This window comes from Halorubrum sp., assembly GCF_046498025.1.
Classification (GTDB): Archaea; Halobacteriota; Halobacteria; order Halobacteriales; family Haloferacaceae; genus Halorubrum.
In genome coordinates this window covers 1-43,353 of record NZ_JAWOBM010000052.1, presented here as the reverse complement: position 1 = coordinate 43,353, position 43,353 = coordinate 1, and the positions used below count along the sequence as shown (strand labels likewise).

The 43,353-nt window shown below is 68.8% G+C and carries 40 protein-coding genes and 1 pseudogene; 31 read left to right on the top strand and 10 right to left on the bottom strand.

The genetic code is table 11. The features are described from left to right. Together R6U01_RS10830 and R6U01_RS10825 are read left to right on the top strand one after the other, a co-directional pair. Nucleotides 1–111, top strand: a pseudogene (locus R6U01_RS10830) (3,4-dihydroxy-2-butanone-4-phosphate synthase); the annotation flags it as partial. A 453-nt stretch (nucleotides 112–564) separates the two neighbouring features. Beyond that, a complete protein-coding gene (locus tag R6U01_RS10825; RefSeq protein WP_410286470.1) occupies nucleotides 565–1,494 on the top strand; it encodes a branched-chain amino acid transaminase in 930 nt (309 codons plus the stop codon). A 109-nt stretch (nucleotides 1,495–1,603) separates the two neighbouring features. Here R6U01_RS10825 and R6U01_RS10820 read toward each other — a convergent pair whose 3' ends face one another. Together R6U01_RS10820 and R6U01_RS10815 are read right to left on the bottom strand one after the other, a co-directional pair. Continuing rightward, nucleotides 1,604–2,308 carry a DUF502 domain-containing protein gene (locus R6U01_RS10820; protein ID WP_410286469.1) on the bottom strand — a complete coding sequence of 235 codons (705 nt, stop codon included), beginning with the start codon at nucleotides 2,306–2,308 and terminating at the stop codon, nucleotides 1,604–1,606. Nucleotides 2,309–2,427: 119 nt separating this feature from the next. Next, the gene (locus R6U01_RS10815; protein ID WP_410286468.1) at nucleotides 2,428–3,267 is read right to left on the bottom strand and encodes a proline dehydrogenase family protein; all 840 of its coding nucleotides are present in this window, start codon (nucleotides 3,265–3,267) and stop codon (nucleotides 2,428–2,430) included. A gap of 102 nt (nucleotides 3,268–3,369) precedes the next feature. Here R6U01_RS10815 and R6U01_RS10810 point away from each other — a divergent pair, with 102 nt between their 5' ends. The 5 genes from R6U01_RS10810 to R6U01_RS10790 all read left to right on the top strand — a co-directional run bounded on the left by R6U01_RS10810 (nucleotide 3,370) and on the right by R6U01_RS10790 (nucleotide 7,842). Further along, nucleotides 3,370–3,912, top strand: coding sequence for a CDP-2,3-bis-(O-geranylgeranyl)-sn-glycerol synthase (locus R6U01_RS10810; protein ID WP_410286467.1), 543 nt, complete (start codon nucleotides 3,370–3,372; stop codon nucleotides 3,910–3,912). Between the two features lie 236 nt (nucleotides 3,913–4,148). Further along, a complete protein-coding gene (locus R6U01_RS10805) occupies nucleotides 4,149–4,331 on the top strand; it encodes an HVO_0416 family zinc finger protein (RefSeq protein WP_410286466.1) in 183 nt (60 codons plus the stop codon). A gap of 82 nt (nucleotides 4,332–4,413) precedes the next feature. Continuing rightward, nucleotides 4,414–4,572, top strand: coding sequence for a hypothetical protein (locus R6U01_RS10800; protein WP_008002314.1), 159 nt, complete (start codon nucleotides 4,414–4,416; stop codon nucleotides 4,570–4,572). A gap of 88 nt (nucleotides 4,573–4,660) precedes the next feature. Continuing rightward, nucleotides 4,661–6,505: a UvrD-helicase domain-containing protein gene (locus R6U01_RS10795; protein WP_410286465.1), complete on the top strand. Its 1,845-nt coding sequence runs from the start codon at nucleotides 4,661–4,663 to the stop codon at nucleotides 6,503–6,505. After that, complete coding sequence (locus tag R6U01_RS10790; RefSeq protein ID WP_410286464.1) at nucleotides 6,502–7,842, top strand: M24 family metallopeptidase; 1,341 nt, start codon at nucleotides 6,502–6,504, stop codon at nucleotides 7,840–7,842. The genes R6U01_RS10795 and R6U01_RS10790 overlap by 4 nt, the downstream gene beginning before the upstream one ends. A gap of 16 nt (nucleotides 7,843–7,858) precedes the next feature. Here the strand turns inward: R6U01_RS10790 and R6U01_RS10785 are convergent, their stop codons facing one another. Beyond that, nucleotides 7,859–8,131, bottom strand: a complete 273-nt coding sequence (locus R6U01_RS10785; protein ID WP_410286463.1) for a hypothetical protein — start codon at nucleotides 8,129–8,131, stop codon at nucleotides 7,859–7,861. A gap of 130 nt (nucleotides 8,132–8,261) precedes the next feature. On the opposite strand from R6U01_RS10785, the gene R6U01_RS10780 reads away from it, so the two are divergent. Further along, complete coding sequence (locus R6U01_RS10780) at nucleotides 8,262–8,858, top strand: riboflavin synthase (RefSeq protein ID WP_410286462.1); 597 nt, start codon at nucleotides 8,262–8,264, stop codon at nucleotides 8,856–8,858. 519 nt (nucleotides 8,859–9,377) lie between these two features. Further along, entirely contained in the window at nucleotides 9,378–10,646 is a 1,269-nt protein-coding gene (locus R6U01_RS10775; RefSeq protein WP_410286461.1) for an MFS transporter, read from the top strand. 592 nt (nucleotides 10,647–11,238) lie between these two features. Here the strand turns inward: R6U01_RS10775 and R6U01_RS10770 are convergent. Beyond that, complete coding sequence (locus R6U01_RS10770) at nucleotides 11,239–11,937, bottom strand: phosphoglycerol geranylgeranyltransferase (protein WP_410286460.1); 699 nt, start codon at nucleotides 11,935–11,937, stop codon at nucleotides 11,239–11,241. A 291-nt stretch (nucleotides 11,938–12,228) separates the two neighbouring features. Between R6U01_RS10770 and R6U01_RS10765 the strand changes: the two genes are divergently transcribed. The 12 genes from R6U01_RS10765 to R6U01_RS10710 all read left to right on the top strand — a co-directional run bounded on the left by R6U01_RS10765 (nucleotide 12,229) and on the right by R6U01_RS10710 (nucleotide 25,005). Beyond that, complete coding sequence (locus tag R6U01_RS10765; protein WP_410286459.1) at nucleotides 12,229–12,819, top strand: hypothetical protein; 591 nt, start codon at nucleotides 12,229–12,231, stop codon at nucleotides 12,817–12,819. A 90-nt stretch (nucleotides 12,820–12,909) separates the two neighbouring features. Next, nucleotides 12,910–13,422 carry a hypothetical protein gene (locus R6U01_RS10760; protein WP_410286458.1) on the top strand — a complete coding sequence of 171 codons (513 nt, stop codon included), beginning with the start codon at nucleotides 12,910–12,912 and terminating at the stop codon, nucleotides 13,420–13,422. 33 nt (nucleotides 13,423–13,455) lie between these two features. Next, entirely contained in the window at nucleotides 13,456–15,381 is a 1,926-nt protein-coding gene (locus tag R6U01_RS10755) for an ATPase, T2SS/T4P/T4SS family (protein ID WP_410286457.1), read from the top strand. Continuing rightward, a complete protein-coding gene (locus R6U01_RS10750; RefSeq protein WP_410286456.1) occupies nucleotides 15,378–17,189 on the top strand; it encodes a type II secretion system protein in 1,812 nt (603 codons plus the stop codon). The genes R6U01_RS10755 and R6U01_RS10750 overlap by 4 nt, the downstream gene beginning before the upstream one ends. A 57-nt stretch (nucleotides 17,190–17,246) precedes the next feature. Further along, a complete protein-coding gene (locus R6U01_RS10745) occupies nucleotides 17,247–17,735 on the top strand; it encodes a hypothetical protein (protein ID WP_410286455.1) in 489 nt (162 codons plus the stop codon). Further along, nucleotides 17,716–18,156 carry a hypothetical protein gene (locus R6U01_RS10740; RefSeq protein ID WP_410286454.1) on the top strand — a complete coding sequence of 147 codons (441 nt, stop codon included), beginning with the start codon at nucleotides 17,716–17,718 and terminating at the stop codon, nucleotides 18,154–18,156. The genes R6U01_RS10745 and R6U01_RS10740 overlap by 20 nt, the downstream gene beginning before the upstream one ends. Continuing rightward, complete coding sequence (locus R6U01_RS10735) at nucleotides 18,153–18,851, top strand: hypothetical protein (protein ID WP_410286453.1); 699 nt, start codon at nucleotides 18,153–18,155, stop codon at nucleotides 18,849–18,851. The genes R6U01_RS10740 and R6U01_RS10735 overlap by 4 nt, the downstream gene beginning before the upstream one ends. Before the next feature lie 74 nt (nucleotides 18,852–18,925). Then, nucleotides 18,926–22,123, top strand: coding sequence for a hypothetical protein (locus R6U01_RS10730; protein WP_410286452.1), 3,198 nt, complete (start codon nucleotides 18,926–18,928; stop codon nucleotides 22,121–22,123). 42 nt (nucleotides 22,124–22,165) lie between these two features. Then, complete coding sequence (locus tag R6U01_RS10725) at nucleotides 22,166–22,624, top strand: DUF5791 family protein (RefSeq protein WP_410286451.1); 459 nt, start codon at nucleotides 22,166–22,168, stop codon at nucleotides 22,622–22,624. After that, a complete protein-coding gene (locus tag R6U01_RS10720) occupies nucleotides 22,621–23,547 on the top strand; it encodes an NAD-dependent epimerase/dehydratase family protein (RefSeq protein ID WP_410286450.1) in 927 nt (308 codons plus the stop codon). The genes R6U01_RS10725 and R6U01_RS10720 overlap by 4 nt, the downstream gene beginning before the upstream one ends. Nucleotides 23,548–23,628: 81 nt before the next feature. After that, the gene (locus tag R6U01_RS10715; protein ID WP_410286449.1) at nucleotides 23,629–24,804 is read left to right on the top strand and encodes a DHH family phosphoesterase; all 1,176 of its coding nucleotides are present in this window, start codon (nucleotides 23,629–23,631) and stop codon (nucleotides 24,802–24,804) included. A gap of 69 nt (nucleotides 24,805–24,873) precedes the next feature. Next, nucleotides 24,874–25,005: a hypothetical protein gene (locus R6U01_RS10710; protein WP_410286448.1), complete on the top strand. Its 132-nt coding sequence runs from the start codon at nucleotides 24,874–24,876 to the stop codon at nucleotides 25,003–25,005. A gap of 55 nt (nucleotides 25,006–25,060) precedes the next feature. Here the strand turns inward: R6U01_RS10710 and pan1 are convergent, their stop codons facing one another. Further along, the gene (pan1, locus tag R6U01_RS10705) at nucleotides 25,061–26,278 is read right to left on the bottom strand and encodes a proteasome-activating nucleotidase Pan1 (RefSeq protein ID WP_410286447.1); all 1,218 of its coding nucleotides are present in this window, start codon (nucleotides 26,276–26,278) and stop codon (nucleotides 25,061–25,063) included. A gap of 140 nt (nucleotides 26,279–26,418) precedes the next feature. Between pan1 and R6U01_RS10700 the strand changes: the two genes are divergently transcribed. From R6U01_RS10700 to rad50, 4 genes are all read left to right on the top strand, one after another. Further along, nucleotides 26,419–26,682, top strand: coding sequence for a MarR family transcriptional regulator (locus tag R6U01_RS10700; protein ID WP_410286446.1), 264 nt, complete (start codon nucleotides 26,419–26,421; stop codon nucleotides 26,680–26,682). 63 nt (nucleotides 26,683–26,745) lie between these two features. Then, nucleotides 26,746–27,021: a hypothetical protein gene (locus R6U01_RS10695; protein WP_410286445.1), complete on the top strand. Its 276-nt coding sequence runs from the start codon at nucleotides 26,746–26,748 to the stop codon at nucleotides 27,019–27,021. A 120-nt stretch (nucleotides 27,022–27,141) separates the two neighbouring features. Continuing rightward, nucleotides 27,142–28,506, top strand: coding sequence for a DNA double-strand break repair protein Mre11 (gene mre11 / locus R6U01_RS10690; RefSeq protein WP_410286444.1), 1,365 nt, complete (start codon nucleotides 27,142–27,144; stop codon nucleotides 28,504–28,506). After that, a complete protein-coding gene (gene rad50 / locus R6U01_RS10685; protein ID WP_410286443.1) occupies nucleotides 28,503–31,190 on the top strand; it encodes a DNA double-strand break repair ATPase Rad50 in 2,688 nt (895 codons plus the stop codon). The genes mre11 and rad50 overlap by 4 nt, the downstream gene beginning before the upstream one ends. Nucleotides 31,191–31,271: 81 nt before the next feature. Here rad50 and R6U01_RS10680 read toward each other — a convergent pair whose 3' ends face one another. From R6U01_RS10680 to R6U01_RS10670, 3 genes are all read right to left on the bottom strand, one after another. Then, a complete protein-coding gene (locus tag R6U01_RS10680) occupies nucleotides 31,272–31,730 on the bottom strand; it encodes a hypothetical protein (protein WP_410286442.1) in 459 nt (152 codons plus the stop codon). A gap of 27 nt (nucleotides 31,731–31,757) precedes the next feature. After that, nucleotides 31,758–32,156 (bottom strand): hypothetical protein, encoded by a 399-nt coding sequence (locus R6U01_RS10675; protein ID WP_410286441.1) that lies wholly within the window; start codon nucleotides 32,154–32,156, stop codon nucleotides 31,758–31,760. Between the two features lie 65 nt (nucleotides 32,157–32,221). Further along, complete coding sequence (locus R6U01_RS10670) at nucleotides 32,222–32,395, bottom strand: hypothetical protein (protein ID WP_410286440.1); 174 nt, start codon at nucleotides 32,393–32,395, stop codon at nucleotides 32,222–32,224. 102 nt (nucleotides 32,396–32,497) lie between these two features. On the opposite strand from R6U01_RS10670, the gene R6U01_RS10665 reads away from it, so the two are divergent. From R6U01_RS10665 to R6U01_RS10640, 6 genes are all read left to right on the top strand, one after another. Continuing rightward, nucleotides 32,498–35,299: a DNA-directed DNA polymerase gene (locus R6U01_RS10665; protein WP_410286439.1), complete on the top strand. Its 2,802-nt coding sequence runs from the start codon at nucleotides 32,498–32,500 to the stop codon at nucleotides 35,297–35,299. 133 nt (nucleotides 35,300–35,432) lie between these two features. Continuing rightward, nucleotides 35,433–36,353, top strand: coding sequence for an ABC transporter ATP-binding protein (locus R6U01_RS10660; RefSeq protein WP_410286438.1), 921 nt, complete (start codon nucleotides 35,433–35,435; stop codon nucleotides 36,351–36,353). A gap of 52 nt (nucleotides 36,354–36,405) precedes the next feature. Next, the gene (gene sufB / locus R6U01_RS10655; protein ID WP_410286437.1) at nucleotides 36,406–37,836 is read left to right on the top strand and encodes a Fe-S cluster assembly protein SufB; all 1,431 of its coding nucleotides are present in this window, start codon (nucleotides 36,406–36,408) and stop codon (nucleotides 37,834–37,836) included. Between the two features lies 1 nt (nucleotide 37,837). Beyond that, nucleotides 37,838–39,052, top strand: coding sequence for a Fe-S cluster assembly protein SufD (sufD, locus tag R6U01_RS10650; RefSeq protein ID WP_410286436.1), 1,215 nt, complete (start codon nucleotides 37,838–37,840; stop codon nucleotides 39,050–39,052). Between the two features lie 185 nt (nucleotides 39,053–39,237). Next, the gene (locus tag R6U01_RS10645; RefSeq protein WP_410286435.1) at nucleotides 39,238–39,723 is read left to right on the top strand and encodes a ferritin-like domain-containing protein; all 486 of its coding nucleotides are present in this window, start codon (nucleotides 39,238–39,240) and stop codon (nucleotides 39,721–39,723) included. A 43-nt stretch (nucleotides 39,724–39,766) separates the two neighbouring features. Then, a complete protein-coding gene (locus R6U01_RS10640; RefSeq protein WP_410286434.1) occupies nucleotides 39,767–40,204 on the top strand; it encodes a metal-dependent transcriptional regulator in 438 nt (145 codons plus the stop codon). Nucleotides 40,205–40,245: 41 nt separating this feature from the next. Here R6U01_RS10640 and prf1 read toward each other — a convergent pair whose 3' ends face one another. Beyond that, nucleotides 40,246–41,496 carry a peptide chain release factor aRF-1 gene (gene prf1 / locus R6U01_RS10635; protein WP_410286433.1) on the bottom strand — a complete coding sequence of 417 codons (1,251 nt, stop codon included), beginning with the start codon at nucleotides 41,494–41,496 and terminating at the stop codon, nucleotides 40,246–40,248. 423 nt (nucleotides 41,497–41,919) lie between these two features. Continuing rightward, nucleotides 41,920–43,353, bottom strand: a 1,434-nt coding sequence (argS, locus tag R6U01_RS10630) for an arginine--tRNA ligase (protein WP_410286432.1), incomplete at its 5' end; no start/stop codon positions are given.

The following is a 43,353-nucleotide window of genomic DNA, read 5'->3' as shown; positions in this document are numbered from 1 at the left end:
CTCGACGACGAGACCGGTGCCGCGCTGACGCCCGCGGACGCCGAGGTGTACGCCCGCCGGCGCGGCATCCCCTACGTCGAGGGCGCCGCCCTCGTTGAGGCATTTAAATAACAAACGACGGTGCTGTCGGCGCGCGCCGCTGAGCGCCCGAAGGGCGCGAGGAGCCCGTGCGAGGGAGTCGCTGGCACCCGAAGCGAAGCGGAGGGTGCCAGCGACGAGGCTGGGGAGGCGTGAGGTGCGGTGCTGTGCGGTCGGGGCGGGACTCAAAGGGGCAGCCGCGAGGACGCCGCAGGCGACGTAAGCACCGCAGGGAGTGAGCGGAGCGAACGACCGAGGAGCGCAGCGAGCGTGCGGCGTCCTCGCGGCTGGGGCTTTGGAGTGGTTCACCGTTGATCCTCGATCAGTCGCTTATAACCGAGCGGCTGGGGCTTTGGAGGTGTTCACCGTCGATCCGGTATCAACCGTTTATAACCGATCGGCCGTGCCGTTGCCGGCGACGTATCCGCAGTCGATCGCGTTCTCCGCATGTCACAGATTTAAGCCCGACGGCCGCAACCTCCGACCATGGGATTCGACGAGATGGACGTCGACACGATCTGGAAGAACGGGGAGTTCCTCGACTGGGAGGACGCGACGACCCACGTTCTGACCCACGCGCTCCACTACGGGAGCGGCGTGTTCGAAGGCGTCCGCTGTTACGACACCGAGCGCGGACCGGCGGTCTTCCGATGGGAGGAGCACCTCGACCGGCTGTTCGACTCCGCGAAGATGTACGACATGGAGATCGAACACTCCCGCGAGGAGCTCACCGACGCCACCCTCGAACTGCTCGATCGACAGGACCTCGACTCCGCGTACATCCGGCCGATCGCGTACTACGGGTACGACTCACTCGGCGTCTCGCCGAAGGACTGCCCGACCGACCTCGTGCTCGCGGCGTGGCCGTGGGGCGCGTACCTCGGCGAGGAGGCGTTAGAGGAGGGCGTCGACGTGATGGTCTCCTCGTGGCGGAAACACGCCTCCTCGCAGGTGCCGACGAACGTGAAGACCACGGGCCTGTACGTCAACTCCATGCTCGCGGGCGAGGAGGCCCGCCGGAACGGCTACGTCGAGGCCATCGTCCTCAACAAGGAGGGGAACGTCGCCGAGGGGCCCGGCGAGAACGTCTTCATGGTGAACGACGGAGAGATCTACACCACCGGCCCGGCGCAGTCCATCCTCGAAGGGATCACCCGCGACACCGTCATCGAACTGGCGGAGGAGCGCGGCTACGAGGTCCACGACGAGGCGGTCATCTCCCGCGGGCAGCTGTACACCGCCGACGAGCTGTTCTTCACCGGCTCCGCGGCCGAGGTCACGCCGATCCGCTCCGTCGACGACACCGAGATCGACGCCGGCACCCGCGGGCCGGTCACCGAGGAGCTGCAGCAGGCCTTCTTCGACCTCGTCGAGCGACGGACCGACGACCACGACGAGTGGTTCACGTACCGCTAGCGAGTCCGTCGAACGCACCGGTCTCGCCGTCGGTCTCTTTATAAACGGGTCGTCCTCGCGTGCCGGTAGTTCCCTCTCGAACGCCGGTCCGTCCCTCTCGCGAACCGGACTAGTCGTTTCCGCCGTCCGTCGAGGGGCGCTCCGTCTCTCCGGGCGTGCCGTCGGTGCGGACGCCGCCGACGCCGCCCGGGCGACCGGTGCTCCCTTCCGGAGGACGCTCCTCCTGGACGGGGACCTGATGAGCGGACTCGGCGAAGCCGGCCGAGAGGACGCGGGTCATCCCCTCCTCGACGCTCTCCCCGGTCTCCTCGACGCGGTCGGGCTCGACCTCGATGACGAAGCCGGTGGTGATGTTCGGCGCGGTCGGCATGAACAGGACGATCTTCCCGTCTCGGGTCTTCTTCCCGGTCCTGAAGGCCGTCATCCGGATGCCCGGCCACGTCTCGATGTACACCGGGCTCTGGAGCTCGTCCGTCCCCGAGACCGCCGTCTCGATCGCGAGCTTGGAGGCGTTGTACACCACGCGCAGCGCGGGGATCCGGTTGATCGCGCCGTCGACGGCGGACTCCGCCAGCCGGCCGAACGTCGTCCGCATGAAGTAGCCGACCGCGAGGACGACGGTCGCGAAGACCGCGAGCGCGATGACCACGCGGGAGACCGGCTCCAACGGGCCGGGGATGATCGCCGGCTGGAGTCCCTCGATCAACGGGATCGAGGCGATGTACTGGTAGATCCACTGGATGACGAGGAGGAGGACTAAGAGAGGTGCCAACACGATGAGCCCGCTGGCGAAGTCGCGTTTCCACGTGGACATCTATTAGGTTGGTATGTGGCGGCGACCCTTAAGAGGGCTTCTACGCGACGAGGGGGTCAGGCGGGGGGTCGTCGAGTCGGGGTCCGGTCCGACCCGCTCGTCGCCGCCGGCGAGCCCGGTCATCGGCCCGCGACCGCTCGCAGGGCGAACGTCAGGTTCTCTTTGCGCTCGCGGACGCGCCGGTAGAAGTACGAGAGCCACTTGTCGCCGAACGGCGCGTACTGGGCCACGTCGACGCCCTGCGCGGCGAGGTCGCGCTGGGCGTCCTCTCGGACGCCCATGAGCATCTGGACCTCGTAGTCGGTGCCGTATTCCTGAGCGAGTCGGTCGGCCAGCGAGATCATGGCGGGGTCGTGACTGCCGACGGCGACCCCCCGGTCGCGGTGCTCGAAGAGGAAGCGGAGGTCATCGCGGTACGCCTCGTCGACGCGCGATTTATTCGCGTACGCGATCGACGACGGCTCGTCGTACGCCCCCTTTACGAGCCGGATCTCCCCCGGGACGTCGACGAGGCGTTCGAGGTCGTCGCGGGTCCGTTTGAGGTTCGACTGAACGCACTGCCCGACGCTCCACGGGTACGCCTCGGCGATCGACTCGAAGGCGTCGAGGGTGGCGTCCGTGGTGTCGGCGCCCTCCATGTCACACCAGACGAACGCGTCGCGCTCGTGAGCGCGAGCGACGATCTCGCGGTAGTTGTCCTCGAACAGGTCGGCGGAGACGTCGAGGCCGATCTGCGAGGGCTTCACCGAGACGGAGGCGTCGAGGTCGCTGTCGGCGATGTCGTCGAGCAGCGACAGGTACGTATCCACGTCGTCGCGGGCGGCCGCCGGGGTGTCGTAGTGTTCGCCGAGCAGGTTGACGATGACGGCGACGCCGTCCGCGTTGCACTCGTACACGTGGTCCAAGACTTCCGGGACGCTCTCGCCGGCGACGAACCGGCGCGCGATCGGCGGGATCATACCGGATCTCGACGCGGCGACGACTTTATTGTTGTCGAATCGAGGGGTTCGCGGTCGGCGCGGATCCGTGGTTTATATACCCTCGACGGGTGTGGTCGGCCTATGATCGGTTCGCTCGTGGCGACCGCGTTCTGGGCCATGGTGCCCGCGTACGTCCCCAACAACGCCGCGGTGCTCGCCGGCGGCGGCCGTCCCATCGACGGCGGCCGCGAGTGGCGCGGGGCCCGCTTGCTCGGCGACGGAAAGACGTGGCGCGGCACGGCGGTCGGCACCCTCGTGGGCGTCGTCCTCGCGCTCGCGCTCAACCGCCTCAACGACCCGGCGAGCGCCGCCCTCGGCGTCGACCTCCCGACGTTCGCGCTCCCCGCGGCGATCGCGTTGGCGTTCGGCGCGATGTGCGGCGACATCGGCGCCTCCTTCCTCAAGCGGCGGTCCGGCCGCGAGCGCGGCGCCGCGTTCCCCGGCCTAGACCAGCTCGACTTCGTCGTCGGGGCGCTCTTAGCCGTCTTCCTCGTCGACCCCGACTGGGCGCTGGCGACGTTCACGCCCGCCGTCCTCGCGGTCGTCCTCGTGATGACCCCCGTCCTCCACGTGGTCACGAACGTCGGCGCCTATCTCCTCGGGCTGAAGAACGAGCCCTGGTGACCGGTGGATATCCGGGGTAGCTGGCGAACGTCCCTCGCCGGTCGAGCCCCGATCCGACCTGTCGAAACCTCCGGCCGGCTTTCCTCACGTGGATTGATCACAATCAACACATATCGGTCCCGGAGGGAAGAATGCGCACGCGTACGGCGGCGTAACTGATCGATCGTGGGGTGATATGTCGGTTCGACGGGAATCGTGAGAAGATATTTATACCCGCGTGGCATTGTCTCACATGCATGTCTAGTAGTGCACCCAGCTCGGACGACGACGTGTTCGACGAGTTCCTGTCCGATCGCGGCCACGAGACCGAAATCGTACGCTGGGAGCGATCATATAACAAGCTTCAGTGTCCGGAGTGTGGTGCACTCCACCCCGAAGGATCGGTGCGGTGTGACGTCTGCGACTGGCGCCCGACCTGACGCCGACGCACGGGCGATTAGCGGTTTTCTTTCGGTTATACTCGGCGGCAGTATTATGTGTGATCAATCGATAGTGACGACTATGCCGACCTGCCAGAACTGCGGTTCGTTCGTCACGACCGATTACGTTCGGGTGTTCACCCCGAACGAGGTCGACCGTCCCCGCGTCTGCCCCGCCTGCGAGGACCTCGTCCGTGACGGTGCCGACGTTCGAGAAGCGCGCGCGACGCGGAGCAACTGATCGACCGGGCTCACGGACCGACTCGAGCGTTCCCTCCGGAACGGCCCGAGCCACGGCGTTTAAGGAGAACCGGGCTCAGGGATACACAATGACCAAGCCTACGGTAACGCGACTGTTCGGCGGTCCGGGCAGCGGGAAGACCACGGCGCTCCTCGATCGCGTCGAAGGGATCCTCGAGGAAGACGACGCCGACGTCCGCGACGTCCTCGTCGTCTCGTACACGCGCGCGGCCGCCGCCGAGATCCGCGAGCGCCTCGCGGAGCGTCTCGACATCTCCCCGCGCAGCCTCCAGGGGAACGTCAGCACCATGCACGCGAAGGCGTACGAGCTCCTGGACCTCTCCCGTGGCGACGTCGTCGGGGAGGACGACAAGGAGGCGTTCTGCGAGGAGTACGGCATCGAGTTCGAGGACCAACACGGCGGCGCCGGCCGCCGGACCGCACGGTCGACGACGATCGGGAACAAGATCATCGCCACCTCCCAGTGGCTCCAGCGCACCGAGCGCGACGTGGCCGACTGGTACGACGTCCCGTTCCAGTGGAACGTCGAGGAGGTCCGGCTGCCGCCCGAGGAGGACCCGAACGCCCAGCAGGGGAACAAGTACACTCCGACGTGGCCCTCCGACGACGACCGCATAGACATCCCCGAGACGATCCGCGCGTGGCGGGCCTACAAGGGCGAAAACGGCCTCGTCGGCTTCGCGGACATGCTGGAGCGGGTCGAGCAGCGCTCGCTCGTGCCCAGCGTCGACTACCTGATCATCGACGAGTTTCAGGACATCACGACGCTGCAGTACAACGTCTTCCAGGAGTGGCGCCCGCACATGGAGAGGGTGCTCATCGCCGGCGACGACGACCAGGTCGTCTACGCGTGGCAGGGCGCCGACCCCGACCTCCTCCTCGACACCGAGGTCGACGAGGACGTCGTCCTCCCGAACTCCTACCGGCTTCCCTCGCAGATCCTGAACGTCGTCAACGCGGAGATCCGCCACATCGATAAGCGACAGGAGAAGGACCTCCACCCGCGCAAGGAGGGCGGCACCGTCGAGGCGATCCAGTCGCCGTCGATGCTCGAACTCGTCCGGAACGTCCGGTACACGGTCGAGGACGACGAGGGCGACGTGATGTGTCTGTTCCGCGCCCGGTACCAGATGTTCGACTTCATCGACGAGTTCATCGACCACGGTATCCCCTTCACGATGCTCACCGACGGTCGGATGTGGACCGACCGCGTCCAGGACTACGTCAGCGCTATCGAGAAGACGGAGGCGGGCGACCCGGTGAACGGCCTAGAGGCCCGGCGGCTCGCCGACATGCTCCAGGACTCCGCGTTCGGGACCCACGACCGCGACGAGTTCTACGACTTCCTCGACGACCGAGAGGAGGCCGCCGACGCCGACGACATCTCCCTGATAGAGGTCACGACCGACGAACTCGACGCCCACATCCCGTTCATGCCGGACACCGCGAGCGCCGACGACATGGTCCGGAAGGTGACGAGCTTCCAGCGGAAGTCGATGGGCGCGTACTTCGACGGCGACTACGAGGGCATGGATCCGACCCGCGTCCGCGTCGGCACCATCCACTCCGCGAAGGGCCGCGAGGCCGACCACGTGTTCGTCGCGACCGACCTCACGGAGAAGGTCGTCGAGCAGATGGCGGCCTCCATCGAGGACCCGACCGACGTCGACGGCGTCGAGGAGTTCACGAAGGCGACGAGTCCGGTCCCCATCCTCACCGACAACGAGCGTCGGGTCTTCTACGTCGGGATGTCCCGCGCCCGCGAGCGGCTCGTCATCATGGAGAGCCTGATAAGCGGGGCCCCGACGCTCCCGATAAGCGTGCTCCTGTTCAACGAGCTCCGAGACGAGCCCCCCGAAGAGCTGATCGAGGAGGTCCAGGCCGAGTTGGCGGTCCCCGAACCGGAGCCGTGAGCGGCGGGAGCGACGCCTCCCTCCGCCCGCTCCGAACCGATCTCACGCCGATCGTGGAGGCGATCGAGACCGCGGAAGCCGACGCGTTCGTCGCCGTCGGCGATCGGTTCGACGACGACCTACGATACCTCACCCGCTTTTCCGGACCGGACCGGGCGTACGCGCTCGTGGTGGTCCCGAACGGGCCTACCGCCGGCCGTGACGGCAAGAGCGACGCCGCCGGTCGCGCGGTCTGCTGTGCCCCGGCGCTGTTCGCCGAGCAGGCGGAGCGGGAGTTCGTCGCGAGCGCGCGCGATCGGGGTGGTGACCGCGACGGGGATAGCGACCGCGACGGCGGCGACGCCGACTTCCACGACGGCGTCGCCCGCGAGGTGCGGACCGAGGGCGTCGGCGACCACGCGGGGGAGCGCGCGGCCGTCGCGGTCGACGAGCTACTCGAGGAGGGCGACTCAAGCGCCGAGGGCGACGGCCGCCCGACTCTCCTCGTCCCGCCGTCGATCCCTCACGACGCCGCCGTCTACCTCGAACGCGCCGGCAACGAACTCGCGTCGACGGACGCGGTGACGACGGCGCGGGCGCGGAAGACCGACGCCGAACTCGACCGCCTCCGCCGGGCGCAGCGCGCGACGGCCGCGGGGATGGCGCACGCCGAGACCGTGCTGGCGGAGAGCGAGGTCGGCGCGGACGACGACGGGAGGCCGACCGTCAGCTGGGAGGGCGCCCCCCTAACGACCGAGCGGCTCCGCCGAGCGGTGAACGCGGTCCTCGCCGACCGCGGTGTCCGCGACGCGGGAAACACCGTGATCGGGGCCGGACCGTCGGCCGCGGACCTCCACTACGTCGGCGACGGCCCGATTCGACCGGGCGAGACGGTCCTCCTGGATATCTCGCCGCGCGGCCCGGACGGCTACTACGGGGACATGACCCGGACGTTCGTCGTCGACGGCGACGGCGGCTGGGAACGGCGCGCGTACGTCGCCGTCGAGGCCGCCCGCGAGGCCGCGCTCGCTGAGATCGAACCCGGCGTTCCGGCCAAGACCGTCCACGGCGAGGCGGCCGCCGAGCTGGCCGCGTACGGCTTCGACCCGAACGCCGGCGAGGGGGAGACGGGGTTCACGCACGGCACGGGTCACGGCGTGGGCGTGAGCCTCCACGAGTCGCCGTCGCTGTCGGGCGCGGGGGAACTGCGACCGGGCCACGTGATAACGATCGAGCCCGGCGTCTACGATCCGGACGTGGGCGGCGTCCGACTTGAGGACCTCGTGGTCGTCACCGACGACGGGTGCGAGATAGTAGCGGCGTACCCGTTCGGCACCGTTCCGCAAGCGCGCGAGTGAGCGTGTCGGCCGACGCTTACCGCTCCGTGGACTCCCCCTCGGCCTCCGCGATCGGCTCCTCCTCGCCGCGGAGCTGTCGCGGGAGCAGTCCGGAGATCAGCCCGCGGAGGATCCGACCCGGGTCGAGGAAGTACTGCGGGAGCACGACCATCGCGACGGCGACGACGAGCAGTCCGGCACCGAGCGCGACCTCGCCGGCGATCAGCCGAACCACGGCGTAGTTCGCGAGCGGCAGCGCGAATACGAGCGACGCCGCCAGTCCGATCATGTCCATCAGCCCGAGGTTCATCGAACTCGGATTGGCTCCCGACCTTCAAAAGGGACGCGGCGGCGACGTGGCGGAGGCACGCCGAGAACGAGACGGGTCGAACGCCGCCCGAACACCGAACGGATATGTGTCGTGCGCGCTCAGATCGGGTATGTTCACCGGCATCGTCGAGGGCACCGGCACGGTCCGTGAGCGGACCGAGACCGCGGACGGACTCCGGCTCCGGATCGGCGTCGAGGGGTTCGAGGACCTCCACCACGGCCAGTCGATAAGCGTCAGCGGCGTCTGTCTGACCGTCGAGAAGTACGACGCCGACGCCGGCGACTGGTTCGAGGTGTTCCTCGCGAGCGAGACGGTGGCGAAGACGTACCTCGGCGGCGTCGAGGCGGGCGATCCGGTCAACGTCGAGCGCGCGATGCCGGCCGACGGCCGGTTCGACGGCCACGTCGTGCAGGGGCACGTCGACACCGTGGCCGAGGTGACGGGGATCGAGCGCGTCGGCGAGGACTGGCGCTTCACGTTCGCGATTCCCGAGGGACACGCCGACTACCTCGTCGACAAGGGGTCGGTAACGCTCGACGGCATCTCGCTGACGGTCGCCGAGAAGCGCGAGGAGGAGTTCGACGTGGCGATCATCCCGACGACCTACGACCTCACGACGCTCTCGGAGAAGTCGGTCGGCGACCCGGTCCACCTGGAGGTGGACGTGATCGCGAAGTACGTCGAGAACATGGTCGACGGGTACTGACGCAGAATCGGGGGAATCCGCGCCGAGCGGCGCAACGGTCGCCTTGGGACACGCGTCCGAAGTGCGGCGTGAGAAGGCGCACGTTCGTGCGGCCACTCACGGGGGGCTACACGGGCGGTGTGTCCGGTGGTTTAATATTCAGACACATCGACGTCTCGAGTGATGATACTCCGTTGCTCGTTCTGAACGGGGCAACAGCCTACCGACAGCCGTGAGGTCGGTGAGCTACGCTGAGTCATTCTCTTCGTTTTCGACGGCGCGTTAGCCTGTGTAGTTCCGTCTTCGAAGGGATCCTGCGCCCCGTTCACGGTCGGCGTGACGATTGCTGACCGCTTCACAGGCTGTCGACAACACGATGACAGAAGGCTACGGGCGAGAGAGCGAATCGACCGTCGAACAGGTGCGGAAACGTGGCAGAGTTCGGGTCAGGGGACCCGTCAGCGCACAGTACCGGTTACTCGATCAACCGACCGGCCAGCTCGTGAGGTGTGAGCGTGGCTCGACCGTAGGGGGCGAGCGATGACCGGTGGCGCGTTCGAATCGTTGGATCCGGTCGTCAAGCGAGTGATAGCGAAGTACGGGGTGTTCCGAGCGTTCAGCAGTGCCGGGTTCGCGACGCCGTTTTTTGTCGTGTTCATGCTCGGAAACGGCGTGACGTACACCGACATCGCGCTCGGGACCGCACTGATGGCGGCCGTAGTCGTGTCGCTTGAGGTTCCGTCCGGGTACTTCGCGGACGCGTTCGGTCGTCGCAGAACGATGTTCCTCAGTCAGATGTTCTTGGGACTCGGAACTGTCGGATACGTCGTCTCAGACGGAACGCTCGACGTGTCCCTGACGTACCTCGCCTTCGGAGTGGGTGCGGCCCTGAAATCCGGCGCGGGGACGGCTTGGTTCTACGACAAGCTCAAAGAGTACGACGAACAGGAGAAGTTCGCGGCGGTCAGCGGAACGCTCGGTTCCTACGTCAAATACGTCTCAGTGGCGACGATGCTGGGAGGGGGAGTCCTCTACGTCGTCGAACCGGTGGCCGCCATCGCGGTCGGAGCGGCGACAAATCTGCTCGCCGCACCGATCGTGTTGTCCCTCCCGACGAGTCGGAACGCGGAGGGCGACGAGGGGATCGGTCCGCGTGACGCCGCCCGTCTCACGGGGGACTATCTGCGCACCCCAGCCGTCCGGACACTCCTCGTGATCGCCGTGTTGGCCTCGGGTGCGCTGTACACGGGGAGTAAGTACATTCAACCGGCGACGTTCGGAGCGATTCCGGAGGGCGGGTATTCGGTAGCTGGCGTCGCCGTGCCCGCCGCGCTCCTCGTCGCCGCGACGTACGGCGCGTTCGAACTCGGGTCCGGTCTGGCGCTTCGATACGCCGAGACCGTCCGGTCGCGTCTGGGACTTGGCGGCGCGGTCGCGCTCGCCTTCGGCGGGAGTGCGGCGTGTATGATCGTCCCGCTGGTTTCCCCCGCGTTGACGATCCCGGCGGTCGTCGGAATGATGTCCATCCAGAGCCTCGCATCGCCCGGTGTCACGCAGTATCTCAACGAGTACGCCGACTCGGCCGCGCGGGCGACGATCAACTCGGCGAAGTCATTCCTCAACTCGCTACTTCGGATACCGATCATGCTCGGGAGCGGTGTCGTGGCCGACGCGCTGTCTCCGACGGTCGCCTTGGCCGGAGTCGGAGCAGCGTTTCTCCTGCTGGCCGGATGTGTCGTTTTGGGTGACCGTCCAGTCGTAGCGAACTCGTCGTCAGCCGTCGAGACGACGTCGTCTCCGGGCGGCTGATCGCACGACTAAGGGCGGGTACGACCGGCGCGCTGACGACCCGCTCTCGCCGACCGTCAAGTGTGCGTTCGAGCAGCGGCTCGTCGATGCCGCTCAACGTCGATAACGTAAGATTCGGATGATTCAGACGGGGAATTTCAGTATTCAGGACGAAACGTGTGAAACTGCCGGTTGATAGGAGTGCTTATAAGACGGTTGTTTCGGAGGGAGGGATTTTGAAATGGGTGTCACTACTGATACGCTGATCGGGACGGCCGAAGCCCCAGCCGGGAGGCTGCCCCTTCGAATCCCACCCACAGCACCGCACCTCACGCCTCCCCAGCCTCGTCGGTCGCCGTCGCTTCGCTCCGGCGACCGACTCCCTCGCGCGTGCTCCTCGCGGCCGCCTCCGGCGGCGCGCTCGGAGGCACGCGCCACCGCATAGATCCAGCAGATCGAGCGCTACATCACCTGTATTGAGCATCCGCGAGCGAAGCGAGCGGTTCACCGCCGGCTCGGCGTTCGCCTCGCCGGCGGCTTTTTCCCTCCAGGTTTTTCGAGGAGCGGTTCCGGAGCGAACGGAGTGAGCGAGGAACCCGACGAGAAACGGTGGTCAGGCGTCTTTCGCGCCCTTTACGGTCTCGCGAACCGCGTCGACCCCTTCGTCGTGGAGCAGGTCGCCGACGACGATCACGTCGCTGTGGGCGGCCATCTCGTTCGCGGACTCGTAGTCTGAGATTCCGCCGCCGTAGAAGAGGGTGGCGTCGTCGAGCGCGTCGTGGGCGGCCGCGACCTTCTCCGTGTCGCCGAAGGCCCCCGAGTACTCGATGTAGATTATCTCCTGGCCGAACATGCGCTCCGCGACTTTCGCGTACGCCTCCACGTCGTCCGCCGCGAGGTCGCAGTTCGCGTTCGTCAGCTTCGCGACCGCAGCCTCGGGGTTGAGGACGATGTACGCTTCCGTGTGCGTTCGTTCCCAGTCGAGGTCGTCGATGCGGACCCATTCCTTGTGCGCGCCGGTGATCCAGAACGGGCCGCCGGCGTTGAACACGGTCGGGATCAGGTAGCCGTCGAGCGCGGGCGAGTCGATGACGACGCCCGGATTCGACGGTTCCTGGTACAGCGGGACGTCGTACTCGGCCGCGGCGTCGACGACGCGCGTCATCTTCTCCGCGGTGATGTCGAGGGTCCCGCCGATCTCGATCGCGTCGGTACCGGTGCGGCAGACGTCCTCGAAGGTCTCGCCGTCTCGCAGCTCCTTGTCGGGATCGACCTTCAGCACGTGGTCCCAGTCGTCCCACGGGTTGCTCATCGGAAACGACTCCACCGGGCGGCACCAAAAAGGTGCGGAACCTGCGCCGTTCTCACAGCGGGTGGTCGAACTCGTGGTCACCGCCGCCGACGCGGCCGTTCACGCGCGACCGACGAGGGCCGTCTCGAGCGGGCGCGGGTCGGAGCGCGCCGCCGATCGGGTCGCCCGCGAGCGCTCCGGCACAGCGTCGAGCCCGTGCTCGGCTACCGACCCGAGGAGCTAGCGGGCACCGCAACGGTCGGAACACGCCCGCCCCGAGACTTAAGTACGAAATCGCGGCCAGTCGGGGGTATGTCGAACGCCACCAACGAGAGCGACCGGCGGTCAGACCGCGGAGCGCGCCTGTCCGCCGCCGACGCCGGAGGATCGGACGGGATCAACGACGCCGACCGACTCGACGAGCGCCTCCGCGCGGTCGAACGCGCCCTGACCGGGTCCGACGCGACCGTCGCGGAGATCGGTGACGACGCGGCGGCCGCGGCTGAGCGCGAGGCGCTGGAGTCGCGGGTGTCCGATCTCGAATCCCGCGTCGAAGAGCTGGAGGCCGCGACGCAGGCGATCAGGGGATACGTCGGGTCGATACGGGCCGTCAACCGCGAGGTCGAGCGGCGGGCCGACCTCGCGCTGGCGAGGGCGAGTTGCGACGGGGACGGCGCCCCCCACACCGAGGTCGAAAGTGAGACAGCCTCCGACGGCGCGGGCGGTGGCGTCCCCGCCGACGCGGTGCCGAGTGAGCATGCCCTCGACGCTGCTCTCCCGGCGGCCGACGCCGGTCGAACCGCCGCGTCGGCGACGACCGACGCGGGCGGGGCGAGCGAGAGCGGCGCCGCGGACGGTTCGTGGCGAGACGAGGCGCTGAACCGGCTCCGTGAGTCCCTGTAAGTCGGACCGCGCGGTCGAACCGAAACGTGCGATCGAACCGGATCGCCCGACCGAACCGAAACGCCCGTTTCGGACCGAGGCGGACGGAACGTGATCCGCGTCGTCCTCACGGTTCTCGTCGCCGTCGCCCTCCTCGCGGCCGCGACACCGGCCCTGGAAGACGCCCGAGCGACCACGACCGCCGAGCGGCTCGATACGGAGGCAGACCGCCTCGAACGAGCCGTCGGAAGTCTCGTTTCGGACTCCGTGAGCGTCGCCGATCCGGCGGTCGCCGCGCGAACGACCGTGACCGTCCGCGTGCCGAGCGGGTTCGGCGCGGCGTCGGTCGACCGTGTCGCGCTCGTGGAGACCGACGGGATCAGCGCGGCGGACGCCACGGCAGCGGAGACGGCACCGGCGGACGTCGACGAGGCGACCGTCGCGCTGCGGTACCGGATCGACGGCGGGCCCGAACGGGTCGTGCCGATTGCGCCTGGGAGCGTGGACGCGGCCCTCACGCTCGACGGGGAGACACTCGCGCTCCGCCCGGGCGGAGAGAGCCGACTGGCACTCCGGTTCGTCGACGACGGCGGGCCCACCGTTCGGATCGCCAGAGTCGGATGAGCGCTTATATACGATGACGGAAGCAGGCCCGCCGTGAACCTCGATTTCCCCTCGCTGCCGCGGATCGACGGCGGCGAGACCGCGCTGCGATCGCTGCCGTGGACCGACGCCGACCGCGATTGCCGATGCGACCCGTCGTTCCGTGAGCCGGTCGGGACGGGCGTCGGCGACCGAGTCGTGCTCGCGGTCGACGCCGAGGACTGCCCCGGCCGCGGCGACCTCGCCGAGAGCCCCGACTGTCTGGCGACCGTCGTCGAGGCGCTCTCCGAGCGCGACGCCGACGTGATCAGGACTCACCACCGGGGGCGCGAGCGGGCCTACGCCGGGCGGGCCGCCGCGTGTCTGGTCGCGGCGGGTCGATTCCGCGATCGAGTCGGATTCCACGAAACACGGCTGGCCGACCGCGTACTTCGGGATCCGGTCGGCGCCGCCCGGGAGGCGGCCGGACGCGGGGGTCCGCCGGCCCGGATCGTCGCGGAGACGGGGCTGGCGGCCGTCGTCGACGGGGCCGACGAGATCGGAGACGTGCTCCGGGCGCACGTAGGCCCGCGAATCGCGGCCGCGCGGATCGCGACCGCGCCACCGCCGGAGGCGGCCCTCCTCGACCGCTGGGAGCTCGACACCGGAGCGATCGTCCGGCTGTACGAGGGGTCGGGACCGCTCCGAACGTACCACCTCACGCCGCCGGTTCGGGAGCTCGACGACGGGGCGATCGAGCGGCTCGAGGCCGCCAAGCGACGGCTGCTCGACCGGTCGACGGGCGACGATAGGGCACCCGGCCGCGCGGTTCGGGCGGTGGCCGAGGAGGGCGATCCGCTGTCGACGCTCACCGAGGTGCTCCGCCGTCACACGCGCGGCTACGGCGCGTTCGAGCACGTGTTCGCCGACGCCCGGGTCAGCGATGCGACGCTGTCGGCGCCGGTCACGAAGAATCCGCTTCGCGTCGTCGTCGACGGCGAGCGCTGTCGGACGAACGTCAGGTTGCCGCCCGAGGGAGCCGCCACGCTGGCCTCCCGTCTCCGGCGGACCAGCGGACGGGGGTTCTCCCGGGCGAGCCCCACGCTCGACGCGACCCTGGAAGCGGTTGCCGGTCGCGTTCGCGTTGCCGCGACGACGGACCCCGCGAGCGACGGGCTCTCGTTCGCGTTCCGCCGGGGCGACCCGGACGCGTGGACCCTCGCGCGGCTCGCTGACGCGGGGACGATCACTCCGACGGCGGCCGGGCTCCTCTCCGTCGCCGTGGAGCGCGGCGTGACGGGTCTCGTGGCCGGCGGACGCGGCGCGGGGAAGACGACCGCGCTCGGTGCCCTCTTGTGGGAACTCCCCGCGGAGACGCGGTCGATACTGATAGAGGACATCCCCGAACTCCCCGTTAGCGCCATGACGGCCGCCGGCCGAGACGCACAGCGGCTCCGCGTCGGTGACGGGGCAGAGCCGTCGCCGAGCGACGCAGTCCGGACGGCGCTCCGCCTCGGCGGCGGCGCACTCGTCGTTGGGGAGGTACGGGGCGAGGAGGCGCGGGCCCTCTACGAAGCCATGCGCGTCGGCGCGGCGGGCGAGACGGTACTCGGGACGATCCACGGCGAGGACCCGGCCGCCGTCCGAGAGCGAGTTATCTCCGATCTGGGCGTCTCGTCGTCGTCGTTCGCCGCGACCGACCTGATCGTCTCGCTCGACAATCACCGCGTCGACGGGATCGTCGAGGTGCTCGACCGCGACGACGGGACCGCGTTCGCCACCCTGTTCGAGCGCACGACGGAGGGACTGACGCCGACCGGACGAATCGATCGCGGCGAAAGTCGACTCGTCGAACGAATCGGGGGGACCAACGAGTCGTACGCGGCGGCCAGGGCCGTCGTCGAGGAACGCGGCGAGCGGATCCGCGAGGCGCTCGCCGCCGGTCGGACGGATCCGGAGCGATACGCGGATTTCGTCGGGAGGGGCGGTGAGTCCGAATGACGGAGTCCCGCGAGCACACGGGAGACGCCTCGCCGCACCGGCGATCGACCGATGACGCGCGCGGCTCGTCGGAGCTGCGACGCGCGATCGCGTTCCTCGGCTGGGAGATCTCGGCCGACCGGATCGTCGAACTCGGCTACCGGATCGGGGTCGGCGTCGGCCTCGTCTGTGTCGTCGCGTTCACGATCGGCGTCGGCCCTCTTCGGGGATTGCTCGCCGGACTCGCCGGCGGATTGGCGGCGACTCACCTGGTTCATCGGACACCGGTGCAGATCGCCGAACTCCGGCGGACGCGAGCGCTCGGAGCCGCGCCCGGACTCGTCGGCCGTCTCGTGTTGCGAATGCGGCTGGATCCGTCGGCGGAGCGCGCCGTCAGGTTCGCCGCCCGCACCGGGGACGGACCGCTCGTCGAGGGGTTGGCGCGACGCGAGCGCGGGAGCGCGGCCGGGCCGACGAGCGGGCTCCGCGCGTTCGCCCGCGAGTGGCGGCCGTGGTTCCCCGCAATCGACCGCGCGGCCGCGCTGGTCCGGACGGCGGCGTCGGCCCCGGCGGAGCGGCGGGGACGCTGTCTGGACCGCGCGCTCGACGCGACCATCGCCGGGACGACCGACCGGCTCGCGGCGTTCGTCGGCGAGATTCGAGCACCGGTTTCGGCGCTGTACGCGTTCGGGGTGCTCCTCCCGCTGGCGCTGATCGCCCTGCTGCCGGCGGCTGCCGCCTCCGGCGTTCCGATCGGTTCCGGCGTCGTCGCCGTCGGGTACCTCGTCGTGCTTCCCGCCGGGCTGCTCGCCGCGTCGACCCGGCTGCTCTCGCGCAGACCGGTCGCGTTCCCGCCGCCGTCGATCGACGGCACCCACCCGGACGTGCCGGAGCGAGCGTGGCAGGCCGCCGCGGCCGGTACGGTCGCGGGAACGGTCGCGGCCGCGGTCGCCGCGCGGTTGGTCGCCGGATGGACCGCGCCCGTGGCCGGTGTCGGGGTCGGGAGCGGAGCGGCGCTCCTCGTGGGTGTACGACATCGACGGGCGGCGCTCGCGGAGATCCGCGCCGTCGAACGGGGACTGCCCGACGCGATGACCGTCATCGGCGGCGACGTGGCCGAGGGCGTCGCCGTCGAGACGGCGGTCGCGAACGCGGGCGAGCGTCTCGACGGCGCAACCGGCGACCTGTTCGAGCGCGCCGGCCGTCGGAGCGAAACCCTGCGCGTTGGCGTGCGAGAGGCGTTCCTGGGTCGAGGCGGCCCGGCCGTTCCGGTCCCGTCACCGCGGGTTCGCGGAGCGGTCGCCTTGCTCGCCGTCGCCGCGAGAGAGGGTCGGCCCGCGGGCGACGTACTCCTCGAACTCGCTGACCAGCTGGAGGAACTGCGGGCGCTCGAAACCGACGCGCGTCGCCAGTTGGCGACCGTGACGGGCACGCTGACGAACACCGCCGCGGTCTTCGCGCCGCTCGTCGGCGGCGCGACGGTCGCGCTCGCGACGGGGATCGATACCGTCGACGCCGGCGGATTGAGCGCCGGCACGGACGCGATCGGACTCGGCGGAGCGAACGGCGTCTCAGGCGGAGCGGGCGGCGTCGAGGCGACCGCGTCCCACGAGAGCGGGCCCGGTGGCACGGGAACGATCGCCGTCCTGGTACTCGGGCGGATCGTCGGCGCGTACGTGTTGATCCTCGCGGCGCTGCTCACGGCGCTGGCGACCGGGCTAGAGCGCGGCTTCGACCGGACGCTCGTGCTCTACCGAGTGGGGATCGCGTTGCCCACGGCGACGACGACCTACCTCCTCGCGTTCGCCGGCGCGGGAGCGCTCCTGTAGCGCTCGGCCGGCGTCCGCGGGCGATTGCTTAAGTACTAAGCCGCGGCCAGCCGCCCCGTGTTCGAGACTCACCTCGATGCGACGTACGCCTGGCTCGGTCTCGCCGTGGTGAGCGTCGCGACGGCCGGCGTCGCCGCGACGCTTCCCGCGTCGCCGCCGCCGGACGCGACCGGCGTCGCCCACACGATCGAAACGGTCGCCGACGGGGAGTATCCCGCGACGGCGGAACACGGGCTCGCTGCGGATCGGATCCGTCTCACGCCCCGATCGGTCTCCCTCGAGGGGGACGGTGGAAGCGCCCGAACGCCGCTGCGTGTCCGACGTATAACCCCGGTTCCACCGGGTGGCGGTGCCGAGAGCGACGACTACAGCCTCCGGCGAGTGCTCGACGGCGTCCCCCCGGACGCCGCGTTCGACGACCCCGAGGCGCTGGCGACGGCGGCGAGGCGTGCGCGGACCGCTGACCACGAGTGGCGGTCTGCGCCGGAGCGGCTGACCGTCAGACGGGTTCACTACGGAGAGGTACATGTCACGCTCGTCGGGTAACCCGTTCGACGCCGAGAGCCCGACCGCGGACCGCGCCGCGGTCGAACCGCTCGCCGCGCTCGTCGCGGTGCTGGCCGTCGGTGCGGCGTTGGGACTGTACGCCGTCGCACTCGACGACGCGACGATCGATCGGCAACGGCCGAGCGCCGAGACGTCCCTCGATCGGGTCGAGCGGACGGTGACTGTGGGGGGTGTCGTGGAACCGAGTCGGCTCCGTGACGTCAGAGAATTTCGGCACCCGACGACGGTGACGGTGGTGACCGACGAGAGGAGCTGGCGAACCGAGTCGGGTGACGACGCACCAGCGGCGACGGTAGCAGGTGCCGGCGATTCGAGCGCCGTCGCCGAGCGACCGGTGACCGTGCGAGTCGGGCCTGGGCGAAACGTTCGCGGGACGGTTCGCGTGGTGGTCCGCCGATGACGAGTACCGTGCTCGACGTGACGGTCCTGCTCCTGTGCGTGTCGGCGAGCGTCGTCGCGCTCGGGGACGCCGGAAACGGGGCCGGAGTTCAGGGTCCGACCGCCGACGAGGTGGCCGACCGACTGGTGACCGAGACGGTGACCGTGCGATACCCGGCGCCCGAGGGGGCGAACGGCACCCGCGGAGTCCACGCAACGCGGGCGGAACTGCTCGCGTTGCTCGTCGCGGACGGTGGGGTGACGGATTCCGGAGCCGACACCGACGGAAGTTACAACGGCGAAGACGAGAGTTCGTTCGAGTCGCGAGCGAGGAACGCGGTCGCCGCCGGGATCGACGACCGGACGCGGATCGACGTGACGATTCCGACGAACGCGAACCGCGAAGAGACGTCGACAGAGCCGACGAGTCACCGACCCGCCGCGAATCAGCGCGGCGGCCGACAAACGGTCGGTCGGATAGCCACGTCCGGAGACCCGAATGCGCCTCGGTCATCGCCGAACAACGGCCTTCACGTCGATCTCGACGCATCCCAGAACGAAACGGGCCGGTCGACGGCGCCGAGAGACGGAAGAACGATAGCTGTGGGACCCGAGCCGCCGCGAAACGCCGACGTCGCGACGGCGGTCGTCACGCACCCCGAACCGAGCGAGTCCGCGGCGGACGGCCCCGTCAGAATCGTCGTGCGGAGGTGGTGAGCGTGCCGAGAGACGACCGACGAGAGTCCCGTGACGACCGCGGGAGACGAGGCGGGCGGAGCGGACGTCGATTCGTGGTCGACGAACGGGCGCGCGTTCCCTTCGCGCTGATCGGTGTGCTGCTCCTCGTGACGAGCACGACGTACGCCGCCGGACTCGCGGATCAAGGGCTCGTCGGCGAGGACCGGAGCGTCGAGCGGGCCGTCGAACGCGTCGACGCGGACACGACCGCAGCGCTGCGAACAGCGGCGCGCGAGGCCGCGCACGACGCCGCCGCCGAGCCGGTGACGCGGGCGCCCGAGGCCGATACCGGAACCGGTGCGGTGCGCGAGGGGACGGCCTTCACGGACGCGTTCCGGATCCGGCTCGCGGTCGCCGGCGCGGACGCGCTCTCCGCGGTCGCCGCCGACGTCGGATCGGTGACTGCGACGACGACGCTGCCGCCGGTCGACGATCGGGAGGACCTCTCGGCGGCTCGCGACCGCGTCCGCGTCGAACCGGGGGCGAACGGAACGGCGACGCGCGTGACCTTCGAGGGAGTCACGACGACCGCGACCCGGAACGGGCGGACGGTCGTGAACCGAACGGAGGACAGGACCGTCGTCGTGGCCGTGCCGACGCTCGCCGCTCACGAGCGGACGGAGCGGTTCGAGGACCGACTCGGGCGCGACCCGGTAGCGGGACCGGGGCTCGGTCGACAGCTCACCGCCAGCCTCTACCCGACGACGTGGGCCCGAGGATACGCGCAGTACGCCGGGGCGCCCGTCGAGAACGTCCTCGCGAACCGCCACGTGGAGCTGTCGACGAACGCGGGGATCCTCCGGACCCAACGGGACGTCTTCGGGACGAGCGATCCGGCCGCCCGCGGCGGAGTGGCGAGGGCGACAGCGCGGACTGGGGTGACCGACCTCCTCTCGCCGACCGGCGTCCACGAGGCCTCGTGGACCGACGCCGTGTTGGACGCGCCGACGCCGACCGGGTCCGATGAGTCCGCGACGCCGCCGGACGCCCAGACGGAGAGGGTCGGAGAGCGGAGCGAGGATACCGCGTTCGAGCCGGACAGTGATCGGACCGACGAGGAGACGTCGGTCCCGATCGGACACGCGGCCGACGTCGGAGCGGTCCGCGTCCACGACGACCTCGACGATGTTGTCGAGGGCGCGTACCGGGTCGAGGCCGACGTGGAGACCGAGACGGCACAGGTCGCGGACGGCGGACGCCTTGCGCCGCCGGTCCCGGACACCGCGGCAGCCGGAGAGTGGGAGCGCGTCGACGTGTCGCGTTCAGAGCGGCTGACGGATGTCTCCGGGAGCGACGTCCCCCGAGGAGTCCCAGCGGGGACCGTCGCCCCCGAAGAGCCGGTCTCCTTCGGAGAGGCGGATCGCGTGGTAACGGTCGAGCGCGACGCGACGGCGACGTGGAAGCGAGAGGTCGTAGAACGGGCGCCCAACGGGAGCGTCGTCGACCGCACGGTCCACCGGACGACGACGTCCGACGAGGCGACCGACCGCTATCGGGTCCGCGTCTCGGTGACTGGGCGGCACGCGCCGACCGACGGCGCGCCCGACCGGCCCGCCGCGACGTTCGGGGGCGGGAGCGCAGACGACGTCACAGACCTGCGCGGGACGCCGACGGCCGCGCGCTCGACGCTCGGCGTCGACACGACGGCCGGCGTGGACCGGCTGGCACGCGACGCGGTCCGGAGCGGCGACGTCGACGACGCGACGGTCGTTCGCGGGTCGCCCTCGGACGCCGAGCGAGACCGCATGGCGGCGGACGTCGCCGCGCTCGCCGCGACGGTTCGGGAGTTCGAGACCGAGGCGTCGATGGAGGCGGCGGCGGTCGGCGAGGCGGAACCGTACGCCGACCTCGCCGACACCGTCCGGGACCGTCGCGCGGCCCTCGTCGACGCGCCGGCGACGTACGACAGTGCGACCGATCGTGCGGGGGTCGCTGCCCGCGCGGCGTACGTCGATGCCGTCGTCGCGGAGTTAGAGAGCGCCGCGGAGGACCGCGAGCACGCGACGACCGACGTTCTCGACGATGTGAACGAAGCCCTCGGCGGTCCCTCCGTCGGTGAGGCGATCGCCGCTCGCGAAACCGCGAGGGATCCGGGCACCCACACGGTCGCCGGCGACGGTCCGGGGGGTGCGGTGACATTCTCGCCGCGCGGCTCGCCGGGGTATCTCCCGCGGACCACGGTCGAGGGCGAACGGACGGACGGCGCGAGCGAGGCTTCGGTGCGACCGCTCGCCGTTCGGAACGTGAACTACGCCACCGTCCCGTACGGGGAGGCGTCGAGCGGGATCGTGGACCGTCTCCTCGGGGCGGGCGAGACGGTTCGAGTCGGCACCGCCGGGCGCGCGCTCCTGCTCGCCGACGAGGCGCTGGACGCGGGCGACGACCCGGACCTCCGTGCCGACCGAAACGCGCTCGAGGGGCAAGTCGATGAGTCGCTCCGCACCGTCGACCGCGAGCTCGAAGACGCGCTGCGGGATCGGACCTCGCTCACGCGCGAGGAACGGCGCGACGCGATCGGCGAGGCCGCCGCCTCCTACGACTCGACGGGCCACCGAGCGGCCGCGGTCGAGGACGGGGAGTACGCCGAGCGGATCGCGGCCGAGGCCGCCGCCGCCGACGACCTCTCGACTGCGGCGGAGACGTCGCTGACCGCACACCTCCGCGTCGCGACGCGGAACGCGGCCGCCCGGGACGACGCCCGCGTTCCGACGCGGTTCGTCGAGCCGCCGGCGAAGGGGGCGCGCCTCCTCCTCCGAGATCGCATGGAGAGCGCGATCGAGGACGAGGCGGCCAGGGCGGGTGAGGCGGCGACCAGAGAGATCGGAGACCGGGCGGCCGAGGAGCTCGGCGAGGAGTGGTCGCTAAAGCCCGCCCGGAGCGTCGGGGCGGGGGTGCCGGTCGCGCCGGTCCCGGGGTACTGGATGGCGACGGTGAACGCGTGGCGCGTCCAAGTCCGCGGTGAGTATCCCCGGTTCGCGCTGCGCGCTGACGTCGGCACGCCGACGGAGCCCTTCGAATACGTTCGAGAGGAGGGCACTGTGACCCTCGAGCTCGACGAGGAAACCGTGCAGCTCGGTGCGACGGAGCCGGTTCGGTTCGAGACGGGGACCGTCGTCGCGGTCGCGGTGCCGGCCGGCCCGCCGGGCGTCGGAGACGTCGACGGGACCCGCGACGAGACCTCCGCCGGGTGGCCGTGCCCGGGCGCGACGGAGGAGTCGCCGGAGGGAGACGAGGAGTGTTCGGTCCCGTAAGCCGACCGCAGCCGTTTTGAGAGACGCCGACCGAAAACGACCATGTTTCACGAGGTCGTCGAAGACGGGACCGTGTCCGGGGGCGGTGAGACTCCCGACGCGGACGAAATCAGGTCGACAGCGCTGCTGGCCGCGTTCGAGGCGCTGGTGAGCGAGTCGGTGGCCGAGGCCGGACGCGGGCGCGTCGCCGACGAGACCGGCGTCGACGAGGCGTCGATCGAGGCGGCCGCCGGCGGCGACGTGGCGGAGCTCAGCGTCACCGACGGGGCGGCGATCGTCGCCGTGACGGCCGACCGCGACGCCGAGACGATCGTCGCGGAGCTGCGAGACCACCTGCTACTGGGAATGGCGACCGCGGTGCTCGACGTCGACACCATCGCGGCGGGGATCGACGCGGATCTCACCGGTCAGGAGGTCCAGCAGGCCCTCGAGGGACGCGCCGGGATGACGCTGGAACAGCTCGCGGAAATCATGGCAGTTATCGAGCGGCGCAAGCGATGAGGGTCGTCGTCGTCGGATGCGGCTACGTCGGCCTCGAACTCGCGGCGCAACTCGCCGCGCGCGGTCACGCGGTGACGGGCGTGCGTCGGTCGGACGCGGGCCTCGACGCCGTGGAGGCGGTCGGGGACCACCCCGATGACGGCACCGAAGGAGCCGTCGACGCGGTGCGCGCGGACGCGACCGATCCGGCGTCACTCGACGTGCTGCCCGACGCGGACGCCGTCGTCTTCGCGGCCAGTTCGGGCGGTCGCGGGGCCGAGGCGGCCCGCGAGGTGTACGTCGACGGCCTCAGGAACGTGATCGAGACGTACGCCACGCGGTCGTCGCCGCCGGACAGGCTCGTGTACACCTCGTCGACGGGCGTGTACGGCGACCACGACGGCGGGTGGGTCGACGAGGAGACGCCGCTCGACCCGACGACAGAGAAGACGCGAGTCCTCGCCGAGGCGGAACGGATCGCCCTAGAGGCGGCCGACAACGCCGGAATAGACGGAACCGTCGCCCGGTTCGCGGGGCTGTACGGTCCGGACCGCTACCGACTCGACCGGTACCTCAACGGACCTGTCACTGCGGGATACCTCAACATGGTGCACCGGGACGACGCCGCGGGGTCGATCCGGTACCTCCTCGAAACGGACCGCGCGCGCGGTGAACCCGTCGTGGTGGTCGACGATGAACCGGTCGACAAGCACGCGTTCGCCGACTGGCTCGCCGACGAGTGCGGCGTGTCACGGCCAGAGAAACAGTCGAAAGCCGACCGGATCGCGGCCGGTAACCTCTCTCCGGCCGCCGAACGACGGATCCGCACGAGCAAACGCTGTTCGAACGACCGCCTGCGCGCGCTCGGCTACGAGTTCGCGTACCCGACGTTTCGCGAGGGGTACCGCGACGCCGTCCGGTCGTTCCGCGCCGCCGAAGAGTGAGCGCGGCCGCGGATCCCGTCGTCGTCGGTTGGTCGGAACGGTGACGAACCTTCATGTATAGGGAGGGAGTGTCGGCGACACATGTGGAGCCTGAGTGGGAACGACGAGCGGTTCTCGCAGGCGGAGGCACTCGCCCGAGAGAACCCGGAGCTGACGGCCGTCGCGCTCGTCGTCGCACTCGTCGTGATCGTCGGGGGGTACTTTCTGTTCCGCACTCGCTGGACGACCGGGGGGCGGTTCCGTCGACTGCTCGCCGATCAGGACGAGATCACGGTGTTGATGCACCCGAATCCCGACCCGGACGCGATGTCGGCCGCCCTCGGCGTCGCGTCGCTCGCGTCGCAGGTCGACGTCGACGCGACGGTGCAGTATCCCGGACAGATCCGACATCAGGAGAACCGCGCGTTCCGCACGGTCCTCGATCTTAACTTGGAGCCGATTTCGCACGTGAGCGACCTCGCCGCGGAGTCCGTCGTCCTCGTCGATCACAACGAGCCGCGCGGGTTCGCTGGCGCGGACGGCGTGCTTCCCGTCGCGGTCGTCGATCACCACCCCGGCGACGGCGCCGGGGAACGGTTCACCGACGTCCGCACGGATTACGGCGCGACCGCGTCCGTCGTCGCGGAGTACTTCAAGGAGAACGGGGCGACTCCGGTCCCGCCGGACAAGCACGCGAGCGAGACCGGCAGCGACCTCACGCTCCCGACGGACACCGCGACCGGACTGTTGTACGGCATCCTCGCCGACACCAAACACCTCACGGTCGGCGCGAGCGAGTCGGACTTCGCCGCCGCCGCGTACGTGTACCCCGGCGTCGACCAGGACTGCCTCGACCGGATCGCCAACCCCGCGGTCGACGCGGAGGTGCTGGAGGTGAAGGCGCGGGCGATCGCGGGACGTCGCATCGAGGGGTCGTTCGCGGTCGCCGACGTCGGCGGCGTGAACAACGTGGACGCGATTCCGCAGGCTGCCGACGAGCTGATCCAGCTCGAAGGCGTCAGCGCCGTCGTCGTGATCGGCGAGCGAGACGGGACGGTCCACCTCTCCGGGCGCTCCAGGGACGATCGGGTCCACATGGGTAACGCGATCGAGTCGGTGCTGGCGGACGTCGAGAACGGCAACGGAGGCGGCCACTCGCGGATGGGCGGCGGTACCATCGCGCCGAGGGTCGATCCGACCGGTGAGGAGGGGTCAAAGCCCATCAACCGGGACGAGCTCGCCGACGCCCTCTTCCGGGCGATGGCCGGCGACGTGTGAGTCGCCGGGACGCGGGAGCGTTTCGACCTCGGGTGTCAGTTTTAATTACCGGGCCGCAGAGGAGACGGTATGGACGTTGATATCCCGACCGAGGACGGCTGGCGCGCGCTCGCCGGCGTCGGTGTCGGGTACGCGCTCGCGACCGGACTGATATTCATCCTGCTGTTCGTCGTTCCGTACCTGGTCGTGCGGGGGATGTAGCCGCAAAAAAACGGTCCTGGTCGCCCGGAAAACCGATCGCGGTCGCCCGGAAGCGTCAGGCGAACGCGAGCGAGTCGTCGGCGCCGCTCTCGTCGTCCTGCTGGAGCTTCTCGTGGGCCTCGAGGAAGTCGTCGAGCGTGACCTCGGTGCGGTCGTCGCGGATGGCGAACATCCCGGCCTCCGTGCAGATGGCCTTGATGTCGGCACCGGACGCTTCCGGGGTCATCTCGGCGAGCTCGTCGAAGTCGATGTCGCTCGCGAGGTTCATCTTCCGGGTGTGGATCTGGAAGATGATCTCGCGACCGTCGGTGTTCGGCTTGGGCACCTCGATGAGCCGGTCGAACCGACCCGGGCGGAGGATGGCCGGGTCGAGCATGTCGAAGCGGTTGGTGGCGGCGATGATGCGGACCTCGCCGCGCTCGTCGAAGCCGTCCATCTCGGAGAGCAGCTGCATCATCGTCCGCTGGACCTCGGCGTCGCCGGAGGTCTTCGAGTCCGTCCGCTTCGAGGCGATCGCGTCGATCTCGTCGATGAAGAGAACGGCCGGCTGGTTCTCGCGAGCGACCTCGAACAGGTCGCGGACGAGCTTCGCGCCCTCGCCGATGAACTTGTGGACGAGCTCGGAGCCGGCCATCTTGATGAACGTCGCGTCCGTCTCGTTGGCGACGGCCTTCGCGAGCATCGTCTTCCCGGTGCCGGGCGGACCGTAGAGGAGAACGCCACTGGGCGGCGTGATCCCGACGTCCTCGAACATGTCCGGGTGCTCCAGCGGCATCTCGACGGTCTCGCGGACCTCCTGCATCTGGTCTTCGAGCCCGCCGATGTCGGCGTAGGTGACGTCGGGCGAGTGCTCGACCTGCATCACGCGAGCGCGCACGTCGGTCTCCTTCTCCAGCTTCTTCACGACGGACAGGGAGTTGTTGACCGCGACCCGGTCGTCGGGGTCGAGCTTCTCGCGCATCTCGGCCGTGATCTCCGTGAGCGCCTCCTGGTTGTTGCCGTGCTGTTTGATCACGGCACCGTCGGGCGTGATCTCCTGTACGGTCGCCACGAACAGCGGGGACTGCTTCAGCTTCTTGTTCTCGTGAGTGAGCCGCTCGAGCTTCTGCTGGTACTTGTTGTTCTCCGCGTTCGCGTCGAGGAGCTTGTCCCGCATCTCCTCGTTCTGTGACTCCAGCACGTCGAGTTCCTCTTGAAGGGACTCGATCTTCTCCTGTCTCGACGCCGCGCCCTCGTCGTAGGGCAGATCGACGTCGTCGACGGTATCGGTCATTGTCCGTAATAAGGCGTCTCGCGCGTAAGAGGTTTCGGGTGGGGGAGAGTTCGACCGGTCGGAGCCGAAATAAAATACTCAGAAGTAATAAAAAAGGATAGTAAATATTATTTAACGGCATGAGCTACAGGGAGGTACGCATGAGTACCACCGACGCCGTCGCCGCCGACGAAGACGTCACGGACCGCTGGAACGCCGTCCGCGACCTGCCTCCGAGCGCGAAGCTCGTGGCGAAGGTCCTCGATTACAACGACACGCTGACGCAGAGCGAACTCGCCGAGGAGACGCTGCTCCCGCCCCGGACCGTCAGATACGCGCTCTCACGGCTGGAGGAGGAGGACGTGGTCGACTCGCGGTTCTCGTTCGCCGACGCGCGAAAGCGGCTGTACACGCTCGCGGTGTGAGCCGGCAGGAACGCCGCCGACGCGAGGGCGTCGCCTTATCGCCGATGCCGACACAGAGGCGGCATGGTCTCGACTACCGCCGTCAAACGAGCGCTGGCCGCGCTGGCGACGCGCACCGACACCGCGACCCGGCCGTACGCCGCCGTGATCGACGAGGCCGAGGCCGCGAGAGCCGACCTGCGGCGCGCCGCCGGATTCGTCGACTCCGTCGGACTCGATGGGCTGTCCGAGGCGGTCGCTTCCGCCGAGTGCCACGGTGACGAGTCCGCGGCCGAACGGGGTCGCGCGGCGCTGGCCGCCTACCGAGACCTCCGCGAAGCGGCCGGTGGTGAGCGATGAACGGCGGCCGAATCCCCGAGCGATGAACGGCGGCCGAATCCCCCATCGACTCCGGCGTCGCAACCACTTCCGCTCCGGCCCCGGAATCCCTAAACCCGATACGGGCCAACACCCGGACAGATGATCCGGGTGATCCACACCGGCGACACCCACATCGGGTACGCCCAGTACCACTCGCCGGTTCGACGCCAAGACTTCCTCGACGCCTTCGCGGCCGTGATCGACGACGCCGTCGACGGCGACGTCGACGCGGTGATCCACGCGGGCGACCTCTTTCACGACCGACGGCCAGAGCTTCCCGACCTGATGGGCACCATCTCCGTGCTCCGGCGGCTCGATGACGCCGGGATCCCCTTCCTCGCGGTCGTGGGGAACCACGAGTCGACGCGGGGCGGGCAATGGCTCGACCTGTTCGAGCGGCTGGGGCTCGCGACCCGCCTCGGCGACGAGCCCACCGTCGTCGGCGACACCGCCTTCTACGGGCTCGATCACGTCCCCGTCTCTCGCCGCGACGACCTCGACTACGCGTTCGCCGACCACGACGCCGACTACGCGGCCCTCGTCGCCCACGGCCTCTTCGAGCCGTTCGGCTACGCCGACTGGGACACCGAGCAGGTGCTCACGGAGAGCACCGTCGCGTTCGACGCGATGCTCCTCGGCGACAACCACACCCCGGACGTCGCCGAGGTCGCCGGCACGTGGGTCACCTATCCGGGGTCCACGGAGCGCGCGAGCGCGAGCGAACGCGAGGGGCGCGGCTACAACCTCGTCACCTTCGACGCCGACGCCGCCGGAGGCGACGACCGCGTGGATATCCGGCGGCGCGCGCTCGACACCCGCCCGTTCGTCTTCGTGGAGGTCGACCTCCGCGAGGGCGAGGGCGAGGCGCGGGTGCGCGAGCGGGTCCGGCAGCACGACCTCACCGACGCCGTGGTCCTGGTCGACGTGACCGGCGACGGCGACCCCGTCACGCCGGCCGCGATCGAGGAGTTCGCGACCGACGCGGGGGCGCTCATCGCCCGGGTCGCCGACCGCCGCGAGGTCGAGACCGACGCAGAGGTGGACGTGAGCTTCGCCGACCCCGAGGACGCCGTCCGCGAGCGGATCGGGGAGATGGCCCTCTCCGAGGCCGCCCGCGATATCGACGAGGCCGTCCGGACGGACACGCTGCCCGACAGTAACGTCAGGACGACGGTGAAGGAACGTATCGAAGAGCGGCTCGACGACCTGGACGCGTTCGAACGTGGCGAGGTCGGCGACGGTGAGGCCGACGGCGACGAAGGAGCCAGCGACGACGAGAACGCCGGCGGCGACGACGATGACACCGACGCCGACGAGGACGCCGACGACGCCGAAGGAGCCAGCGACCCGGACGCGGCCGGGGACGAGACGGACGAAGAGACCGACGGGGACGACACCGCCGACGAACAGCGCCCTGAGGCACCCGCGACCGACGGTCAGGTGTCCATGGAGGACTACCTGTGAACTTCGACCGGGTTCGCCTCTCGAACTTCAAGCCGTACGGCGACGCCGACCTTCGGCTGACCCAGGGCGTCACGGTCATCCACGGGCTCAACGGCAGCGGCAAGTCGTCCCTGCTTGAGGCCTGTTTCTTCGCGCTGTACGGATCGAAGGCGCTTGACGGCACCCTCGACGACGTCGTCACGAAGGGCGAGGAGGAGACGGAGGTCGAGCTGTGGTTCACCCACGACGGGACGCCGTACCGCATCGAGCGCACGCTCCGGGTGTACGACGACCGCATCGACCATCAGTGCACGCTCGAATCGACCGACGGGGACGACGTGAGCCGCGACGGCGCCCGGGCGGTACGCGAGTTCGTCACCCGGCTGCTCCGGATGGACGCCGAGGCGTTCGTCAGCTGTGCGTACGTGCGGCAGGGAGAGGTGAACGAGCTGATCAACGCCACGCCGCGCGAGCGGCAGGACACGATCGACGACCTGCTCCAGCTCGGGAAGCTGGAGGAGTACCGAGAGCGCGCGGGCGACGCGCGGCTCGGCGTCGAAGACGTGCTGGAGAACCGCCGCGGGCGACTCGACCAGCTCGACGAGCAGATCGAGGCGAAAGAGGAGCGTGACCTCCACGACCGGCTCAACGGACTCGAAAGCGACCTCTCGGAGGTCACCGACGAGATCGACCGATACGAGGATCAGCGCGATCGGGCGACGGAGACGCGCGAAGCCGCGGCGGAGATCCTCGAGACCCACGCGGAAAAGCGCGAGGAGCTGGAAGCGGTCAGATCGGAGATCGGCGGGATCGAGGAGGCGATCCGCGAGGCGGAGCGCGAGCGCGACCAGCATCGGGACGCGATCGGGGAGGCCCGCGAGCAGATCGCGGAGATCGAGGCCGCGATCGACGACCGACTCGACGACGCCGGCCTCGACGCGGCCGACGAAGACGCCGTTGCGGCCCGCCGAGAGGCGCTCGACGACCGGGAGGTGGAGATCCGCGAGGAGCTCGACGACGAGCGGGTGGGCGCCGAGGCATTCCGCAATCAGGCGACGAACCTCGCCGGGAAGGCCGACGACCTCGCCGAGCGCGCGGCGGAACTCGAAGCGGAGGCCGGCGACCTCTCGGACGAGGCCGAGACCGCGGCGGAGGAGGCTGAGGAGCGCGAGTCCTCGATCGAGGAGCTCCGCGAGGAGGCCGAAGACCTCCGCGAGCGGTTCGCGACCGCCGACGTCGACCGCGACGAGGTCGGCGACGAGCGCGAGGCGCTCCGAGATCGCCGCGGCGAGGTCCGCGAGCGGATCGCGGAGCTGTCGGCAGAGCTGAAGAACGCCCGCGAGCGCGTCGCCGAGGCGGAGGAGCTGCTCGCGGCCGGCAAGTGTCCCGAGTGCGGCCAGCCGGTCGAGGACTCGCCGCACGCGACCGGGATCGAGGGCGACCGCGAGCGCGTCGACGAGCTGGAGAGCGAACTCGAGGCGGCCCGCGAGCGCGAATCGGACCTCGACGACCGGATCGAGGAGCTGGACGGTCTCGCCGAGGCCGCGGACCGGCTCGACCAGATCGACGAGACGACGGAGATGCTCGAAGAGCGCGTCGACGAGCGGCGGGCGGAGGCAGAGCGGAAGCGAGAGGCGGCCGAAGAGAAGCGCGAGGCGGCCGAAGAGAAGCGCGAGGCGGCCGAAGAGACTCGAGAGGTCGCCGCCGAGAAGCGCGAGGAGGCCGAGTCGGCGGCGGAGCGAGTGACGACCCTCGAGGAGGCGCTCGCCGAGGTCGACGACGCCAGAGAGGCGGTGGACGCGGTCGAAGAGCGCGTGGACGCGATCGTCGAGGCGGAGTCGGCGATCGAGCGCCGCCGGGAGAAGCGGGAGACCCTCACAGAGCTGAACGACGAGCGGCGCGAGCGACTCGCCGACAAGCGCGAGCGGCGTGACGAGCTCGCGGCTGCGGTCGACGAGGCGGCGGTCGAGGAGGCCAGAGAGCGGAAGCAACGGGCCGAGGAGTACCTGGAACGCGTCGACGCGGAGTTGGACCGGCTCGCAGAGCGACGGACGGAGCTTGGGAACGCGATCGGGAGCGTGAACGGCGAGATACGGGAGCTGGAGAACCTCCGTTCGGAGCGCGAGGAGCTGGCCGCGACCGTCGAGGCGCTCGAGGGCCTCCACGAGGAGACGAGCGAGCTGGAGGCGATGTACGGCGACCTCCGCGCGGAGCTCCGACAGCGCAACGTCGCCGAGTTGGAGCGCACCCTCAACGAGACGTTCGATCTGGTGTACGGCAACGACGCCTACTCGCACATCGAGCTCGACGGCGAGTACGCGCTCACCGTCTACCAGAAGGACGGCGAGACGCTGGACCCCGGACAGCTCTCCGGCGGCGAGCGCGCCCTGTTCAACCTCTCGCTGCGGTGTGCGATCTACCGGCTGCTCTCCGAGGGGATCGAGGGCGCGGCGCCGACGCCGCCGCTCATCCTCGACGAGCCGACCGTCTTCCTCGACTCCGGGCACGTCTCCCGGCTCGTCCGGCTCGTCGAGGAGATGCGCAGCTTCGGCGTGTCGCAGATCCTGATCGTCAGCCACGACGACGAACTGGTGGGCGCGGCCGACGAGCTGGTCACCGTCGAGAAGGAGCCGCGCTCGAACCGGTCGACCGCGCGCCGCGCGGACGCCGCCGAGCTCGACGTCGCCTCGCTCGCGGACGACTGACCGGACGCGACGTCTCCGTCACCCGGCAAGGCCCTCACCCGACAGGGCGCGCGACCGGCTGCGCGTCGAGCGCGCGACCGGCTACGCGTCGGCCGACGCGTCGTCGTCCCCGACCGGTCCGCCACGCAGGAGCTCGATCGCTTCGCTCGCGGAGTCCGTCGCCGCGTACCCCCGTCGCCCTCGGACCTCCACCTCGTCGACGAGGCCGGCCGCGCGCAGTTCGGTGATCGTCCCGTGGAGGTCCGACTCGCACATGTCGGCCGTATCGAGCAGCTCGATGGCGGAGAGCGGCCCCTCGTCGACGACGACGACCAGGAGGCCTAGCGACCGCTCGTCGTGGACCGCCCGCACGGCCTGTCGGACCGACGCGGGTATCCCGCCGGCCGCGGTCGCGAGCGGCGACTCCCCGTCGACGACGCTGAGCTCGTCGTTGTCGACGTAGCGCTCCGCGCCCGTGGCCGGGTCGCGGACGCGGCTCGACTGGGCGGAGCGCTTCACGAGGAGGTACGTCTCGCCGTCGGTGTCGCGAACCGTCTGCATTGGTACGAAGGAGTGGACGCCGGAGTATTACGCTTCCGGGGGATCGGGGTCGGAGGGGGAATCGGCGTCGGCAGAACCGGCCTCCTCCTCCCGCGAGCGCTCCCAGGCCCGGTACGTCTGGTAGGTCCGAACGCCGGCGAGGAGCCCGGCGGCGAGGAGGACGGGGCCGATCCGCGACCAGCCCTCGAAGTACCACACCATCGGGCCGAGCGCGACGAGGAGCACCGCCGCGTTGGCGTAGATCACGGCGACGACGAACGCGCGGAGCGTGTCGGAGTCGACGTCGCTCGCTCCCTCGAAGTCGCCCCCGTCGTCGAACGTCTTCACCGAGGGCGCCTTCGGGATGTCCGGCGTCATCTCTCGCTCGGCGTCGGAACTCTCGCCGAAAGAGACCTCGCCCTCGTCGTCCTCGTCTAGCCCGAACACGTCCGGCCGTACGCGGGGACGAGGCAAAGGGGTTCCGTCCGGTCACCTCGGACCGAGCGGCCGAGTCAGGTCGCGTCAGCGAGCCGAATCGTTCGGCTCGCCTCGACCCACGCGAGGGGATTCGCGGCGTCGAACAACACCACGTTCCCGTCGTCCTCGTACACCTCCACCTCGGCGTCGACCGCGTCGCGACCGGCCGGGCGAGCCACCGTAGGTTCCGAACGTGGGTCCGAAGACATGAACTGTGGTAAGTATTCACACATTAAAGTCCTTTCCGTGGCGGGAGTCCTCGCCGCACCCGAAAGCCGAGTTTTTTAGCCCGGTGACGCCGAAGGATCGATATGACTCAGTCGGGGCTGGCGGACTTCTCGTCGACCGGGGACGCGGACGACGGGAGGGACGACGGCACGGAGGCCGAACGAGAGGACCTCGCCGCGCAGGAGGCGGCCGTCGTCGCCGGCGGCGGGCGGGGCCACGTCAGCGACGTCGTCGACGTCGACGAGGCGAAGTTCCCGGAGTCGACCGGGACCGTCGAACTGATGATCACCCAGATCGACTACGCCGTGGAGGGGTACGGGAGCGACGAGTACCCGGTCGTCCACGTCTTCGGCCGACGCCCGGCGGAGCACGTCGACGGCGACGTCGAGCACGACGTCCGCGAGCACGTCCGCGTGCTGGGCGTGGAGCCGTACTTCTACGTCCCCACCGTCGACCTCGACCGCGACCCCGTCGAGGAGTACGACGTCGTGATCGGCACGCGCGAGGAGACTCCGAGCGGCGACGCGTACGAGAGCATCCGGGGGGAGCCGCTCACTCGAATCGTCACCCGGACGCCCCGGGACGTCGGGAACATCCGCGACGACTTCGAGACGACGTTCGAGGCCGACATCCTCTTTCCTAACCGCTTCCTCATCGATAACGGTCTCAATGGCGGGATGCGGGTCGAAGAGCGCCGGCTCGACGACGGCTCCGGAACGATGCAGGTCCACGAGGGGCAGCTGGAGCCGGCCGACGTCGACGCCGACCTCCGCGTGAACACCTTCGACATCGAGGTCGACGACCGCCGCGGCTTCCCCGAGGACGGCGAGGAGCCGATCATCTGTCTCACGAGCCACGACTCCTACGACGAAGAGTACGTCGTCTGGCTGTACGACGCCCCCGAGGCCGAGATCCAGCCGCCCGAGGACCTCCCCGACTACGAGGGGATCGTCGGCGACGGCGAGGGGGTGAATTTCGAGGTTCGCACGTTCGAGGAGGAGGCCGCGATGCTCGACGCGTTCATCGACTACATCGACGACACCGATCCCGACCTCCTGACGGGGTGGAACTTCGAGGACTTCGACGCGCCGTACGTCCTCGACCGACTGGAGGTGCTCGACGACGGGAGCCAGTACGACCTCTCCGTCGACCGGCTCTCCCGGATCGGCGAGGTGTGGCGCTCCGGCTGGGGCGGTCCGGACATCAAAGGTCGGGTGGTTTTCGACCTGCTGTACGCGTACAAGCGGACGATGTTCACGGAGTTGGAGTCGTACCGGCTCGACGCCGTCGGCGAGCGCGAGCTCGGCGTCGGCAAGGAGCGCTACACGGGCGACATCGGCGACCTCTGGGAACAGGACCCCGAGCGCCTGCTGGAGTACAGCATCCGCGACGTGGAGCTGTGCGTCGAGATCGACCGAAAGCAGGACGTGATCGCCTTTTGGGACGAGGTGCGCACCTTCGTCGGCTGCAAGATCGAGGACGCGCCGACCCCCGGGGACACCGTCGACATGTACGTCCTCCACAAGGCATTCGGGAAGTTCGCGCTCCCGACGAAGGGCCAGCAGGAGTCGGAGGACTTCGAGGGCGGCGCCGTCTTCGACCCCATCACGGGGGTCAAGGAGATGGTGACGGTCCAGGACCTGAAGAGCCTCTACCCGATGTGCATGGTAACGATCAACGCCGGTCCGGAGACGAAGGTCGACCCCGCGGCGTACGACGGCGAGACGTACGTCGCGCCCAACGGAACCCACTTCCGGAAGGAGCCGGACGGGATCATGCGCGAGATGGTCGACGAGCTCCTCTCCGAGCGCGAGGAGAAGAAATCGCTCCGGAACGACCACGAACCCGGCACCGAACCGTACGAGCAGTACGACCGACAGCAGGGAGCTGTCAAGGTTATTATGAATTCGCTCTACGGCGTGACGGGATGGGACCGGTTCCGGCTGTACGACAAAGAGGGCGCAGCGGCCGTCACGGCGACCGGTCGAAAGGTCATCGACTTCACGGAGGAGGCCGCGAACGAGCTCGATTATCAGGTTGCGTATGGTGACACCGACAGCGTTATGTTATCTTTGTCTGGCATGTCGAAGGAAGAGGCGATCGAGACCTCCTTCGAGATAGAGGACCACATCAACGAGCGCTACGATGACTTCGCGCGCGACGAGCTCAACGCCGACTCACACCGCTTCCAGATCGAGTTCGAGAAGCTCTATCGGCGGTTCTTCCAGGCGGGCAAGAAGAAGCGGTACGCCGGCCACATCATCTGGAAGGAGGGGAAGGACGTCGACGACATCGACATCACCGGCTTCGAGTACAAGCGCTCCGACATCGCCGGGATCACGAAGGAGGTCCAGCAGAACGTCATCGAGACGATCGTCACGGGCGACGACATCGACGAGGACATGCAGGAGGTGAAGGCATACCTGGTGGACGTCATCGCGCGCGTACTCGACGGCGATGTCGACCTCGACGAGATCGGGATCCCGGGCGGGATCGGCAAGAAGCTGGACGCCTACGACACCCCGACCGCGCAGGTGCGGGGCGCGAAGTACGCGAACCTCATGCTCGGGACCAACTTCGGGAGCGGGTCGAAGCCGAAGCGGCTCTACATCGAGAAGGTCCACCCCGACTTCTGGCAGCGGATGGAGGAAGAGGAAGGGCTCGACCCGCAGCGCGACCACCTGTACGGGGAGTTCAAGCGCGACCCCGACGTGATCTGCTTCGAGTACGCCGATCAGGTCCCCGACGAGTTCGAAGTCGACTGGGAGAAGATGCTGGACAAGACGCTGAAAGGGCCGATCGAGCGCGTTATCGAGGCGCTCGGGATGTCTTGGGAGGAGGTCAAGACCGGACAGGAGCAGACCGGTTTGGGCTCATTCATGTAGGTGAGTCGCATCGGAGAAAGCACTTTTCGATCGTTGGAAAATTTCTTATCGTATTCGAGAGTTTTGACGGGGAGATTCGTAACCATTAACCTCCTCAACCACTACTGTCGAGTCACGAGGCACGAGAATACACATGGCTACTCTCGAAATCAACGATCTTCACGCACGAGTGGCGGAAGAGGGCGGCGAACGCATCCTTCGCGGGGTCGACCTGACCGTCGAGACCGGCGACATCCACGCGCTGATGGGGCCGAACGGTTCCGGGAAGTCGACGCTGGCGAAGGTCATCGCCGGCCACCCGGCGTACGAGGTCACCGGCGGCGAGGTTCTGCTCCACCTCGACGAGGAGGACGTCGCCGACGTCGACGCCGACCTCGACGACGAGGACTACCACTGGGAGCTGTTGGAGCTGGAGCCGAACGAGCGCGCCGCGCTCGGCATCTTCCTCGGCTTCCAGTACCCGGCGGAGATCGAGGGTGTCACGATGACGAACTTCCTCCGACAGGCGCTCAACGCCAAGGCGGACGAGCGCGAGGAGCTGTTCGAGGACGAAGACGCCGAGGGTGCCGACGCGGACGACGAGGACGAGGGGTACGACACCTCCCCGATGGAGGGCCCCGCCGACGACGGCGAGATCGGCGTCGCCGAGTTCCAACAGATCCTCTCGGAGAAGATGGCACTGCTCGACATGGACGAGAAGTTCATGCAGCGCTACCTCAACGCCGGCTTCTCCGGCGGCGAGAAGAAGCAGAACGAAGTCCTGCAGGCCGCGATGCTGGAGCCCGCGATCGCCGTGCTCGACGAGATCGACTCCGGGCTCGACATCGACCGGCTCCAGGACGTCTCGAAGGGGATCAACGCGCTCCGTGACGAGCAGGGCACGGGCGTCCTCCAGATCACCCACTACCAGCGGATCCTCGACTACGTCGAGCCCGACCACGTACACGTGATGCTCGACGGCAAGGTCGTCAAGAGCGGTGGCGCGGAGCTCGCCGAGAAGCTCGAGGACAAGGGATACGACTGGGTCCGCGAGGACGCGTTCGAGACGGCGTAACCGAAATCAGGCACGCGATACACCTAAATCCGCAACGACGTAACACAAAATCATGAGTTCACAACAGGACGAACTGAAGGAGACAGACACCGAGGCCCGCTTCGAATTTAAGAAGGAGGAGAAATCCGCCTTCCAGACCGAGAAGGGTCTCACCGAGGAGACGGTCCGCGTCATCTCGGAGGACAAGGACGAACCGGAGTGGATGCTGGAGCGGCGCCTGCGCGCGCTCAAGCAGTTCCAGGAGATGCCGATGCCGACCGACTGGCCCGGCCAGCCCGACCTCTCGGAGGTCGACGTCGACGAGATCATCCCGTACATCCGGCCGGACGTCGACGTCCGCGCCGGCGTCGACGACTGGACGGAGCTCCCGGACGAGATCAAGGACACCTTCGACAAGCTGGGCATCCCGGAGGCCGAGAAGAACGCGCTCTCCGGCGTCGGCGCCCAGTACGAGTCCGAGGTCGTCTACCAGAACATGCAGGAGCGCTGGGAGGAGAAGGGCGTCATCTTCTGTAACATGGACGAGGCCGTCCAAGAACACGAGGAGCTCGTCCGCGAGCACTTCATGACGAAGTGCGTCCCCCCGAGCGACAACAAGTTCGCCGCGCTCCACGGCGCCATCTGGTCCGGCGGCTCGTTCGTCTACGTCCCCGAAAACACCACCGTCGACATGCCGGTGCAGGCGTACTTCCGGATGAACTCCGAGGGGATGGGTCAGTTCGAGCACACGCTCATCATCGCCGAGGAGGGCTCGGAAGTCCACTACATCGAGGGCTGTTCCGCGCCGAAGTACTCGGCGTTCAACCTCCACTCCGGCGGCGTCGAGGTGTTCGTCGGCGAGGACGCCCACGTCCAGTACTCGACGGTGCAGAACTGGTCGAAGAACACGTACAACCTGAACACCAAGCGCGCGATCGCCGAGAAGGGCGGGCGCATGGAGTGGATCTCGGGGTCGATGGGGTCGAAGGCGACGATGCTGTACCCCTCGACGATCCTGAAGGGACGCGGCGCCTCCGACAACCACATCACCATCGCCTTCGCGGGCGAGGGCCAGAACATCGACACGGGCGCGAAGGTGTACCACAACGCGCCTGACACCAAGTCGACCGTCGAGTCGAAGTCGATCGCGAAGGACGGCGGCCGCACGAACTACCGCGGGCTCGTCCACATCGCGGACGGCGCGGAGAACTCCTCGACGGCCGTCGAGTGCGACGCGCTGATGTTCGACAACAAGTCGACGTCGGACACGATGCCGTACATGGAGATCAACGAGTCGAAGGTCGACGTCGCCCACGAGGCGACCGTCGGGAAGATCGGCGACGAGGACATCTTCTACCTGCAGTCGCGGGGCCTCGACGACGACGACGCGAAACAGATGATCGTCTCGGGCTTCATCGAGCCCATCACGGAAGAACTCCCGATCGAGTACGCCGTCGAGCTGAACCGGCTCGTCGAGCTCGAGATGGAGGGCTCGCTCGGATAACATGAGCACGCAAGCAATCGAGAGCCTCTCTGAGGACACGGTCCGACGCATCGCCGACGAACGCGACGAGCCCGAGTGGCTCTTAGAGACCCGTCTGAACGCGCTCTCGGCGCTGGAGACGGCCGAGCTCCCCGACGTCATCCAGACGCCCGGACGCCGCTGGACCGACCTGGAGGCGCTCGACTTCGAGGCGCTCGTCGACCCGCTGAACCAGTCCGACGCCACGGAGCGGACGGCCGGCGACGACGAGGTCGTCGTCCTCCCCTTCACCGAGGCGTTCGACGAGTACGGCGACGTCATCGAGGCGAACTTCGGCTCGGTGCTCGACCCCGAACACAACTACCTCACGGCCCTGTCGGTCGCGCTCTTCACCACCGGCACGTTCGTCTACGTCCCGGAGGGCGTCGACGTCGAGGACGTGACGGTGCGCGCGGAGATGAACTCCCGCTCGCTGTTCAGCCAGACGCTCGTCGTCGCCGAGGAGTCGTCGTCGGTGACGATCCTCGAGTCGATCGAGAGCGGTGAGGGAAGCGTCGACGGCGACCGATACTTCTCGAACCTCGTCGAGATCGTCGCGGGCGAGAACGCGAACGTCCAGTTCGGCTCGCTCCAGAACCTCGACGACGACTCGTACACCTACTCGCTGAAGCGCGGCGTGACGGACACGTACGCGACGATCGACTGGATCGAGAGCAACTTCGGCTCGAAGCTCACCCGCTCCGACGTCGAGACCGAACTGAACGGCGACGGCTCCGAGAGCCAGATCGTCGGGACGTTCTTCGGCACCGACGACCAGCACTTGGACCTGAACGCCCGCGTCTGGCACCAGGCCGAGCACACGACGGCCGACCTCGTCACGCGCGGCGTGCTCGACGACGTGGCTCGCTCCGTCTACGAGGGCGTACAGGACGTCGGCGAGGACGCGTGGAACACCTCCAGCTACCAGCGCGAGAACACGCTGATGCTGTCGGACGACGCCGAGGCCGACGCGTCGCCGAAGCTGATCATCCACAACCACGACACCGAGGCCTCACACTCCGCGACGGTCGGGCAGGTCGACGCCGAGGACCTGTTCTACCTCGAGAGCCGCTCGATCGACTCGCGCACGGCGCGGAACATGCTCGTCGAGGGCTTCTTCGTGCCCGTGTTAGAGGAGATCGCGGTCGACGAGTTCCGCGACGACGTCGAAGAACTCGTCTTCCAGCGGCTCAAGTAGCCGGCCGCGTGCGGCGGCTCGCGGAGCCCCGACACCGGATGATTTCGGGTTTTCGCCCGTTTGCGCCGACGAGCCGCGTCCGTGTGTACCGACGAGCCCCGGCCAGAGGGGAACTTCTTAAGTCGGACTACGCCCGAAGTCCAGTGTATGCGAACGGGCGTATCGAGCAGTGACGGGTGGTTGCCGTGAGCGTGAGCCAGCGGATCGCCTCCGACGACCAGCTCGCTCGGCTGTTGCAGATCGGGATCGTGCTGGAGGAGGTCGTCGAGGCGCGGGCACACCACCACTATCGGGGCGTCGACGCCGACCTCGACGAGGAGATCGAGACGCTGCTCGCGGACGCGGCCGAGGAGTCCGCCGAGCACCGGGAACGGCTGGAGTCGCTCATCGCCGGGCTCGGGGTCGAGAGCGTCCCCTTCGACGAGATCGAGTCGCTCGTCGACGCCCGCTACGGCCGGACCAAGCCCGAGGATTTCGACGGGATCCTGTACGACCAACTGTGTAACGAGGAGACCGCCTACAAGTTCTACGACGATCTCATCGAAGCTATCGAGGCGTCCGACGCCGAGTTCTCGATCGGCCGGGAGCGCCTCCTGGAGACGCTGCGAACGATCCGGGAGGAGGAAGCGGAGGGCGTCAGCGAGGTCACGGAGGTCATGGAGCGACGATGAACCGGCGCACCGAATCGATGACGAGCCCCGACGGAGGAAAGCCGTGAACACCGCAGACCAGTACCTCAAGACGATATACGTCGTACAGCAACAGGAGGACGGCCCGGCCTCGACGGGATCGGTGGCCGACGCCCTCGACGTCAGCCCGGCGAGCGCGAACGAGATGATCGGGAAGCTGGAGGAGCGCGGGCTCGCCGAACACGAGAAGTACAAGGGGGTCCGTCTCACCGACGACGGGATTATCCGAGCGCGGGACGCCCTCCAGACCTACTGCATCATCGAGCGCTTTCTCACGAACGTGCTCGGCGTCGAGGAGTTCCGCGAGGAGGCCCGCGAGCTGGAAGCCGTCATCGACGACACCGTCGCCGAGCGGCTCGATACGATCATCGACCGCCAGCCGGAGTGCCCGGACTGCTTCGACCCCGAGACCGACGCCTGCGCGTGTCTGGAGATCGCCGTCGCGCCGGTCGAATCGGAGTAACGAGGGTCAGAGCCCGGTCGCGCGCCGTCGTCCGTGCGACCTTAGACGCCGGTCGAGTACCGCAGAATGCCCGCGATGCCGCCGAACGCGTCCATCAGCTGCTCGCCCTTCTCGAAGTCCGTCGAGATGAACTTCGTGTCCGTGCCGCGCTGCTCGGCGATATTCATCAAGTGTTCGATGACGTCGTCGCGCTCGTCGACGTCGGCCGGCTCGCCGCACTCGGTACACTCGTGTTCGGGGGTCGAGTGCCGGGAGTCGACCACCTCGTACTCCTCGTGGCCGTTCGGGCACTCGTAGACGACGACGTCTGAGCGGAGGTCCTCGGAGATGAGCAGCCGATCGACCGAGCCCATGATCAGGTTTCGGCGGGTCTGCTCGAAGCCGTAGGTCGCCTCCTCGCCGGTGTGGAGCTTCTCGAAGAACTCCTCCATGTGGCGTTTGTCCTCGACGATCTCCTGATCGGCGAGCGCTTCGCTGGCGTTGTCGACGAGGTCTTTTAACCCGGACTCGTCGGTGTAGGCCACGTCGAACTTGCCGAGCACCTTGTCCTGCAGCTCGTGGTGGAGGTAGTCGCCGTCGAGGAACTCGTCTTTCGTCGGGGAGGGACCGCCGACGAGGATGCCGTCGAGTTCGTGGCGCTTGTCGACGAACAGGTCGTTGGCCATCCCCGCGACCTCCTGATAGAAGTTGTCGATCGCTTCGAGCCGGAGGCGGGCGAACCGTTGGGCAGACTGCCCCCCCTTCCGCTGTTTGCCGGGGACGAGCGAGGAGGCGGACTTGACGGGCTCGATCCGCTTGCCCTTCAGCCAGCCGACGTTGGCCTCGCGACGGTCCAAGACGATGAGCCCGAACAGGCCGGAGTCCTCCAGCATGTGTTCGAGCGGCTCGGTGAGGAACTCGGAGTCGCAGTGGTAGCGGAACGACTCGACGGGCTGTGGCGGCGACTCCAGCGTCCGGGTGACCATGTCGGTCTGGCCGCCGCCGGCGTCGATCGCTCCGGAGAAGATCACGATCCCGTTCTCGGGTGGGAACGTGTCGTAGTAGCGGAGACGGTCCTTGATCGAGGTGAGCGCGTCCTGCACGGCCGTCCGGGTCTGCTTGGACTTGATGTTGGACGCCTCGCTGTGTTCCTGAGTGACGTGCGCGACCACGTCGGAGATCTGCCGGTCTTCGGGGATGTAGATGGTGACGAGCTGCGTGCCGGAGCCCTCGAAGTCCTTGAGCTCCTCGATGACCTTGCGGAACTCGTACTTCCGCCGGTCCTCGCTCGCCGCTTGGGCGTCACTACTCATTACCCGAACTACGGCGGCGTGCGTGTAAGTAAGCTTTGACCTTCCCGCCCAGACGACGGTACCGGATCGCACGGGCGGTCGATCGCTGGGTCGTTTACAAACAACGGGCGGCGGCACGTGCCTGCGAGGCCGCGTCGCGGCCGAGCAGCGCGCGCGAGGGAGTCGCGAGCAGAGAGGGACCTCTGGTCCCTCATGCAGCCGGCGCGTAGCGCCGGCGACGAAGCGAGCGACGAGGCTGGGGAGGCGTGAGGTGCGGTTGCTGTGCGGGGTGGATCTCACGGCTGGGGCTTTGGCGGTCTATGTCGCCGATCTATCGGTAACCGTTTATAAGCGAGTGGCTGGAGGTTTGGCGGTGGTCACCGTAGCGTCGCCAGCGACGCCCCGATTGAAAAGGGCCGAACGACCGACCCAATCGCCCGGATCCTACATCGACTCGGGCGCTTCGACCCCGAGCACGTCCAGCGCGTTCGCCATCGTGTGCTTCGCGGCCGCGACGAGCGCGACGCGGGCGGCCCGGAGCTCGTCGTCCTCGGCGGTGACGACCGGGCACTCCCGGTAGAAGGCGTTGTACGCGTCGGCGAACTCGCGGGTGAACGTCGCGACCGTGTGCGGCTCCAGGTCGTCGGCCGCCGCCTCGATGACGGCGGGGAAGCGGGCGATCTCGCGCAGGAGCTCGCGCTCCTCGTCGGTCTCAAGGACCGCGCCGTCGACGTCGAGGGCGCCGTGATCGACGGTCGCCTCGTCTCCGCCGCCACCCGCCGTCACACCCGGCACCTCCACGCCGGCGGTCGCGGCCTCGCCGAGGATGCCGGCGCAGCGCGCGTGGACGTACTGGACGAACGGGGCCGACTGCGCCTCGAAGTCGAGCGCGTCCTCCCACTCGAAGGTGATCGCCTTCGCGGGCTGCTTGGAGACGATGTCGTACCGCACCGCGCCGATCCCGACCTGGTGGGCGATGCGTTCGACGTCCTCGTCGGTCAGGTCGTCGTCGCGGATGCGGTCGTCCATCCGGGTCTCGACCGCCTCGCGGGCGCGGTCGATCGCCTCGTCGAGCAGGTCGTCCAGCATCACGCCGGTCCCCCGACGGGTGGACATCTTCCCGTCCGGGAGGTTGACGTACGAGTAGATGACGTGGCCGAGCCGGCTCGTGTCGTTACCGAGCAGCTCCAGGGTCGCGTCGAGCTGGTCGGCCTGCAGCTTGTGGTCCTCGCCGAGGACGGTAACGGCGCGGTCGTAGTTGTCGAACTTCCACTCGTGGTGCGCCAGGTCGCGGGTGGTGTAGAGGCTGGTGTCGTCGGAGCGGAGGAAGACGAGGTTCTTGTCGATCCCCCACGCGTCGAGCTCCAGCTGCCAGGCGTCATCCTCGTAGACGGCCTGATCGGTCTCCTTGATCCGCGCGGCGATGTCGTCGGTGGAGCCGTCGCGCATGAACCGCGTCTCCTTGACGAACTTGTCGAACTCCGCGGGGAGCCGCGCGAGACACTCCTTCATGCCGCCGAGGACGGTGTCGACGACCTCGCCGACGCGCTCGTACGTCTCCTCGTCGCCCGCTTCGAGGCCCCGCAGGATGGCAGAGATCTCCGCCTCCGCGGCCTCGACGGCCGCGTCGTCTGCCTCCTCCAAGAAGGCGTTCCCCTTCCGGTAGTAGCGGACGAGGTCGTACTCGGCGCGGTCGCGGGCGGGTTCCTCGTCGAGGTCCGACTCGTCGAACCGCTCGTACGCCCACGTGAACACCGCCATCTGGCGGCCCGCGTCGTTGACGTAGTAGTGCCGGTCGACGTCGTAGCCGGCGTACGCCAGCAGGTTCGCGACCGCGTCGCCGACGATCGGGTTGCGCGCGCGACCGACGTGGACCGG

Bases quoted from the DNA above. Each gene is read 5' to 3' on its own strand.
- R6U01_RS10735 (WP_410286453.1), top strand. From the start codon at position 18,153: ATGACGAGTACCGTGCTCGACGTGACGGTCCTGCTCCTGTGCGTGTCG.
- R6U01_RS10660 (WP_410286438.1), top strand. From the start codon at position 35,433: ATGGCTACTCTCGAAATCAACGATCTTCACGCACGAGTGGCGGAAGAG.
- R6U01_RS10785 (WP_410286463.1), bottom strand. From the start codon at position 8,131: ATGAACCTCGGGCTGATGGACATGATCGGACTGGCGGCGTCGCTCGTA.
- R6U01_RS10775 (WP_410286461.1), top strand. From the start codon at position 9,378: ATGACCGGTGGCGCGTTCGAATCGTTGGATCCGGTCGTCAAGCGAGTG.
- R6U01_RS10680 (WP_410286442.1), bottom strand. From the start codon at position 31,730: ATGCAGACGGTTCGCGACACCGACGGCGAGACGTACCTCCTCGTGAAG.
- R6U01_RS10820 (WP_410286469.1), bottom strand. From the start codon at position 2,308: ATGTCCACGTGGAAACGCGACTTCGCCAGCGGGCTCATCGTGTTGGCA.
- R6U01_RS10740 (WP_410286454.1), top strand. From the start codon at position 17,716: ATGTCACGCTCGTCGGGTAACCCGTTCGACGCCGAGAGCCCGACCGCG.
- R6U01_RS10670 (WP_410286440.1), bottom strand. From the start codon at position 32,395: ATGTCTTCGGACCCACGTTCGGAACCTACGGTGGCTCGCCCGGCCGGT.
- R6U01_RS10715 (WP_410286449.1), top strand. From the start codon at position 23,629: ATGTGGAGCCTGAGTGGGAACGACGAGCGGTTCTCGCAGGCGGAGGCA.
- R6U01_RS10750 (WP_410286456.1), top strand. From the start codon at position 15,378: ATGACGGAGTCCCGCGAGCACACGGGAGACGCCTCGCCGCACCGGCGA.
- prf1 (WP_410286433.1), bottom strand. From the start codon at position 41,496: ATGAGTAGTGACGCCCAAGCGGCGAGCGAGGACCGGCGGAAGTACGAG.
- R6U01_RS10765 (WP_410286459.1), top strand. From the start codon at position 12,229: ATGTCGAACGCCACCAACGAGAGCGACCGGCGGTCAGACCGCGGAGCG.
- R6U01_RS10795 (WP_410286465.1), top strand. From the start codon at position 4,661: ATGACCAAGCCTACGGTAACGCGACTGTTCGGCGGTCCGGGCAGCGGG.
- R6U01_RS10695 (WP_410286445.1), top strand. From the start codon at position 26,746: ATGGTCTCGACTACCGCCGTCAAACGAGCGCTGGCCGCGCTGGCGACG.
- R6U01_RS10800 (WP_008002314.1), top strand. From the start codon at position 4,414: ATGCCGACCTGCCAGAACTGCGGTTCGTTCGTCACGACCGATTACGTT.
- pan1 (WP_410286447.1), bottom strand. From the start codon at position 26,278: ATGACCGATACCGTCGACGACGTCGATCTGCCCTACGACGAGGGCGCG.
- sufB (WP_410286437.1), top strand. From the start codon at position 36,406: ATGAGTTCACAACAGGACGAACTGAAGGAGACAGACACCGAGGCCCGC.
- sufD (WP_410286436.1), top strand. From the start codon at position 37,838: ATGAGCACGCAAGCAATCGAGAGCCTCTCTGAGGACACGGTCCGACGC.
- R6U01_RS10810 (WP_410286467.1), top strand. From the start codon at position 3,370: ATGATCGGTTCGCTCGTGGCGACCGCGTTCTGGGCCATGGTGCCCGCG.
- R6U01_RS10710 (WP_410286448.1), top strand. From the start codon at position 24,874: ATGGACGTTGATATCCCGACCGAGGACGGCTGGCGCGCGCTCGCCGGC.
- R6U01_RS10725 (WP_410286451.1), top strand. From the start codon at position 22,166: ATGTTTCACGAGGTCGTCGAAGACGGGACCGTGTCCGGGGGCGGTGAG.
- R6U01_RS10720 (WP_410286450.1), top strand. From the start codon at position 22,621: ATGAGGGTCGTCGTCGTCGGATGCGGCTACGTCGGCCTCGAACTCGCG.
- R6U01_RS10815 (WP_410286468.1), bottom strand. From the start codon at position 3,267: ATGATCCCGCCGATCGCGCGCCGGTTCGTCGCCGGCGAGAGCGTCCCG.
- R6U01_RS10665 (WP_410286439.1), top strand. From the start codon at position 32,498: ATGACTCAGTCGGGGCTGGCGGACTTCTCGTCGACCGGGGACGCGGAC.
- R6U01_RS10825 (WP_410286470.1), top strand. From the start codon at position 565: ATGGGATTCGACGAGATGGACGTCGACACGATCTGGAAGAACGGGGAG.
- R6U01_RS10805 (WP_410286466.1), top strand. From the start codon at position 4,149: ATGTCTAGTAGTGCACCCAGCTCGGACGACGACGTGTTCGACGAGTTC.
- mre11 (WP_410286444.1), top strand. From the start codon at position 27,142: ATGATCCGGGTGATCCACACCGGCGACACCCACATCGGGTACGCCCAG.
- R6U01_RS10770 (WP_410286460.1), bottom strand. From the start codon at position 11,937: ATGAGCAACCCGTGGGACGACTGGGACCACGTGCTGAAGGTCGATCCC.
- R6U01_RS10700 (WP_410286446.1), top strand. From the start codon at position 26,419: ATGAGTACCACCGACGCCGTCGCCGCCGACGAAGACGTCACGGACCGC.
- R6U01_RS10780 (WP_410286462.1), top strand. From the start codon at position 8,262: ATGTTCACCGGCATCGTCGAGGGCACCGGCACGGTCCGTGAGCGGACC.